Here is a 48,406-nt window from a genome sequence, read left to right as displayed (position 1 = left end):
GTGTGGAGACACACCCCAAAATAATCCGCCGCTTCTCTCGGTTTTACATATCTAGCCATACCAAGCAGCCATACTGAACATACTGTACATTATTTTCAGTATAGTCCAGCGTATCATTGACTAGAGTCATGCTCCCGCTCGTCTTGCCTCCAATTCCCTTAGGATCTGCCGGTGGCGCTGCCGGGTGATGGGGTACAGCCACACCAGCAGGATCCCACCGATTAAAGCCACTGCCGGCAGGGGGCCGATGGCGAGGCGGATGGCCAGCAAGGCCAATTCTGGCTGGAGGGGTGGGGCCTCTCCGGCCACCGAAGGGATAAAGCCGGCCCAATCCAGAGCTTGTCCCACGAAAAACAGCCCTAGCGCCAGGCCCACCTTTTGCAAGAACACCATGAAGGCATAGAAGATCCCTTCCCGCCGCTCCCCAGTGTGCAGCTCGTCCAGGTCGATGACATCCGGCAGCATTGACCAAGGGCCAAGATACACTGTGGCGGAAACCCCGATCCCTGCCAACAGGGCTAGTGCAATCATGAGCCGCTCCTGGCCGGCCTGCAGGAAAAATAGGCCCGCCTGCGAGATGAGCCAAAACCCCGCCCCGATCAGGTACATGGCGCGCTTGCCCAGCCGAGCGCTCAGGCATGTCCAGGCAAACAGGGTCAGCACGGCAACACTCTGAACCGCCAACACCACCAGAGAAATCCACACCTCGGGCAGGCCCATCCAGAAGACGATGAAATAGGGGATGATCGTGGCTGTGAACTGAAAGGCCAGCCAAGAACACAGGTAGATGCCGCTGACAAACAGGTAGGGGCGATTGCTGAAGGCCACCCGCAGTTGCTGCAGCAGAGGCAGCGGATCCCGTTGGGATTGAAAACGTTCTCGTACTCCCCAAAAGCAGAGCAGCAGGGGCACAGCCGAGATGGCCCCAAAACAAGCCCCCGCCAGCAGATGGCCGGCAGCCCGATCCGGCAGCAGGTTAAACAGCAGCGGAAAGGTAACCACGGCAACCATGCTGCCCCCCACCGAGAAGGCAAAGCGAAATTGGTTGAGCCGGGTGCGCTCGTCGTAATCCTGGGTTAGCTCCGCCGTCAGGGAGGCGTAGGGGATGTTGGCGGCAGAATAAAAGGTGTTGAACAGCAGGGACACCGCCAGGTAGTAGGCGAAAAGGGGGCCCATCTGACCGGGAAAAGGGATCCACCACTGAGCTGCAAAAGTCAGGCCAAAGGGGATGGCCGAAAACAGCAGCCAGGGGCGGCGACGGCCCCAACGGCTGCGGGTGCGGTCGCTGAGGATGCCGATGATGGGATCGTTGACGGCATCCCAAAAGCGGGTGATGGCGTAGATGCTGCCGGCCAAGCCTGCCGCCATGCCGACGGTATTGGTGAGAAAGGGCAGCAGGAAAAAGATGAGGATATTGGCCGTCATGCCCGTGCCCAGATCCCCCACCCCATAGGCCAGCTTCGTCCGCAAGCTCAGTCGTTCTCCGGTCATGGCCTGCCTTGGCAAAGGAGAGTCTTACTTAGTCTAGGGGGAAGGGGCAGGCGAGAGGGCTAATTGCCCTTTTCGCGGAGGGGCTAAGAGCGCATCTGGCTCATCGCCTCCAGATTCAACGCCTTGGCCACCTGTTCCGGGCTCATCAAGTTGCGCTCCAACACGATCTGGCGGATGGGCTTGCCGGTTTCCAGGGAGATCTTAGCCACCTCTGCCGCCTGCAGGTAGCCAATGTAGGGATTGAGGGCAGTCACCAAAGCCAGCGTCCCCTCAGCATAGCTGCGGCAGCGATCCGCCTGGGCGGTGATGCCGCGGACGCAGCGCTCGGTAAAGACGCGCAGGCTGTTGTTGAGGATCTGCAAGCTATGCAGGAGGTTATAGGCAATCAGCGGCATCATCGCGTTGAGCTCAAATTGGCCTGCCTGGGCGGCGAGGAGAATGGCGGTGTCCAGGCCGATCACCTGAAAGCAGACCATGTTCAGCATCTCGGCCATCACCGGGTTGTACTTGCCGGGCATGATGGAGGAGCCGGGCTGTACCGGCGGCAGTTGGATCTCTTTGAGGCCAGTCTTGGGGCCGGAATCCATCAGGCGTAGGTCGTTGGCCATTTTGATGGCATCTTGGGCCAGGTTGCGCAGGGATCCCGACAGGTGCACAAAGGGGGCCATGCTCTGCATCGCCGCCATGGGATGGGGGGCCGGGGTAAGGGGCAACTGGGTGTACTCTGCCAGCCGTTGCACCACCTTTTGCCGGTACTGGGGATGGGTATTGAGGCCGGTGCCGACGGCGCTGCCCCCCAGCCCCAAGCTGCCCAGAGCCTGGCTGGCCTCCTCGATCCAGCGGCGGTGCTGGGCAAAGATGGCCGCATAGGCGCCGAAGCTATCTCCCAGCCTTATGGGGACAGCATCCTGCAAATGGGTGCGGCCCGCCTTGAGAATGCCGTGGAACTCCTGTGCTTTCTGCTCCAGCGCCGCCACCAGGTTGTCCAGCGTGCCCAAAAGATCCCGCCGCACCCGCAGCAGGGCCGCCAGGCGAATGGCGGTGGGGATGACGTCGTTGGTGGATTGGCCGTAGTTGACATGGTCGTTGGGGCTGACCCGCTCGTAGCGCCCCTTGGGCTCTCCCAGGATCTCCAGGGCGCGGTTGGCCAACACCTCATTGACGTTCATGTGGTGGGAGGTGCCCGCCCCGGCCTGGTACACATCCACCACAAACTGATCCCGCAGGGATCCCTGGAGGATCTCGTCTGCCGCTTGGACAATGGCCTTGGCCACGTCGGGGGGAATGCAGCCCAGCTCGCCGTTGACCTCCGCCGCCGCTTTTTTGATGAGCACGCAGGCCTCCACGTACTCCGGCAGCGGCTTGAGGCCGCTGATGGGAAAATTCTCCAGGGCGCGGGCGGTTTGGATGCCGTAGTACACCGACTGCGGCAGTTGCCGCTCCCCCATCGCGTCCCGCTCGCTGCGCACTTGCAGTGGGTCTGTCTCTGGAACCATGGCACAGCTCTAGCTGGCAGGTTTTTGGGAAGGTTCCTGTAGAGGTAGGGATCCCTTTTCCTGGAGAGCAGCCAACTGCTGGCTAATCCGCTCGTTGTTTTCCGCCAAGACGAGCACCATGGCCGCGCAGGCCAGATGAACTCCTGCCCGGAATTCGGCCGAGGCTTTGTACTGAGCCAGCGCCTCGCTATCTCCTTCTCGCGGGCTCAGGATCAGTTGCACCGACTTTTGGGCCAACTCTTTCAGTTCCCGTTCCGTTAAACCGAGCTGCACCACTTTTGCCCTCCCTGCTAACCGGAAAACAAGCCCCCCCCTGCCCTCTCACCGGCAGGAGCGCCACTTTGGTTATCCTACCGCGGTTGCTGCCCCAATCCAGCATCCTTCTTCCTTCCAGTGGGTCGGCGAACCCCTAGAAGAAAACAAAAAATGCCGGCTAGTATAGGTGCAGCATGCCTTGCCCTCCTGGCCGATAGACCACTTGGGGGTGCAAGTCCGTCGGCCAGCAAGGGCGCAAAAGAGGCTGCTATTCTCTGAGTACTACCATCTAGGTTGTTGTTCACAGAGAGGAAAACTTGTCCGTAGAACGTCCACTTGACCGCTTGCCCCGCAAGCAGCGCGCAGAGCTGCCGGCCATCAACGAGCGCATCCGCTTCCCCAAAATTCGCCTCATCGACACCGATGGCACCCAGTTGGGGATCATGAGCCCGCGCGAAGCCCTGCGCCTGGCCGAAGAAAAAGATCTGGACTTGGTCTTGGTCAGCGACAAGGCGGATCCTCCCGTCTGCCGCATCATGGACTACGGCAAGTTCAAGTTTGAGAAGGAGAAAAAAGAACGGGAGGCCCGCAAAAAACAACACACCGCCGAGATCAAGGAAGTGAAGTTTCGCTACAACATCGGCGAGCACGACTACCACGTCCGCCTGCGCAGCGCTCAGCAGTTTTTGGGGGATGGAGACAAGGTAAAAGCCACGGTGATGTTTCGCGGTCGCGAGGCCCAGCACGCCGAGTTGGGGGAAGAGTTGCTGCAGCGCTTGTTCAAAGACCTAGAAGGCGTGGCGGAAATGCAGCAGCCCCCCCAAAAGGAAGGGCGAAACATCACGATGATCCTCTCCCCCAAAAAATCCACCTGAGGAGGGATCCCGTCTATGGCTCTTGCTGTTGGGGATCCGGCGCCGGAGTTTACCCTGCCCGATGCCGAGGGCAATTTGGTCAGCCTGAGCCAGCTGCGGGGCCGGCGGGTGGTGCTCTACTTCTACCCGCGGGACAACACTCCCGGCTGCACCCGAGAAGCCTGTGGCTTTCGCGATGCCTACGCCGAGTATCAGGCGCACGGGATCCACGTCTTGGGGGTGAGCGCCGACGACGCCCGTTCCCACCAAAAGTTTGCCCAAAAACTGCAGCTTCCCTTTCCGCTGCTGGTGGACGAGGGGGCCAAGGTGGCCAGCGCCTACGGCGTCTATGGCCCGAAAAAGTTTATGGGCAAAGTCTATAACGGCATTCACCGCACCACCTTTGTCATCGATCCGGAGGGGAAGATCGAGGCCATCATCACCAAGGTCAAGGTGGAGGCTCACGCGGCGGAGCTGCTCAAGCAGTTAACCGGCTCCTAAGCTCTCTGTTGGGGGGTGCAGGGGGAGCAGCCCTGTCGGCAAAGGTGCCTAGGTGTCCAGCGTTCCCGTGCCGAGATTAGGACAAGAAGAGAGCGGGCAGGGGATATAACGATACAAGGTGCCGGTATGGATTCCCCTGGGGCCGTGTCCCGACGCACCCGTACCACCAAGTCGATTCACGACAGCTACCAAATTTTGGGTTTGGCCGGCCAAGGGCAGTATGGGCGCGTGTTCTGTGCCCGGCCCCGCCACGGGGGGGATCTGGTGGCCCTCAAGGAGCTGCCGGCAGAGCGCTTTCCCACCCCCAACCTGCTGCGGGAGCTGCGCTACCTGCTGACATTGAACCACCCCAACATCACCCGCTGCTACGCCCTCGAACATGCCCGTGAGGGGCGCTATTTGGTGTTGGAGTACTGCGAAGGGGGCACGCTGCGGGAGCTGATCGACCAGGTGGAGCGGGGGCTGTGGCTGCCGGTCAAGCAGGTTTTGGGCTTTGTGGATCAGATCTTGGCCGGCTTGGATCATGCCCATCGACAGGGGGTAATCCACTGCGATGTCAAGCCAGAGAATATCTTGCTCAAGCCCACGCCCCAGGGTTGGCAACTGAAGCTGACGGACTTTGGCATCGCTCGTCACCCCCAGCCTGCTCCCGGCGAGATCTCTGCCACCGGCTCCCCCGCCTACATGGCGCCAGAGCGGTTCTACGGCCAGTTCAGCCCCGCTTCTGACCTCTACGCGGTGGGGATCATCCTCCTGGAGCTGTTGACGGGCCGGCGACCCTTTTCCGGCTCCCCCAGCCAGTTGATGCACGCCCACCTCAACCAGCCGTTTGTCTGTCCGGAAGGGATCCCGGCCCCGCTGCAGGAACTGCTGGAGATCACGTTGCGCAAGTTGCCCCTGCGGCGGTTTCGCACCGCGGCCCAGATGCGTTCGGCCCTGGCAACCTTTGCCCGGGAGTGGCAGGAGCCAGCCGGTTGTTGGGTCGGCCCTCGCCTGTCCAGGCGGTCACCTCCCGGCCTGCAGGTCTGGGATCTGCCGGATCCGGGTTTTGTTGGCGAGGGCGGGAGGGAGTCCCTGCCTGAGCAAAAGTTCTGCATCTGTGAAGATCCGAGCGGCTCCCGATCCCCGCTGCTGCTGCGGGTAACCCCTCAGCGGCTGGAGTGGCTGGATCTGCAGACCCTTGCCTCAGGAGCGCCGCCTCTGGCCTGTTTCTCCTTGGCCGAACCGTTGCAGCAAGTGCTGCCCTTGCCGAGCTTCCCGGAGGCTTTGGCTTTTTCCAAAAGCAACCTTTTGCACCTGAGTCCCGCGCGCGTCCGTACCTTGCTGAGTTTTGCGGAGGATTGGCGAGCCACCTGGCTGGCGGAGCGGCAGGAGTTGGTCTGGGCCACTGCCAAAGAAATTGGGGCAGTGCAATGGCTGCCGGCTGGGCCAACCGTAGCTCAACCTTTTCCGGAGTTCCACTGCTACTTTCGCTGGCCTTGGCAGGTGCCAACGGGATCCCTGCTCCGCTTGCTGGCTCTCTCGGAGCATCTGGTGCTGTTGGCGGGATTGGGGCGGCAGTGGGTGGAAATGACTGTGTTGCCCTATCCGGCGGCCTGGCCTCCGCAGACGGGCTCCCAGCCGCTGCGCTATCGCCTACCCCTGGATCCCAGGGGGAGAGTGCTCAGCTTGGGGGAGCGGCTGCTTTTTGCCGGCGGGGATGGAGGAGGCCAGGGATGCTGCCCCCACCTTTGCTCGGTGCAGGTCAACCCGCTGCGGCTGCGCCGCTGGTTTTTGAAGGGGTGGCCCCTGCAAATGGCCAAGGCCCCTTGGGGCGTGCTGCTCCTGTGTCGCGAGGGGGAGGAGTTCTCTTCCCTCTGGCTGTATAGCGAGGGGGGGTATCCCTTGGCCCAGGTGGCCGTGCCCGTCGGATCCGAGGTGTTGCAGGTGGGGCAAAGGGGACTGGTCTGGCTGCAAGTGCCCAAGGCCGGGAAGCCGCAGCAATTTCAGCTTTGGCAGTTGGATCTCAACCAGTTGCCGGCGAATGGCCATGCCGCCGAGGGGGTTGCTTTGGGCTAGCGACGGGTTTTTTGCTTTTGAAATGGCCCTAGCTGAGCTTGGGCTGTTCGGCTAGCTGCTGGAGTGGGCTTGGCGAGCCAATTGCTTGAGAAAGGCCAGCGGATAACGGCTGTGAAGCTGCTGCTTGAGCCGCTCTTGCAGGAGCTCCTCTTGCCAGGGATCCCCCGATTGCAGCCACTCCAGGTAGCTCAGCCCCGCCACCCGCGTCAGATAGGCTCCGCTGGCCGCCTGCAGCGGGATCCCCATGAGCATCCAGGGACTGGCTTTGAGGGCAGAGCCCAGGGCCTGGGTGGCCAGCTCCAGTCCCCCAAGCTGCACGATCATTTGCGCCAGGCTGTGGGCCATTTGTTGAGCCTGCTGCAGGGTGATGCGGCGATCGAACACCTGATGCAGCTCCCCGATCATGCGCGCCTGGATGACCACCCCCGCCAGCATATCCAAAGCCGGAAGGGGAGTCACGGCCAGGGCAGCAGCGGTGGCCCACTGCATCCGCTCCACGATCTGGCGACCCTGGTGGTAGCGCTCTTCCCGCAGGGCCTGTTGGACGGCCTCGCTCAAGGTTTGGGTTTGCAACAGGGCGTTGGCCAGGCGCAGATGGGATCCCTTTTGCTGCAGCAGGCGGGCCATCTGCTGGACCAGGGCGCCTGTATCGGGGGGCTGCGGCTCCCAGGTTTCTTGTCTGGAGCCATCGGGGAAGCAGTAGCGAACCTTCAAGGGCTCCGGGTCGGCGGCAATGGCCACCACCTGCTCAGGGGGAATGACGCCGGCGGTGCGCTGGCGCAGGTGGGCCAAGATGATCTCCACCTCCTCCGGCAACATCTGATCCGTCTTGTTAAGGGCCAGGATGGTGGATTTCCCCAGCCGGGCCAGCTCGAGCAGCTCGGCATATTCTGAGGCCAGCAGATCCCCAGCCACCACCAAAATCAACAGATCCGCCTTCTGGGCCAGGGCGCGGGCCTCCGCCTCGCCGGCGCCGCCGATGGTCAGCAGGCCAGGGGTATCGGTGAGGGAGATGGGGCCACTCCAGCCCTCCAGTTGATAGGTGTGAATGGATCCCTGCTGGGTGGTGCCCAGGGTGGGAGCGGTTTCCCCCACAGGCTGCCCCAGCAGAGCGTTGATGAGAGAGGTTTTGCCGGCAGAAGCGGTGCCGAACACCACCAGGTGCAATTCTTCCTGGGCCAGCCGTCGATCGATCTCCCGCGCCTTGGCCTGCAAGGCGCGACGGCTAATGTCGTCCTGCAGCTTCTGGATAAGGCGATCGACATCCTGCAGATCTGCTTGCACCTGATCCCGCGTCAACTTAACCCGCCGCCGCGGCTTAGCCGCTGGGGTGGGATCCTGTTGCGGTCGGCGAACCTGTTGCCACCAATGGCGTGCCACCAGCCCTGCCGCCACTGTTCCGCCCAGGATGCCGGCCACCGCCAGATCCGCCAGCGGCACCGAATAGGGAGCCACAAAGCTGTAGATGCCCTCAACCCATTGCAGGTATTGGCTGAGAGCCGCCAAGCCCAGCCCCGTCAACAACCACAGCCAAGTGGAGCGCGACAACACCATGCCAACCCACAGCTTGCCCAAATGCCCAATCGGGAACAGATCCTGATCCCCAGGCAAACCCTGAAGATCTATCTAGTCTAGAGATCTGCAAAGGCGAGAGAAGCGTTCGCGAATTTAGGACGGCTGAACCCTCTCCGCTGGCAACCCCGGCGCAAGCGGGCTCCGCAGCCGCTTCTCTAGCATAGGGCTAGCTGTAGCTGGGCATACAGTTTTTGCAAGAAGCTTTGTTTAGGAACAGCTACCCACCGGCAAAACCAGAAGCTGAAGACAGAAAACGCCAATCGAGATCGCCCTCAGCCCAAGTGGCCAAAAAGGACAGGGATCCCTGGCAAAACCGCCGGCGGCTCCAGCGGCGCTGGCAAAAACTCGCCCCCCCGGTAGTCCAATAGCTGCACCAACAACAAATAGCCCACCCCCAGGGCAATGGCCAAAGCTCCCGTCATAATGGCTACCCACTTGGGCCGTTCCACGCTGGGCCTCCCAATCACTGCCGGATTAATAATGCCTGAAGCCTTAGCGAGGTGGGATCAAGACGGTGTCGATGACGTGGATGATGCCGTTGGCAGCTTGAATATCCGCGGTGATCACGTTGGCGTTGTTGATGCGAATCCGTCCGCCCTCAAGAAGGGTGACAGTGACAGGGGATCCCTGCAAAGTCGTCACCTGCTGGCCGGATCTGAGGGCGCTGGAGGGGGCCAAGCCGGGAACCACGTGGTAGGTGAGAATGCGCACCAGCTCTGCCCGGTTCTCAGGCCGCAGCAAGGCTTCCACCGTGCCAGGGGGCAAAGCGGCAAAGGCAGCATTGGTGGGAGCAAAGACCGTGAAGGGGCCTTCTTGCTGCAAAGCCCCCACCAAGCCCGCTGCCTGCAGGGCCGTCACCAAGGAAGTTAGGGTTAGCAGCGGCAACGGCGACGATATTGGGCAGCGGCGTAGGGCTGGGAGAGAGAGTCGGAGTGGGCGTCGGCAGGGCAATGGCTGTATCGTTGCTGGAACTGTCACAACCGACCAAGGCCAAGCAGGTGGCCGCCGTCAGTCCAAGGGTGAGGGCTTTGCGATTCATAACAAAAGTTAATAACTCAAAACATTCGTCTCCATCTTAGGGTCAAAAGCCGTTCTCGCACGGGTGGCCCTAGAGCAGAGCAGGGGTCACTTTTGCGTAGAAGTGGCTACGGTAAAGTTCGGTATTCTGGGTGTGGTTGCTGGAGGGGAGAAAGGGGATGAACGGGATCGGGATCCCATCTTGGCGGCGGCAACTGCGTCGTTGGCTGCCCTGGGCTGCCCTGCTGCTGCTCCTGGTGGCCATTGGCTACTGGGTGGGCCCCCGACCTCGGCCTTATCCCCAAGAGCCAGAGCTGCCCACCCTGGCCCCTCTGCCGCAGCACCCCCGCATCCGGGTGGCGTTCAACCAAAGCCGCGAGAGCACCTATCGGGATCCCTATCGCCAGGTCTATCGCTACGGCTACAACCTGGAGGAGCTGATCCTCTCCCAGATCCGCTCCGCCCAGCAGTCGCTGGATGTGGCGGTGCAAGAGTTGAACCTGCCCCTGATTGCCCAGGCCCTGGCCGAGCGGCGCCAGGCCGGGATCCCGGTGCGGGTGATTACCGAAAATACCTATGTGCGGGCCTGGCACCAGCTCACCCCTGACCAAGTGCGGGCGTTGGACGAGCGCAGCCGCCGCAAGTACGAGGAGTACCGCAACTTGGTGGATGTGAACCGGGATGGGCGCCTCTCCCCAGAAGAGATCGCCACGCGGGATGTCTATGCCCTGCTCGATGGGGGGCAGGTGCCCTGGCTGGACGACACCGCCGACGGCTCCAAGGGCAGCGGCCTGATGCACCACAAGTTTGTGATTATCGACGGGCAGCGGGTGCTGACCGGATCGGCCAATTTTACCCTCTCCGATATCCACGGGGATTTCGATGCCCCCGGCAGTGTGGGCAACGCCAACCACCTGCTGCTGCTGGATAGCCCCGAGCTGGCTCGCCTCTACACCGAGGAGTTCAACCTCATGTGGGGAGATGGGCCGGGAGGGTTGCCCGACAGCCGCTTCGGGGTGCAAAAGCTCAAGCGTCCCCTGGAGACGGTTTACCTTGGCGATGCCATCGTGGGGGTACATTTTTCTCCCAGCAGCCGCTCCCTGCCCTACGAGGCCACTTCCAACGGCATCATCGCGGCCACCCTGGCCCAAGCGCAGCAGCAGGTGGATCTGGCCCTGTTCGTCTTTACGGACTCAGGCATTGCCAACCAGCTCAGGCAACTGCGCCAGGAGCGCAACGTGCTGATCCGCGGCGTGTTCGATCCCGGCTTTGCCTTTCGCGACTACAGCCGCACCCTGGAGATGTGGGGGCTGCTGCTCCCGGACGAAAACTGCCGGGTGGACGCGGCCCGCCTGCCTTGGACAGTGCCCGCTTCATCCGTGGGCGTGCCCAACCTCGCCCCGGGAGACAAGCTGCACCACAAGTTCGCCATCGTCGATCCCGGCACTCCTCAGGCCACGGTGATCACCGGATCCCACAACTGGTCAATGGCGGCCAACCACATCAACGACGAAAACCTTTTGATCATCCGTAATGAGCGGGTGGTGGATCACTTTGTGCGCGAGTTCGAGCGGCTCATTGCCGAGGCCCGCTTTGGCCCCAGCCGCCGCCTGCAGCAACAGGCGGAAGAGAGAGCCCGCCTCTGCCCCAGCCCTGTCCCCGTCGCCCTCTCCTCATCTGAAGCAGAGCCGGAGCTGCTGGAAGTCGAGGTGATCTCCGTTCCTGACAGGGGATCCCCTTCCCAGCCGGCTACCCCGCAAGCTTCCCGCGTGAACTTAAACACCGCCACCGCAGCAGAGCTGCAGCAGTTGCCCGGCATTGGCCCGGCCCTGGCGCAGCGCATCATCGAGGCCCGTCCCTTTTCCTCCTTGGAAGATCTACAGCGGGTCAAGGGCATCGGGCCGGCCCGGATTGAGCAACTGCGGGATCGGGTCACCTGGTAGGGATCCGGTCTAGCTCTCTTGAGCCAGCTCCAGAAAGGCCCCCATGCGGCGAAACTTCTGGTAGCGCTCCTCCCGCAGCTCCCGCCCGCTCAGAGCAGATAGCTCCTTGAGATGCCGCAGGAGAGCTTCTTTCAGCGTCTGGGCAGCTTCCAGGGGGGCGCGGTGGGTGCCGCCAACCGGCTCCGGCAAGATCTCGTCAATGACCTCTAGCTGCAGCAGGTCTTGGGCGGTAATGCGCAGGGCTGCCGCTGCTTGCGGCGCTTTCTTGGCATCTTTCCAAAGGATGGCCGCACAGCCTTCCGGCGAGATCACCGAATAGACGGCGTGCTCAAACATCAAGATGCGATCCCCAATGCCAATGGCCAAAGCCCCCCCGGATCCCCCTTCGCCGATGACGGTGCAGATGATGGGGATCTCCAGCCGAAACAGGGTCTGCAGGTTGGTGGCGATCGCTTCCCCCTGGCCCTCGGCTTCTGCCTTAACCCCTGGGTAGGCCCCCGGCGTGTCGATAAAGGTCAATAGGGGCAGGCCGAAGCGGTGGGCATGTTCCATCAGCCGCAGGGCTTTGCGGTAGCCGGCGGGGTTGGGCATGCCGAAGTTGCGGTGGATGTTGTCTTTGGTGTCGCGGCCTTTTTGGTGGCCGAGGATCATCACCGGCTGATCCCCCAGTTTGGCCAGGCCGCCGACGATGGCCGGATCGTCTTGGCCGTGGCGATCCCCGTGCAGCTCAAACCAGTCGTCGCAGATGGTCTGGACGTAGTCCAAGGTGGTGGGGCGGCGGGGATGGCGGGCCACCTGCAGCCGTTCTACGGGGGTGAGCTGGCTGAAGATCTCGCGGCGCAGCTCTTCGGCTTTGGCCTCTAGTTGGCGAATCTGCTCAGAGGCGTCGATGTCGTTTTCTTCGGCCAAGGCGCGAATTTCCTGGATGCGCTGTTCGAGGGCGGCAACAGGCTGCTCAAACTCCAGCAGTAGGCGGTCGTTGGACTTGGTCATGACCGGTTGGCTAAATTTCGGGAGCGTGCTGTGACCGGCAGAGGCTGCACAGATTTCGGGGTCAGGCTTTGATCTTCTCACATGTAGATCCCGTAGGCTAGAGGGAGCAATCCCCCTACTGCCCAAGAGGGATCCCTTGTCTGCTTCTGTCTCTTCTCCCCCTTCACCCCTTCCCCCCTGGCTGCGCTGGGGGCTAGTGGGATCCGTCGTCTTGGCTATCGGGGTGGGAGCCTTTTGGCACTACGGGCGGCCTGAGCGACAAATCCGCGTCCACACGGAGAAATTGCTGCGGGCGGTGGAGCAGCGCAACTGGGATCAGGTGGAGATGCTGGTCTCTGAGGCCTATAGCGATGGTTGGGGCCTGGATAAGCAGCGGGCGCTGGCCTACAGCCGCGAGATCTTCGGGCAATTTTTTCGCTTGCGCTTCCAACCCCAAGCGCTGCAGGTGCAGCTCGACCTAGGGGATCCCAGTCGCCAAGGACAGGCCACTCTCTGGTTTGTGATCGAGGGATCCGGCGGCCCCTTAGCCAACCTGACGCGGGATCAGGTGAACGCCTTGGAGCAACCCTTCCGATTGAATTGGCAGCGACGGGGTGGGGAGCCCTTTCGCTGGGAGCTAACCCGCGTGGAGAATCCAGAACTGCAACTGCCCCCTCTCCCCGCTCAAGAACAGACAGGCCAGAGATGAGGGTCGAACACCAACAGGGGGAGCTGGCCTTCGGCTGGCGGGATCCACTGCACAATACCCCTTTGGCGGGCCTGAGCTGCATAGCGGCTGGGGAGAGGCTGCAACTGGGAGGATGTCAGGCGGCGCAGGAGGGGCTGAGTGGGAATGGGCAGAGCCCCTGTTTCTGGGTTGTCGATCTGGTCGGACAATCCGTCCTCAGAACTGCCTGGCTGCAACAGAATAACCCCTTCCGGTTGAAAAGGGATCCCTCGGCCCAGCAACAAACGACCGGTATCCAAAAGCTGGGGGCCGCCCTCCTGAGCAAGCTGAAACTCTGCCCAGCTAAAAACTCGCCGCGCCCGATCAACAGGGAGGCCGAAGCAGTAGGAGCCCAGTTGGAAAGTAATCAAGGTCTGCCGGTTTCTCAGTTGTTCTTGCCGAGCCAGACGACGCAGGCGCAGAGGGGAAAGCAGGGGCATGGACTACCTCGCCATCAAAACGCCGGTGGAAGGTGCCGAAGAGGCTGGTTGCAGCAGTTGCCGCAGCTTTTGGATCAGCTCCTGTTCCTGGAAGGGCTTGGAGAGGTAGGCGCTGGCTCCCAGCCGCTGGGCCAGTTGGCGGTGTTTCTCGCCACTGCGGGAGGTGAGCATGACCACGGGAAGCTGGTCATACAGGGGGTGGGCACGAATCTGGGCCAGCAAGCCAAAGCCATCCAGCCGCGGCATTTCAATGTCGGTAATCACCGCTCGGATGGGAATTCCTCTCTGCAAGTGCTCGAGGGCCTCTTGTCCGTCGCGAGCCTGTTCAACCCGGAACCCTGCTCTTTCTAGGGTCATGGCCAAGAAGCGGCGCACGTTGACCGAATCTTCCACCACCAGCAGGGTGGGCTGGGCGGCAAACCTGGGCTGGGGAAGGGGATCCCTTGCCGACTGACAGGGCTGATCCCGCTGGGCGAGCAGCCAGCTCAAGAGGGCAGGCGGATCCACGAAAAGAGCGATTCGCCCATCGGCCAAAACCGTACAGCCGGAGAATCCCGACGGCAGAGGCAGACCTCCCTCCACCGGGCGCAGAGTTACCTCTTGCTCCCGCCAAAAGCGATCCACCAACAGGCCATAGGGCCGGTTGTCTTCTACCACCAGCAGCACCACAGGTCGGTCGAGAAGGGGGGTCTCGTCAATTTCCCGGCGAGGCTGCCAGCGCGCGAAGCGAAACCAGTGACCCACAGGAATTAAAGGGATCTGCTCCCCTTCCCAGAGAAAGGAATCGGCAGGCAACTGCGGGGGGATAAGCAATTCTTCCACTGCGTTGGCCGGAAAAGCCAACATCAACCCCTGGCATTCTGTCAGCAGCACGCGGGTGACGCTCAAAGAAACGGGCAGAGTGAGGGTAAACAGCGTGCCCCGTCCCGGCCAAGATTCCACCTGCACCTGGCCGCCAATTCGTTGCAGGTTGGTGCGTACCACGTCTAGACCCACTCCCCGTCCAGATAGCTCGCTGACTCGCTCGGCGGTGCTGAAGCCCGGCTGGAAGATCAACTCCAGCAGCTCCTGGGAGCTGGCCTCAGCCAGGTCGGCAGCGGAAAACCCTATCTGCAAGGCGCGGGCCCGGATTTTATCCAGACAGATCCCTGCCCCATCGTCTCGCACCGTGATCAGAGTGCGGTTGCCCCGTTGGCTGGCGGCAATTTCGATGAGGCCCTTGGCCGGCTTGCCCTGGGCCAGGCGGGTGTCTGGAGCCTCGATGCCGTGGTCAAAGGCGTTGCGCACCAAGTGCAACAAGGGATCCGCCAAGGCCTCCAAAATCGAGCGCTCGATTAGGGTGGATCCCCCCAAGACCCGCAGCTCCACGGGCTTGCCATGGGCTAAGCTCAGCTCCCGCAGCGCTCTGGGGAAGCGATCCGTCAAATCCGATAGAGGCTGCATGCGCACCTGGTCGAGACGGGTTTGCATTTGCCTGGAGAGGCGGCTGAGCTGGCGGGCGCTGCCTTCGGTCTCCTGCAGGGTGGTGTCGATATCGTGGGTTACCTCATCAATTTGCACAACGGTTTCCATCACCTCTTGGGTCAGCAGGTGCATCTCTCCATAGCGATCCATCTCCAAGAGGTCAAAGGTATCGGCCAAGGTCAGGCCGGGATCCCCTTCTTTTTTCAAGAGCACAGAAGCAGGCACGGTGGCAGCGACGCGGTCGTAGCTGCTGCGCAGGCGGCTGTTGGTTTCTTCTAGAGTGCGAACCCGCCGTTTGAACAAGCTGACCAGCTCCCGCAGCCGTTGCAGGCGACTGTTTAAGCGGTTGCGCTCCCCTATGAGCTCTCCCAACAGCTCCCCCAACTGTTCCAGAGGGCGAGCCGGCACCCGTAGCATCTCGGCAGCGCTTTTGGCCCCGGCTGGAATCGAATCCGGCAGCTCGGTGGCTCCTGCCATTGCAGGGGGAGGGGCTTCTGGCGGGGGGGAAACTGGAGGCTCTGCCGGATCCCAGGAGCTGGGGAGAAGAGCGACCTGACCGACCAGCACCAGGGCCTGCGAGCGTCGCCAAGCTTGTAAAGCCGCCTGAGCAACGGGCAACACCTGCTCCTTGGCATTTGGCGGCAGCGTCTCCAGAGCTTGGACTACTGAGCCGCACAGGGTGGCAAAGGCAGGCAGATCCAACATTTCCCCCAACGCCCCCAGCTCTTGGGCAGCAATGAGAAACTCCTCCCGCAAACAGGGCTGCTCGGGGTGGGCCAGCACACCTTCCAACCGCTGCAGACAGGCCTCCACCTCGGTTGCAAACAGCAGCACCCGCATATCGCCCCCGGCCTCTGCTGCCAGGACTTGGACGTTGTCCTCAGGCTGCAACTCTCCCAACTGCTCTCGCAATTGATCGAAAAGAGGCTGCACCCGCTCTGCCAGCCAAGATTCGTCCAAAAGCCGCTGCTGGCGGTGCTGCTGGGCTATTTGGCGCATGCAATCCAACGCCGCCAAGAGGTTGCGCTCCACTGCGGGGTCGGCTTTTTGGGGATCCACCTGCAAGATCTTGAAACCATCTTCCAGGCGATGGGCCAAGTCGCTAAGCACCGGAAAGCCCATCATGGCCGCCCCGCCCTTGATGGAATGAGCAGCCCGCAGCAAGCGATCCAAACGGGGGCGATCCAAACTCTGGGATCCCAGGCCCAACACCCCTGCCTCCAGGGTGTCGAGGTAAGCCTGGGCTTCGTCCAAAAACTGCAGCCTAACCTGCCACTCGCGTGGGTCGAGGGAAGTGGGATTCGGCCCTATGCTAAACCGCCTCCCCCACCTTGAAGGTGGACACAGAAGTCTGCAACTGACGGGCAACCGCCACCGTAGCCTGGAGAGAGTTGGCCACCTGCTGCGAGGCTGCCGCCGTCTGGGCGGCAATGTTGGCGATTTGCTGCATCAACTGGCGCACCGTTTGAGATGCATCTGCCTGGGCATCGGTGGAGCGGGCAATGGCCTGAAAGAGCTGGTTCACCTGCCGCGAGACTTCCACAATTTGTCCCAGGCTCTGCTTGGCTGCTTCCACCAAGCGGGTTCCCTCCACCACCTGGCCGGTGCTGGTTTCCATCGCCTGTACCACCTCGCCGGTTTCCCGTTGGATCCCTTCCACAATGCGCTCGATCTCGCGGGTGGCTTCTGCCGACTGGGCCGCCAGTGCCCCGACTTCCTCGGCGACCACCGCAAAACCTCGCCCTTCTTCGCCGGCACGGGCTGCCTCGATACTGGCGTTCACCGCCAAGAGGTTGGTTTTCAGCGCAATCTGGTTGATCAAGGACACCACCTTGGAAATCTGCTGGGAAGATTCCCCCAGCCGCTTCACCTTCTTGGCCGTTTCGGCCACCGTTTCCCGCAGTTGCAGGATGTTTTGCACTGTGCGATCCATAGTCAAGCTGCTGTTGATGGCCGTGGCGGCGGCAGATTCGGCAACGGTGGCGGCCTGTTGGGCTTTATCGGCTACCTCCTCGATTGAGAGCGTCATTTGCTCGACAGAGCGCAAGGTCTCTTCGATTTGGGTGGCCTGTCGGAGAGCGGCTTCGGCCAACTCGCGAATGGCTGCCTCGTCACGACCAATCGATTGGTTGACTTGACCGGCGGCCTGCTGCACTTGAATCACGATGTCGCGCAAGCTCTCGATAATGACGTTGAAAAAGTCCGCCATGATGCCAACTTGTCGGGCTGTTAGCTGCGCCCGCACCGTGAGATCCCCCCGCGAGGCTTCTTTGACCTCGCTGATAAGCTGCAGCAGCTCTCTTTGCAGCGCTTCCGACCGCTTCCGTTCCTGGGCGGCCACGGCTTTTTGCTCCAGCGCCCCCAGGTTACCCAAAGCTTGACCCAGGCGGTTGGCCAGCTCTGCCAAGGTTTTCTGTTCTTCGTCAGACCAGCTCTGGCTTTGGGCGCGGCCTATTGCCAAAAAACCGTAAAGCTCATCGCCACGCACCACCGGCGCTATCATCTCGGCTTTCAGTTGGGCTGTGGCCAGCCTCTGCAGGTAGTCGGCGCCCAGATCTGGCCTAGGCACCGGGCCAAAAGCGTAAACTTGCCCGCCGTGGAGAGCCTGCTGGATCGGAGCCGGGATCCTGCGGAGGAGGGTGCCCAAGGTGTCGGGCAGGCGGCTGTCGTGAGATTCAGCGATAACCTGCGCCTCTTCGGGAGCGGTCAAGCGATAGAAGGCCACTCGTTCGGCATCGAAGCGCTGGCGCATCTCGCCCAACAAGTCAGTTAGGGGATCGATCAGCTCTTGCTCTTGGCGAATCCGGGCAATATCGGCAAACCGCTGGGCCAGTCGGGTGTCGGAAACTTGTCGCTCGTAGGTGGCGTTGCGTTCCCGCACAAAGTTGCGCACCAGGATCAAAATGATCCCCCAGCTCAGCAGCAGAATCGGGAAGCTGATGCCGGAAAAGATCAAAGCCTGCAGCAGCTCTTGCTCGTAAAGCTGGACGCTGGCCTGAATGTTGCTGCGAATGGCCTCCAGGGTTTGGTTGATCCCTTCGGCGTAGATGCGCTTTTGCTCTTCGTACTCAGGGCTGTGCAGCAAGTTGAAAGCCCGTTCCTGCTCGCCGGCCCGAATCAGATCAAAAGCCTGCACTTCCCACTCCACCAGCTTGATGTTGGCTGCTGTGGTTTTGGCTGCATAGGCTTCGTAAGAGGCGGGATCCAATTGCTGAATCTCCGCCAGCACCTCATCCAACTGAGGGACATGGATGTTGTAGCGCTCTTCCCAGGACAGATCCCCGCTGGCAGCGGCCATGCGGGCAGACATGGTCAAGACTTCATCCAAATAGATCACCTGATCGCTCAGGTTTTGCAGGGTGAACTGCCGCGAGATCGCCGGCTCGAACTCGAAATAGGTGCGGGCTACGCTGCCGGCAGAGACGGCAAACAGCAGGGAGCTGATGCCCAGAGGAAAACTGATTGCCAGGGCCAGGCGGGATCCCGCGACTTTGCGTTGGGGCCGGGAAGATGGAGCAGGCCTGAGAAAGAGGGGACGGAAGGAAACCATAGAATTTTGCCTTTAAGTGAGGGTAAGTCGGGGAAAAGGTCGCCAAGATCAAGGGTTTGCCGAGGAATCAACTGAGTTGAGCTTTTGGACAATGGCAAGAGGGTCGAGCACCCAGAGAGGCTCATCCCCTTCCAACACCAGCCCTTTGCAAGAGTCGTAGAAGTTCTCCAGTCGAAAGTTGTTTTGTGCTGCCTGGGCTTTTGTTAAGGGTTGGATCTCCTCGGCGGGCACTCGAGCTACTCCTTTCACGTGTTGGGTTGCCAGGCCCAAGCCTGTTCGCACTGGCGATGCAGAGCCCCCAAATTCTGGGCGCATCACCACCAAGTGGTGTTCGGGCTGCCCAAAGTCCAAGGGCTCTAGGCCGAGAAATTGCGGCAGATCCAGTCCCCAGAGAATGCGATTGCGATAGTTGAACAAGCCCAGCACCCATGCGGGCTGGTTGGGGAGAAGGGTAAAGTGGTGCGGGCCAACAATTAGAGCTTCCTGGGCAAATGCCATGGGCAAAAGGGCCCGACAGTCTACCCCCAACTGTAGATGTAAGTACAGCTCGCCGGTACGGGTAGAAGTAGGGCTGTGTGGGGAGAAAGCTACCGCCATTGCCGTTCTCGCTCTGCCAATTCTAAGACATCTCCTAAGAACAATTCGTGATAATCACAGGGATCCTAACTGGAGGCGCAGCTCAGCAAGGACAGGAGTGGCAAAAATCATGAGCTCGCGCTGAGCACTACTGATTTCACGGCCCGCAAAATGTCTTCGCGGGTAAAAGGCTTGGTCAGATAAAGATCGATCCCTTGCTTCATGCCCCAGAGTTTGTCCAGCTCTTGATTTTTAGAAGTACAGGCCACAACGGGCAACTTTTGGGTTTCCGGGTTTTTCTTGATTTGGCGGCACAATTCCAGCCCGCTCATGCCTTCCATGACCAAGTCCGTCAGCACCACATCGGGTTTGTCGTTGCGGATCTGCTGCAATGCCTCTTGGGCGTTGGCCACCGCTACCACCTGATAGCCTTCTGAGCGGAGGTAATCGCTGATGAGCTGTCGCTCCGAGGCCACATCTTCCACCACAAGAACTTTCACCATGATCGACATCTCCTTACCTCTTTTTCGACGAACCTTTAGAGGGATCCCTAGCTGAGATAGCGAAACACCATCTGCAGCAATTCTTCCTGCCGAAAGGGCTTGGTCAGGTAATCGGTGGCACCGGCCAGGCGCGCCTTCACCCGATCGATCAGACCTTTGTGGCCTGTGACCATCACCACCGGCACATCCTTTAACACGGAGGATTTGCGGATGAGGCTGCACAATTGGTAGCCATCCACGTTGGGCATACCCACGTCCAGCAGGATCAAATCTGGCTTGAGGGTGGTCAGCTTCATCAGGGCTTTCAAAGAGTCGCTGATGGCGTGAATGACCAGGTTGTGCCCTTCCAACAACCGCTGCAACTCGCTGAGCATGGCTTCGCTGTCGTCAATACAGGCCACAATCCAGGTTTTCGAGGCTTGGGGAGATGGGCCTAGATCTGCAAGCTCGTTGGCCAGGTGAAGAGGGACGGTGGGAGTTTCTGAGGGCTGTGATTCTGTCTCAAGCTTGGCCGAGTAGGTTTTGGGCAGCCGATCAAAGGGGGGTTGGGGATCCCGCAGGACAAGGATACCGGCTTTGACCAGAGGATGTAGGCGGCGAGCGATCTGGAGGTCGTCTTGATCGAGAAGGGCGCTCAACTGGCGGAAGCTAAACCCCTTCAGTAACCGGCCTAGCCGTTCCTGTTGCTCGGCGGGAAGGCGTTCTGCCTGGGCCCGGCTGGCAAAGTAGGGCCGTTGGTAGGGGGAGGTGATCTCAGGCCCCAAAGATTGCCATGCCCGTAGCCGCTTTTGGATCAGGTCGAGCAGGGATCCCCCATCCCACTGGCCCAGGGTGGGCACGTTGTCCAGTGGGATGATCTCCTGCTGAAAGCCCCCTGGAACCAGCAACAGATTTTGCAGCACCTCCTCGCCGATCCAAGCATTCAACCTGCGCGCAGCTTCCCAAGGCAGCAGTTGCTCCGTTACCATCCAACTCAGCCCCAGAAGGTCTGCAGGTAGAGGCCCAGTCTCCTGAGCCAATAGCGCCTCCACCTGCCGATGGATGCGTAGGCAATTTTGGCGAGTCAGAGAAAAGACTTGATGGCTGAGCCGACGCAGGTGGCGATCCAAGCGCTCCAAGGGCTCCAAGCTGTGGTGAGCAAACCCCAGGCGACCTTGGTGAAACACCAATGACCAAGTGCCCAGCCCCTCCCCTTTGTCCAAGGCACTGAAATACCGAACAACTCCTGTGAAGCTGACCTCTGCGTTCAGCAGATGGGCCGAGACTTCTGTACAGACGGGGGGACAGTTCATGGGTCGAGAGGACGTGCTCGGACAATTTCCTGCGCTGAGGTTGATGACACGACTGAAGTCTTAGCTACCCCACAAGCCGGTGAAAAAATGCTTTCCAGAATACAGTTCAAGCCCAGCCCTGACCCAGACGAGATCTTTAGATGAGCCAAGCCCAACAAGACGGCCAAGGCTGCACGAACTCAAAGGCAGTTTCAGCGTTCAATTCGTATTCAGAAAAACTCTCCTCCTGGGGAGATCGATGACTATTGCTCATCAGCCAATCTCTAAAGGTGAAGGCTAGCCCTCAGATTGTCTGCTGGCTTTCTTACTCGGGAACTTCCCACGGAAAGCCTGCAAGACAAGATAAAGGTAACCCCGATAAACCTCTTCCGTAAAAATACGGAATTTAGGTCTTCTCCAATTTCCAAAGCTGCTCCAGGTGGGCTTGGCAGCGGCGCAGGAGCTGGCGACTTTCTTCAAAGCTGATCTGCTCCAACGCCTCGGGGTAGGAGCACCAGCGGTAGGCGGCCACCTCCTCCGGTTGCACCTGCAGGGCCGGAGGAGGAAATTGGGGCGGCAACAAGGCCACGTAGTAGGTAACGGTTTTGGCCACTCGGTTCCCCTCTGGATCCGTAAAGGTGTAGGCTTCCTGCAGCGTCAAAGGGTCAGACTGGCCGGGCAGGGTCAGGAGCTGGTAGTCGGTTAGGCCGGTTTCTTCCCGCAACTCCCGCTGGGCTGCCGCCAAGTCGCTTTCCCCCTCATCTTTGTGGCCTTTGGGAAAGGCCCAGTGCCCCTTCTGATGCTGGATGAGCAGGTAGAGATGGGATCCCTGGGCGGGCGGGAGGGGCAGGATCGGGATTACGCCGTAGGCGGCATCGGTCAGCATGGGGAGCTAGTCTCCAAAGAGTTTGATGGCGGGCGGCCTGGGATCGAAAACCCCGTTGGGATCCACCCGCGGGCGCTCCACCCCTTGCAGGGGATAGAGAGGGCGACCCGTGTCGAATTGAAAGAGGTAGATAGGCAACTGGCTGCTCCCCAAAGGCAAGAAGGCTAGGGTATCGATCTGGGTAAGGGCGTTGCGGCTGGCCGGTCGGGTGAGGTTAAAGGCGGCGATGCGGTCTTCCAAGGGGGTCTTGGCCTCGCTGCGTCGGCCTAGGCCAATGCTAAATTGCTGGTTTCCCTGCTCATCCACCCCCAAAACCTGCACATCTCCTAGCTCCACTGGGGGCGTGCTCTCCGGCAGGCCGGCCACCACCGGCGGCGCATCCACCGGCGGCTGCGAGGGCAAAAAGCGCAGCTGCACCCCCTCCGGCAGGATGCGGTAGTCCTGGTAGTCGTGCCGGATGGAAAGGGATCCCCTGAACAGGCGGCGGGTCAGGCCCTCCAGCGTCCAAAACCCGTAGGCCAAATTGATGCGGGTGCTCTCCGGCAGCCAGTAGCTAACCCCTGCCTGGGGATCCGGCACTGCCGCAAACCCTATCAGGGCATAGGCCTGTCCCCACACCCCCGACAAAAACAAGAGCACCTGCCGCGGCAGCCCCGACTCCGGATCCAGCCACAGCTCCCGCACCTGGCCCTCTTGGAGAGGCTCTAAACGCAGATGCTGGACAGGGAATCCCGCCAGAGTTACCCGTTCTGAGGAGAGGACGCGGTAGCGGCTGGGATCAGCCTCTAGATGAAAGCTCACCGAGGGCAGGAGCGCTTCGGGCCGGCTCACGTACACGGAATACAGCTTGAGCAAGTCCGATTGGTTCACCGCTTCCAGTTGCCGCGAATCCAACAGGCGGACGCGATCCCCTTCGGCTACCCAAGCCTGCCAACTGCCGTCGCGGCAATAGAGCAAATCCAAGGTGGCTGTAAAGGTTTGGGATCCCTCCACCCGCACCTGCTGGCGGTACTGCAAGTTGGGCAAAGGGGGCAGTTGCTTCAAAGCAGCGTTGTAGCGCTCCAGCCAAAGCTGGGGATCCTGGTCAGAGCCTCTCGAGGAAATGAGCTCCGCTTGGGCCAAAGCCAAATCTGCTGAGGGTAAGCCAACTAGCCCCGCAAGCAAAAGCACAACCCCGCCCAGATAGCCATAGAGGGATCCCTGCCGTCGCCACCTTCTTACAGATTGTCCGGGGGGCATCAGCTCACCTTGGCCTACTTGGCTGAATGGGGAGGCTCTCTCCTGTCTCCATGCCTACTCAATGGCAATAGACTGGGGGCCTTGCGTGGAGGCCGGCGGATCCTCCACCCTCAAGCCCTGCGACTCTAGCCAACTGCGCAGCGGATCCTGCCTTACATCCAAACGCAGCAGGCCGCTGAGAAAGCCCCCGCAGAAGACAACAGGGTTGCTCAGAAAGGTCTTCCAGACCTCATTCATCTCCATAGCCGCAACACCAACCACCCCCCCAATCCTAGCAAGGCCGGCAGGTGGGGATCCCCTCCCTTGGCTAGACGGCAATCAACTTCTCTCGGTTTATGTTCTGCAGCACACTAAAAATGCTGTTGCCAATGCGCTGGAACTCTTTACTGCTTTTGTCGGCAAAGTGCAACACCCAAGGGAGCCTGCAAGGCTGAAACCCACTAGCAGGATGAAGCTGGGAGAGATGGTAAGTTTGTATAGCCAGAACTTCCAAAGGAGTGTTGCCGTGTTCATGGACAACTCGCAGCGGTCTTGCGCTGCCAATTGGCACCGAGGACTTCTTAATAGGCTGGCTTGTTACGAGCATAAATGACCTTCGTTCATGGTCAAAAATGACAGTGCCCATTGCAGCATCTTTATATCTGCCTTCTTCTTGAATCCCCATTCTTCCCGCGCCACTTTTGCGCACTCCAACAATATCCACAGCAATCTTTTCTTTTCTTAGTTCCTCAATTGTTTTATCAAATTCGCCTCTTTGAACTAAGCCATCCCTCATCAAAAGAACCTTTCTAGGGTATCGATGAAATTTGTTGTAGAATCTATTGACGAGCTTGGACACGGTTTGATAAATTGCCTCGCCGGAAAAAGTTTCTCCTCTTTGTATATCGGGCAACTCCCAGCCTAAGCTTTGACCATTGGCCAGTACCGCGAAGGCAGAGGTTCCGTAGTAAAGCTCTCGATTCGTCCCCACATCAAAACCAATGGTAAGCTCGGAGCACTCAGGATGATCGAGGGGTTCAAGCAACACGGGTTGCCACGCAGCTTTACACAGAAGTCCTAGTACGACATTTAGAGCTTTGTAGGGGTCAGCTCCAGGAATCATAAACTGAGTTGCTATTCCTGCTCGAAGTGCTTGCAAGCGGATCTTTTGCTTGTGCTCATCAGGCGACAAGGGCATGACAACCAGAACAGTTTTGATCCCTTTGTCGGCCCAGCTTTGCCAAAACCTCTGTTGAGCAAGGTCGCCTTCAGGTAAATCTTGACGGGTTGCGTAAAAGTCTATTTCAACTCTTGCTCCGCTCTTTTTAGCTACTTCAAGTAGGCACTTGCGAACCTCAGTAGGATACTCATGTTTATTATCGTCAAGATTTAGAAGTCCAAACTTTGTCTCGCCAACCCTTGCACATCCTTTGTACCTAACTCTGGCTGGGTTCTCGATTGCTTGATTGTTGCGACCCAGTAGTCTTGGCCTTGGCAGGATATAGCCCTCTATTTTCAGAGGCTGAATTCTCTCTTGAGCAATGGGAGATTTGTAGATTCTTCTTATGATAGTCTCTGCAACTTTTTTAGACTCTTGAAGTCTATATTCTAAACTTTTTCTAAAATGCTCGATGACCGAAGCACTGACTTTTTTACCAGGATTTCTAGCATCTTCTATGCTGGCCAGCATCTCCAAAGTTAAGACAGGCGATAGCCTTCGAGACAGATGGGGAAAACACCCTCGACCTGAAGATACTTTGACTACCCAGGAGCTTTCCACTTCCTCTCTAGGTGCACTGTGCTTCTGCAAATGATACTCCGCTAGACTCATGTTCAGCTCTGGCAATTGAATCTCCCACGGCGACTGTTTGGAAAGGATACCCAGATATTCCCAAGTCTGGCGTTTATCGTATGTATTCTGGACCCACTGGATCGGGACATCTGGATAGTTCTCAAGCCACTCATGCAAGGTCCATGGCGTGTAGAAATGGTACTGAACATCTATCTCTATGTACAGCTCACTGTCCTGGTTGACAACAACATCTATTCTTCTTCCTTCGTGGATTTTCCAACCCTCTCCACAATCAACTTCTTCCTTCTTCCACCAAAGTAAGCTGCCTCCTGATGTTTCAACTTCGGTTTTCCCAGAGTACAAAGATTTGAGACACAGCCGTAGCCTCCTACGCTCAAAGCTTTCGAGGGCATCTTTTTCTTGGACATTGGTGCAGTTTAGAACTCTCTGTCCAATTTCCTCTAGTTCCCCGTCCTTTGTCTTAAGTTTATCGGGGTCAACCTTTTCCCGGGCTATAATGCAGCCCTCTAGAGGAACAGCCACTACACCTAGCTGATTACAAACCCTTGCGAGGGCTTTGTGCTCTTCCCCCGGAGCGGGGAGAGGGTTTGGCTTGCAATGGTATCCGTAGAAGGTGAGATCCTCCTGAGTTAGCCTCTTAACGAAGAAGCGATTAAGAGTAACCTCAACTTTCTTCTGGAGTAAATTCATTGGCAGACTCTAGTTTCAAGTTTCTCTCTAGGATCTCTAGGATAAGCTCTAATTCTCCTGCTCTTCACGAGGGATCTCCAAACAACCCTGGCGGAGCCAAATCTCTGCTGATCGCCTCCGCCTGAAACCGACCGCTCATGCCCACCACCTGCCACTCGGCGCTGCGATTTCCCTGGCGGAAGCGCAGCCGTCGGGCTCGCAACGGCACCACTTCTACAGCTTCTACCAGAAATTGTTGGTATTCGCCCAAATAGTCTCGGTAATCCGGGGGCAAGTCAGCGCTGCTGTTGATTTGAATCCAAAACACCCGTCCTGCTTCGTTGCCATAGGCGCGGATTTGTTCCTGGCCGCGGTATTGCTCCACCCCGCGCAAGCGCTGTCGCCCCACCGGCATGGGCTGTGCCCATTCGGGCAAGGGATCCCCTAAGCTGATCGACCAAGCCGGCCCGCTCAGCCCTAGCCAACAGAGCAGCAGTAGCCCCCAAACCCAAGGCCATCTGTGCAGCGTGCTGTTCCCGGTTTTCAAGGCTCGGCCGAACATGGCAAGTTCTTCTCCGCAAGTGATCCCAATGCTTTTGGATGTTGAAAACAACTTCGTCTCAACGCAGGCGAAAGCCAATCCGACCACGTTCACTATCGAAAGCAACGTCGGCGTTGAAAAACAGGGGCATGCCCAACAGTTGCACGCTCTGGTTGCCGTTGACAAAGATCCGATCCCGGCTGGGCGTTACCGGAAAGCCAACCCGGATGCGGTAGTCAAAGGCTCCTCCCAGCACAGCTCGCCACTCCGAGCCTGGGGGTAGGGTGGCGGTGGGAAAAGGAGCGGATCCCAACAGTCGAACGTTGAGGAAGATGTCGGAAGCGCCGCTATCAAATAGGGTGGGGCTGAGGACATTTTGGATAGAAGTATTGCTGATGCGGTAGGCCACTTGCAGAGCTTCATCCCGCCAGATGGGCGTGCCATCGGGAAAGCTACCCACCTGGGGCAGTGGCCGAAAACTGAAGCCAGCGGTGTTGGCCTCGGTCAGGCCGACGGTGAAAAGGCCCTGAGCAGACTCAAAGCCGCCGGTTTGGATGATGTACCCCGAGCGAAAATTGCCCGGCAGGCGAGTGAGAGGGCTAAACAGGTCGCGGTCAGGGCTGCGTTCGTCCAAAGAGGTGCCCAGGATCCCAGCAAAGGGCCGCCCTGGTCCAAACAGCCTGTCGGAACAGCTGGCCACCAGCGGCTCCACACAGGTGATTTGGTCGATCAACTGAATCGTGACCGGCTCTCGGCTCTGGATCCCACCCAAGCTGAAGGGAGCGCGAGCCAGCACGCCAATAAATCGCGTGCCATCAGCGAAGGTTACCGTGGAAGGGATCCCCGTCCGCTCTAAGCCAAAGCGCCCTGCCACCGACGACAGAATACGCAGCCCCGCTGAGCCGGTATCCAGAAGCACTTCAGCCTCGCTTCCAGCCACACCCACTGTCAAGCCCAGCAACTTAAAGCGGCTGGTGCCCAGAGTGCGCACCGCTAGAGGAATCGACCGGCTGCCCGGCTCAGGCGGAGGAGGGATCAATCCAGGAGGGGAGGTCCCAGAGCCCTTGAGGCTAGAACAGGCGATCCCCAGCAGCACCACCAGCGCCAGCACCAGCCCCCTTAGCCTGCGCCAGATTTCCACCGTCCAGGCTTTCCTCGGGAGCTGCGCTCCTGTCTGCATCAGATCCTCCAGCCACCAAACGCTCGAGCAGGGAAAACCGGCCTATGCCAACCCCCCCTGCCCCTAGCTTGCCGAGGGGGCTGCCAAGGCGCGCAGTGCTCGGATTCCCGGCCAAGAACAGTGTAGCCAGAGCCCGAGGCGGGATCCCCCCCTCTGCTAGCGGGACAGGTTCTCGCCCTGCGGGCTAGCCTCCGGCATCAGACAGCCGAGGGCATCACACCCTGCTGGCCCCTCTGCGGTTAGGGCGAGGTTGCGGTCATAGCGCGCCAGCGCCTCGTAAAAGTTGTCGGTCTTTCGTCTTTGCTTGACCTCGGCCATCAGCCGCTCGTAGGTGGCCTTGTCGATTTTCTCGAAGGGCAAGCGGGGGAAGGGAGCGTCGAAGCGGGCCAGCAGTGCTGCGCTGATGTAGCCCTCGTCGTCGCGGATGGCCTCGTAAATGCGGGATCCCAGCGCCTCGATCTCGTCCTCGCGCAGCTCGAGGGTGGCCGAGGTGTTGTGGGTGGTGTAGTACTTTTGCACCTGCATGTAGAAGTCGAACTGGGCCAGGGCAGAAAAGCGCTCAATCTCAATCTCCTCAGCGCCGGGCAAGTTGGCCCACTCCACCTCCACCGGCAGCTCCACCAGCCACTCGGTGCAGCGGGGATCAAAGGGGTCGTTGAGCAGGTTGCCGTTTTCATCCTTATCAGACTGGGCGGGCACCACCGAGTAGCCGTAGTCCAGACAGGCGAGGGCCACGGGGTCGTTTTTGGCAAAGGTGATGCGGCGGATGTAGCGCTGGGCCTTGGGCGGGTGCCAGCCGGGGGAGGCGTTGGTGAGCAGGGACTTGGTGCCGGCGGGCTGAACAGTGGTGCAGCGGTTGGGGCGGCGCAACCCGTGACGGTCGCAGTAGTCCCAAACCACGCGGTGAACGACCTCCTTCCAGAAGCTGAGGTATTCCCGCTCCTGCTGCTTAAACTCCCGCCCCAGAGGCGTATCGGGCCTCCCTTCCTGCCACCAGCGCAGCCAGTCCACCCCAAAGGCTTTGACGCAAAAGTCAAATAGACCAGTAAACGAGACGCCGACAATGGGATCCCATTCCCTTGAGCGCTGGAAGCGGGGCTCAACAAAGCGGTGGTGCAATAGCGCCGCAGCCGACAGGGCCCCTGCCGTAAAGGCCTCCTCTTGCTCCTGGCGGTTGTGGGGATCTAGCCGGTTGAGGTGGATCTCGGCCAGATTGCAGTGGAAGTCGCATCCGATGATCTCACCGCAGTTGTGGACAACCAACCCATTGGCATCAAAGCAGCTTGGGCCGGGCACGGTGCAGTCATAGACCGGTTCCACGCCGTCAGGCTCCAGGGCTGCAACTGTAACCGTAAACCACTCCCGGTTGAGCCGGCGCTGGTAGCTGCCGAGCAGTTCACCTAGCTTCTGAGCTTTGCGCGGTTCTCGAAAGCCCACCACTGCCTGAAACTGGTGCAGGTTGTCCCCGCTAATGACCAGCTCGTGCTGCACCTTGCAGGCGTAGGGGGCTGGCTGGCGCTTGCTATCAGGCAGCAGACGATACCCAGCGGGACGGCGATTCTCGTAGATGGCCGAGACAATCCCTAGACGCGCCAGCATGCGCTGCACAGCTTTGAGGGTGTCCAGGTTGCTTTGGGAAAGCCGCACACTAACTCCCTTCTCTTGACCGCCCTGCACACTGCCGTCTGCGTCAAACAGGCCGCACAAAAAGCCGCGGTGGAAATCAAAGCTTGTGGCTTCCAGTGCCGCAGTCATTTGCTTCTGTCCTGGAGCCATGCCGAACTTAGCTGCCAGTTTCGCCAAGCCGGTGGAATGGATAACCCAGCACTTCAGCTTGGGGTGATAATAGGTCTCTGGCCGGCGAGGTTCGTACCCTACCGCAGCCTGCAACAACTGAGCCGCATGGAGGCTCATCTCCTGCTGCGTATCCTGCCAATAGCGCAGTACAGCCGTGTCATTCCACTGGGTTGTGGCAAGGCTGCCGTCGCCCAGCAAATTCCCCAAGAGCCAGCCTTCCTCCCAGGTCCCCTCACCATCCCAGGGGGTCAGGTCGCGATGGTTGTGCAGCAGAATGCGGTCGCCCGGGCGGAGCTCTTCTGCCGGCACCCATTCCGTGTATTGCGCCTTTGGAGTCTGGGCAATGACTTTGAGAACACGATGGTTGCCCGTCAGCCGAAGAGAAAATCCCTCCTGGGTCACCAGCTTGAGCACGGGCTTGGTGCCGGAGTAGAAAAACCCCTCTGGGGTCGTGCTGAATAGCTCGCCGTTGACGTAGGTGCTGTGCTGCTTGCCAATAAGGTCTTTCACCTGGCGCGGGCCGTCGCCCGTGTGGATCCAAGTGTCTGCGGTAACGCAGGGGTTCAGCCCATACCGTTGCACCCTATGCCACGTTGGCGGTTGGACAGACGGAGAGCTACTAGCTGCCTGCCGCTCCTCTATCCAGCGCCTAGCTCCCTCGGGTCCCTCCGAGGCATAGACGTTGAGGAACTCCCGCTTCAGCTCGGGGGTGTTGATTAGGTCGGCGTTGGCCCGCGCTACGGCTTCTCCAGCCCACTGGATAGCCCCCTCGCCGGAGTAAAACTGCTTGCGCACGGCAGCAATGCACTCTTCCCGCGTTGGCTTGCGGTGAAATACCCGGGTGTGGTTGGCCATGCGCAGGGCATCTCGCTCAGGGTCAATTCTCCAGTTGCCCTGCTCGTCCTGCTGCCAGAGATTGTCTTTGGCGCTAGATCCCAGCTCGTCGTCGGCGGCAAACTGGCGCATACCTGCACTACGGCGGATATTCCCCGCCACCACCGTTGCGGCCGCCTCATCAATGAGCAGGCAGCACTCTACCGAGTTCAGTTGCCTGCCCACGGCTTTGTTGAGGATGGCGGCACAGCGCTGGTACAAGCCGGGCAGCTTGATGGGGTTGGCCACGCCCCCAAACCCTTTTAGCCGCTCCCCAGCGGGGCGCACATGGCTGAGATCCACCGTCACCTCCACCTGACCCCCAAAACTGGGATCCGCCGCCAGCTCCAGCAGCGCCTGGTAGGACTCCACCCAGCCCCGCCGGCTATCCCCCACCTGGATGTGCACCCGGGATCCCTGCCGCTGGATGGGGGTGTGCTCCTGCCGAGAATGCCGCGGCGTGGCGCCGATGGATCCCACCACCTGCACCTGCAGGCGGTTGAGGATGGGGGGCAAGCGGTTGATGAACTGGGGCTCCAGCACCGCCCCCGTGCCGCAGCCCATCATGGCCAAATCCATCATCAGGCCAAAAGAGCGCCAGTCCACCACGGTGAGGCTGGTGCAGTTGTAGGCACCGGAGTAGTTTTCCGGCTTCTGGATCCAGTCGGTGCCCATCACCCACAGGGCCCGACCGGAGATCAAGGCCTTCAACTGCCGCTGCAGACGTTCCACCAGCTCCCGCTCTTGGGGAGTAAAACGCCCTAAGCGGGCAATATCGGCCAGGGTGCGATCGCAGACGTCGCTCCAGGTCTCGCGGCTGCTATCTGGGCGACGCCGACTGTAGGTACGGTAGAACACGGGGGCAGCCGCCGGGGCCGTGGCTGGAAATTCGCCCAGGGAGCCCATACCAAGTCCCTGGATTGCCGGAGAATGTGCTTCCTTGCTCTGAACCATAGTTACACCCCTTCTGCAAAGCTGCCTTTGGGAAAGCTCCTTTGAGCGCCGGTTTACAACCCTGCCGAGCCAATGCCCAACCACGTTATCACAATCTTCAGAAGCCTGGTGTTGTAGGTGGTGGTGTTCTCTAGGCAACTCCTCAGGATCCCCTAGGGATAGGGCAAGCTCGGTTACCTCCCCCCGCTGTTCCCCTGGGCTGGCGGCGGCGGGTGGGGAAGGAAGACCAGGCAAAAGGGCTACAGTGGAAAAGAGGGATCCCACGTCAAGTCTGCAATGGCACCTTCCTGGGCCTTCTCCCAAGTAAGAGCTTTGTAAGGAGTTGCATCGCCATGACCAGTCGCCTGCGCATCGGTAGCCTGTGGGGGATCCCCCTCTTCCTTGACTACACCTGGTTTCCGGCGGCCCTGTTGCTGGTGCTCTCCTATGGCGTGGTGACGGCCCTGGGGCTGTTTCTCTCTTTGCTGGCTCACGAGCTGGCCCACAGCCTGGTGGCCCGCGCCTATGGGGTACGGGTGAGTTCCATCACCCTGTTCATCTTTGGCGGCATGGCGGCCATTGAGCGGGAAGTCCCCCGTCCCCTGGGCGCTTTTTGGGTGGCCCTGGCAGGGCCCCTTCTCAGTTTGGGCTTGTTTGTCCTCTTTAGCGTGGCCGGAGCTTGGGCTGGGCCGGGGTCGCCCCTGACCTCAACCCTCGCCAGCCTGGCTGCCATCAACCTAATGATTGCCCTGTTTAATCTGCTGCCGGGACTGCCCCTGGATGGGGGGCAGATGCTCAAAGCGGCGATCTGGGGTTGGACAGGGGATCGGCAAAAGGGCATGCTGTGGGCGGCTCGCGCTGGGCAAGGGGTAGGCTGGGGGTTGGTGGCCCTGGGGTTGTGGGTGGTGTTCTTAGGGAGCCTCAACGGCCTGTGGATAGGCCTGATTGGCCTATTTATCGTCAACAGCGCCCGCCGCTATGAGCAGTATGCGCAACTGCAGCAGGTGCTGGCCCGCCTAAAAGCTGCGGATGTGATGACCCGCCGGTTTCGGGTGGTGGATGCGGGCATGAGCCTGCGGGAGTTTGTCGATCGCTACCTGGTGCCTTCTTCCCTCAGGCCGGAAGCCCCAGCTCAGCCAGCGGACGTTTATTTTGCCGAAGAAGATGGCCGCTACCGCGGCCTGGTCAGGCCGGAACTGCTCAACGACATCGAGCGTAGCCAGTGGGATCACCTCACCCTCAAAGCCATTCTCAAGCCGATGGAGCAACTGCAGGGGGTGCAAGAGGAAACCCCCATCCCCCAGGTGATTCAGATGATGCGCCAGGCAGAGCCGCGCCGCATTCTGGTCTTCACCCCCAGCGGCGCCATTGCCGGCTTGATCGACCGCGGCGATGTGGTAGCGGTGGCGGCGCGGGAGTTGGGGGTGGTACTGCCCCAGGAGGTGGTGCAGAGGCTGCGCGACAGCGAAGAATGGCCCCCTGGCTTCCAGGTAGAAGAAAACCTCGCCGGCGAGGGATCCCCTAATCCACAGCAGCAAGCGTGACGAGAGAGGGGCTGTGGCAGGTTTTTGATGAAAGGTGACCTCACATACTGTCTTGAGCGGCTTTCGTCGTTAAGATTTAATAAGATTAAGGATGATCTCTATCGATTAAGAATTTTGAATCGCACACACCGTCTTTTGCCTGCCCATACCTATTGCCTGAGCAACGGGCTGGGCGTCATTCTTCACCCTATCCCAATTGCCGATTCTGCAACTGTCGATGTCTGGGTTCGGACAGGCGGGCGCAACGAGCCACCAGAGTGGCTAGGCATCTCCCATTTTCTGGAGCACATGGTCTTCAAGGGCAGCGAGCGACTGGCCCCCGGCGAGCTGGATCGGGCCATCGAGGGCCGGGGGGGAATTGCCAACGCTGCTACTGGCCAGGATTACACCCACTACTACATGACAGTAGCTGCCGCCGATCTGCCGGAGACTTTGCCCTATCTGGCGGAGGCAGTGTTGCGGGCTGGGATCCCCGATCAGGAGTTTGAGCAAGAGCAGCAGGTGATTTTGGAGGAGATTCGCCGCGCTGCTGACAACCTGGGCTACACCGCCTATCAGCTCCTCATGGAAACTGCCTTTGGGGTGGAGCACCCCTATGGGCGACCTGTGCTGGGCACGCCGGCAAGCCTGATGGGGTTGACCCCAGAGCTACTACGCGCCTACCACCGCGGCTGGTACCGACCCGAATTCATGACGGTGGTGGTGACGGGAGGCATTGATCCTGAGCGAGCTCTGGCCTTGGTGGAAAAGGAGTTTGGCGGCTCCGCCGGTGGCCCTGGTTGGATTGCCCCTCCGATCTCTCCTCAGCCCCGCCCGCAGGGGGTTCTGCGCCGCGAAAGCGCCCACGCCCGCGCAGAAGAGGCCCGCCTGAAATTAGCCTGGCCCACTGTCAGCCTCGACGCCTGGGAGCAGGTGTGCGGCCTAGAGCTGTTGGCCGTAGTGCTGGGGGAGGGCCGTAGTTCGCGGCTGGTGCATCTGTTGCGCGAGCAGCGGGGCTGGGTGAGGGCTATCGGCTGCTCTTCGCTGGTGCTGAAGGAGGGGGGGCTCTTTTGCATCAGCGCTCAACTGGAGGTAGAGGATTTGGCACAGGTGGAGTCAACCATCCTGCACGAGATCGAGAAGTTACAGCAGGACGGCATTGGCCAAGCGGAGCTGGATCGCGCCCGGCGCATGCTCACCCACGAGCTGCTCTTCTCCGCCGAGTCCCCCAGTCAACTGGCCAGCCTCTACGGCTACTACGAGACCCTGGTTGGGGTACAGCGCCTGCAGGAGTACCTGGAGCTGTTGCAAGCGTTTACTCCGGCGCAAATCCGCGAGCTGGCGCAGCAGTATCTCTCCCCTCAGGCTTACGTGGTCGCTCTGCTCAAGCCGGCTGCCTCTGACGCTGCCGCGGCTTCGGAGCTGCAACTGGCCTGCCGTTGATGGCCTTTCAGTCTTGGATCCCTTGCCCAATGCACCCCACCCTGTCCACCACCCAACGCGGCCATCTGCAGCGCCTCTGCTTGACCAACGGCATCACGCTGCTGGTGGGCCAGAACGCGGCGGTGGAGATCCTGGCTGCCCACTGTTTTTTTCGCGGCGGCAGCCGGGTAGAGCAACCGCAGCAGGCGGGCTTGAGCCAGTTGCTGGCCGCTGTCCTCACCAAGGGCAGCCGGCAGCGCGACTCCCAGGCTATTGCCGCTTGGGTGGAATCGTTGGGAGCTTCCCTTTCGGTAGACAGCGCCGCCGATCATTTCGAGGTCGCCCTGCGCTGTGTAGCGGAGGATTTTCCGGAGCTGTTGCAGTTGCTGGCGGAGATCCTCCGCGATCCCAGCTTTCCCGAGGCAGAGGTGGCGCGGGAGCGGGACTTGATGCTGCAAGCCATTCGCGCCCGACAGGAACGGCCTTTCAGCTTGGCTTTTGATCAGGTGCGGCGGGCCCTCTATGGGGATCACCCCTACGCCCTGCCAGAGCTGGGAGGAGTGGAAACAGTGGGATCCCTGACCCGCGAGGATTTGCTGGCCTACCACGCCACCTACTGCCGCCCAGAGGGCATGGTGATGGCGGTGATCGGCCCAGAGCCGCCCGAGACAGTGGCGGCCCAAGTGGAAGCGGCTCTGGGAGATTGGGTGAGCGCCGGCCCGCCCGCCCCCGACCCAGCCCTGCCGCTGTCTCCCTTGGAGAGGCCGCAACTGCTGAAGCTGCCCCAGCCCACCCAGCAGACGACGATCTTGATGGGCTTCCGCGGCTCCCCTGCCGCTTCCGCCGACTATCCGGCCCTGAAGCTATTGGCCACCTACCTGGGCAGCGGCCTGTCCAGCCGCCTGTTTGTGGAGCTGCGCGAGCGCAGCGGCCTGGCCTATGAGGTCTCGGCCTTTTTTGCCACCCGCCGGGATCCCGCCCCTTTTGGGGCCTACCTGGGCACGGCACCGGAGAACACTTTGGTGGCCCTGGAGCGCCTGCAAGCGGAGATCCGTCGCCTCCACGACACCCTCCTGAGCGGCGAGGAAGTGGAGATGGCCCAGCGCAAGCTCTTGGGCCAATATGCCCTCAGCAAACAAACCAACGCCCAAGTGGCCCAACTGGCCGGTTGGTACGAGATTTTGGGCCTGGGCCTGGAGTTCGACCAGCAGTATTTGCAGCGAGTAAGGCAGCTCACCCCTGCCCATCTCCATCAGGCCGCAACAACCTACCTGGTCAACCCGGCCATTGCCCTGGTGGGGCCGGAAGAAGCTTTGGCAAAAGTTGAACTGTAGGTGGGTGCCACGAGGCAGGCTGCCGACTTCTGCGCAGCGGCACGACGGGGCTTGCCGCGCACCGGGTCAGTTTCCGGATCAGGCTTTTTCAAGACGCGACCCTTACTGCTGCTGGCCCCCAGCAGCTAGGACGGCGGTCAGGGTAGGGCTTAGAGGATAGAGAGGGAGGTTCCAGACGCTCTTGTGCTGGGTTCCCTTCTCCCCCAGGGCGAGAGCCCCCTCCAGTTCCCTAGAAGTCGAGATCCCAGAGGGGGAAAAATCCCACCAGCAGCTCCACAATCACCAAAGCGGGCAGCAGGTTGGCCACCCGCAGGCGGGCCAGGCCGAGCAGGTTAATGCCAATACCCAGGATGAGGATCCCGCCAGTGGCTTCCAAGGCGGCGAGCAGGTCTGGGCGCAACAGCGGCTGCAGTTGCCGCGCCAGCAGGGCCACGCCTCCCTGAACCAAGAGCACCGGCAGGGCGGAAAACAGCGTGCCCCAGCCGAGGCTGGCCGTAAAGGCAAGGGTGGCAATGCCATCCAAGGCGGCCTTGACCAAGAGCAGCGAGGGATCCCCCAGGCCATCCTGGATAGCTCCCAGCAGAGTCATGGGGCCGACCACAAACAGGATGGTGGTGGTCACGAAGGCGCGGGCGATAGGGCTGGGGCCCAGCCAGGGGCTCACCCGCTTTTCCAGGCCCTGTCCCAGCCGCTCAAAGGCGGCCTCGAGGTCGATCCCTTCCCCCAGCAAAGCCCCCCCGATCAGGGCCAGCAAAACCGTTACCGCCTGGGCAGCGCTGCTGAGGGTGAGAGCCATCTGGATCCCCAAGACCAACACCAGGGATCCCAGGGCTTGCAACAGGGTTTGGCTTATGCGTTCGGGCAGGCGACGGCCCGCCGCCCAACCGAGGCCGCTGCCCACTAGGATCGCGAGGGCATTGACAAGGGTGCCGGTGCCGGGAGGAGCCATACAACGTGCCCAGAGCTAAGCTTTCTCGATTATTTCTCAGTCTCGGATATAAGGTTCGTCCCAAGCCTGCGCGGAAACACCTGGGCAGATGCACCATTTCTGCTGCCGATCCTGGCTATACTGAGGACACGCCCGCCCAGGCTAGAGGTGGGCTTTTACTCGGCAAAAATTCAGATGAGCTTTTGGAAAGGCCTGTTTGCGGCAGCAGGGGCCGCTACAACCAAAGAGCCGGCGCAAACAGCCAAAGCCGACCGTCGCCAGGAAACGTTGGCGGTGGGGGGGGAGACTATTGTCTTTAGCCTGGATCCCAACTTGGATCTGTATGAGCTGGAGGAACTTTGCGATGCAGTAGGGTGGTCGCGTCGCCCCATCCACAAGGTTAGGAAAGCCCTGCAACACAGTTTTCTGGTGGTGTCGATGTGGCAGCAGCGGGGCAGCTACCGTCGCCTCATCGGCTTTGCCCGCGCCACCTCTGACCACGCCTTCAATGCCACCATCTGGGATGTGGTGGTGCATCCTGAGTTTCAGGGCCGGGGGCTGGGCAGGCGGCTGATGGAAAAGGTGATCCACGAGCTGCGCGCCCAAGACATCAGCAACATCACCCTCTTTGCCGACCGCGATGTGGTTAGCTTCTACGAGCGGCTGGGCTTTACGCCCGACCCGGAGGGGATCAAGGGCATGTTCTGGTACCCCCGCTAGCCCATGGCTGCTCTGCCCACGGTGATCTTGCCCGGTTATCTGGCGGGCGCCTCTGAGTATGAGCCTTTGCGTCGGGAGCTGGAGGCCCGCGGTTACCCGGCTCGGGTGGTGCCGCTGCAGGTGCGCAGTTGGCTGCCTACCCTGGGAGGAAGGCCCGTCACGCCCATCTTGCAGGCGCTGCAGGCCACGATTCGGCGTACCCAAGCCGAGTTTGAAGTGGACCGGGTTAACCTGGTGGCCCACTCCGCGGGCGGCTGGATTGCCCGCATCTACCTGGGATCCGTGCCCTACGGGGGGCAGGTCTGGCAGGGGCGGGAGCACGTTTCCACCCTAATTAGCCTGGGATCCCCGCACACCAGCCGGGAGCGCTGGACAAGGCGCAACCTGGACTTCGTTAACACCCACTACCCGGGAGCCTTCTGGCCACAGGTCAAATACGTCTGTGTGGCGGGCAAGGCCATCCAAGGGCGGCGCGTGGGCCTGGGATCGCTATGGCGGCAGGAGCATTATCTGGCTTGGCTGGCCTACAACAGCTACCGGCTTACCGCCGGCCAAGGGGAGCTGTGGGGAGATGGCATCACCCCCATTGAGGCCGCCCATCTGCCAGGGGCCATCAACCTCACCCTTCCCGACTGTCACCATTCTGGTCGAGGCGGGCGGCGCTGGTACGGCTCGCCTGAGGTGGTGGACAGGTGGGCCCCCTATTTGGTCTAGGGGGTTTTAGCCGCTGGACTCCCTGCGATCGGCGGCGGGAGTCTCGGGCAGCGAGGCGGTGGATTGGCGGCGCTCCTGTTGGCGCCGGGCCGCTTTCACCATCTCCTCGACGATGGCCCGCGCCTGCTTCAGGCGATCCAAGTTGCTGCGGTAAAGCTCCAGATCTTTTTTGACTCGCTCCGGCGAAAAGGGTAGGTTGCCGATCACGTCCTCCAGAAAGTGGCGGGTGCGCTCTTCCGGCTCCTTGTAGAGCGAGGTGGCCACCGCTTCGTAGGCCGTGTAGAGGCCAACCGCCAAAACTCGGCTGTAGGCGTAGGGGGGCTGGGTCATGCGCTGCAAAATCGCCTTCAGCCCGCCCACATCTTCTGCCTCCGGCTTGAGACAGAGCAGGTTGTATCGCTGGACGGGATCCCCGCTGCGCATCAGCTCCAGCAGGTCGCGGGCGTTCTTGCGCAACACCTCCGGCTTCAGGTGCAGCGCCTTGCAGAGGGCGTTGAAGATGGCCTCGCGCTGCTCTGGGGGATGGTAGGCTTCCATCAGGCTGTCGTAGAGAGTAACCAGACCCAGGGCAAAAAAAGGATCGTAGACGAAGGCGCTGTTGACGGTGGTCAGGTGCAGCTCCACCAGCAACTCCTCCACCACTCGCCGGTAGGCGGCGTTGATCGGACGAGGGTAGGCGCTGAAAAAGGCCGCTTTGGTGGCGGAGAGGGTACGAACAGGGTTCACAGGCAGAGAAAGAGAGACCTTGAGGCAGATTTATTGCTTTCCTCTATTGTCCCCTGCAGCGACTCTGAGGGCAAGCAAGGGCCCCGGTTCCGCTATGGTGGGATACGGATGGGGAACCCTGGCTGGATCGAACAAGTGGATCGAATGAGAAGATGGCAGCAACAGAGGGAACAGTGGTGGTGAAGATCGGCACCTCCAGCTTGACAGACATGCAGACGGGCTCGCTGCGCCTTTCCGTGCTGGGGCCGCTGGTGGAGGTGCTGACTCGGCTGCGCAGCCAGGGCTATGCGGTAATCCTTGTCTCCTCCGGAGCGGTAGGGGTAGGCTGTGCCCGCCTGGGCCTGCGCCAACGACCCACGGCAATTGCAGAAAAACAGGCGGTGGCAGCAGTGGGGCAGGGACGGCTAATTCGCCTATACGATGATCTCTTCTCTGCTCTCAACCAACCCATTGCTCAGGTGCTGCTTACCCGCGGCGACTTTGTGGAGCGCAGCCGCTATGTCAATGCCAATCGCACCTTCACCCAACTGCTGCAGATGGGGGTTATCCCTATCGTCAACGAGAACGATACGGTGGCAGTGGAGGAGCTGAAGTTTGGTGACAATGATTCCCTCTCTGCCCTCGTGGCCAGCATGGTACAGGCCAAGTGGCTGATCCTGCTCACCGACGTGGACAGGCTCTATTCGGCGGATCCCCATCGGGACCCCTCCGCCGAGCCGATCGAACGGGTGTGGCGCGGGATGCCGCTGCAGATAAAGGCGGAAGCCCAAGGCAAAAGTGGCTGGGGCACGGGCGGCATGGCCACCAAGCTCACGGCGGCTCAAATCGCCACAGCCGCCGGCGTGACGGTGGTGATCACCAACGGCAAACGGCCCGATCAGATCCCGGCCATCTTGGCCGGAGAGCCCATCGGCACCCGCTTTGAGCCAGCTCCCCAGCCCGTTAGTGCTCGCAAGCGGTGGATTGCCTACGGCCTCATCCCCGAGGGATCCCTGACTCTGGATGAGGGAGCTGTAAGGGCAGTCTGTGAGCAGGGGCGCTCGCTGCTGCCGGCAGGGATCACCGACGTTTCTGGCGACTTTGAGGCAGGGGCAGCCGTGCGCCTGTGCGATCCCGGCGGACGGGAGGTGGGGCGGGGCCTGGTCAACTACAGCGCCGAGGAACTGCGGCGGATCAAAGGCAAGAAAACCGCCGAGATCCCCTACATCTTGGGCTACGAGGGAGTCGATACAGCGGTTCACCGGGATAACCTGGCCCTGCTTGACTAACACCTCAATCCCCCGGCTTAACCACCCACTCCACGGGGGTTTTGCTGGGATCGGGCAATTTCAGCGAAAACAGCCCTGCCATCAAAATCAACAGGGTGGAAAACCAGAGGCAGCCCTCCAGACCGTAAAGCTGGAAGAGGATCCCCGAAGTCACCGTCCCCAGCAGGCGCCCACCGGAGTTGGCCATGTAGTAAAAGCCCACGTTGAGGGCGACATCGTCATCCTCTGTGTAGGCCAGTACCAGATAGGAGTGCACCGCCGAGTTGAAGGCAAAGACGATCCCGAAGAGGATGAGGCCGCCGGTAACCACCCATTGCGGCGGCAGGCCGGCCATAAAAGCGGTAGCAATGAGTGCCGGCACCGCCGTCAAGGTGAACGTCCAGATCTGGATGGTGCGGGCCTTGGGGGCGCGACCCGGGCGACCTCCTCCCAGGAGCTGGGGCGCTAGGAACTGGATGATCCCATAGCCAATGACCCAGAGGGCCATGTAGCTGCCCACCTGCATAAAGCTCCAGCCTAGGCTGTCGTAGAGGAACACCGGCAGGGCCACCACAAACCACACATCGCGCGACCCAAAGAGGAAAAAGCGGGCGGCTGAGAGGAGGTTGATCTCGCGGCTTTTGGAAAACAGCCGCTTGAAGGGGATCTTGGCCTTGACCTTGCCCATGTCCGCCGGCAGCAGGATCCCGGAACAGAAGATCAAAGCCAGCGCCCCCGCCTGGACGAAATTGGCCATGCGGAAGCCCATGGGATCCCCGTAGATCTCAGTGAAGATCTGCAGCAGGGCCGCCCCGACGAAAAACCCTACCCCCTTGAGGGCGTTTTTGGATCCCGTCAGCATGGCCACCCAGCGGAAGAGGCGGGACTCGGCCTCCTTGGGCACCACCAGGCGGATGGCGCTTTTGGAGCTCATCTTGGTGAGATCTTTGGCGATCCCGGCCAGGGCTTGGGCCGTCATCACATAGGCCACCTGGCCCCAGACCGGCCATTGCAGGTTGATCACCCCCAGCATCACCAAGCCGAAGATCTGGATGGCGATGCCCCCGTACAGCGTCAGCCGCAGGCCAAACAGGGATCCAATCCAGCCGCCCAGAAAGTTGGTGATCACCCCAAAGATCTCGTAGAAGAGAAACAGCATGGCAATCTGAATCGGGGTGAAGCCCAACTTGTGGAAGTGGAGCAGCACCAACATGCGGATGGCGCCGTCGGTGAGGGTAAAGCCCCAGTAGGCAGCCGTTACCAGGGCATAGTTGCGCACGGCGGCAGCTTGGGCGCTCGAGACAGCAGTCATGGGCAGGCCTCCAAGGGGGATGCTTCAAAAAACGCTTCTATAAACTGAGGGCCACCTTGCGGGCCAATTCCGCCATGCGGTTGGCGTAGCCCCATTCGTTGTCGTACCAGGCCAGGATCTTCACCTGCGTGCCATCTACCACCATGGTGGAAGGGGCATCCACAATGCTGGAGCGGGGATCCCCCTTGAAATCCACCGAGACCAGCGGCAGCTCCTCATAGCCAAGGATGCCCTTGAGTTCCCCCTCGGCTGCCGTTTTTAAGAGATGATTCACCTCTTCCACCGTGGTGGGCCGCTTTACCTCGAACACCGCGTCGGTCAAAGAGGCATTGAGCAGGGGCACGCGCACGGCAAGGCCGTTGAGCTTTCCCTTCAGCTCAGGGTAGATGAGGCCGATGGCCTTGGCCGAGCCGGTGGTGGTGGGCACCAAAGACAGCAGAGCCGAGCGGGCCCGCCGCAGGTCTTTGTGGGGGGCATCCACCATACTTTGGGTATTGGTGACGTCGTGGACGGTGGTGATCACCCCGTGCAGGATGCCGATCCCCTCGTGGATGACCTTTACCAAGGGGGCCAGGCAGTTGGTGGTGCAGGAGGCGGCTGTGAGCAAATGGTGGCGAGCGGGGTCGTAGAGGTGGTCGTTGACGCCCATGACGATGTTGAGGGCCTCTTCATCCTGGACGGGGGCAGCCACAATGACTTTGCGCACCCCTGCTTTGAAGTAGGCATCCAGCTCTGCCGCCTTGACGAATTTGCCCGAGCACTCCAGCACCAGGTCGATCCCCAGATCCGCCCAAGGGACTTCGCCGGGAGATTTGAACTCGCTGAAGGTAAGGGTTTTGTCTTGGATGCGCAGCCGTTGCTCAGATGCCTCGATGTCGGTGTTCCAGCGGCCCTGCACTGAGTCGAACTTGAGCAGGTGAGCCGCAGTAGCAGGCCCACCTTTGATCTCGTTGATGTGGGCAAACTCCAGCTCCGGCCAACCCCAAGCCGCCCGCAGCACCAAACGCCCAATGCGGCCAAAACCGTTGATACCCACCCGTGCCGCCATAGATCCCCTCCCCCCAGCCGAATCTCGCCTAAAGCCTAGCAGAGCTAACTCGGGGTTATCAAGTTAAGGAGAATCGGCCAGGCCCTGGGCAACCTTGCACTCTTCCAATTCCAAAGCCACCCAAAGGGCCTTTCCCTGTCCCTTGCTCCGTGTCGACCTGGCTGCAGGCAGGGAACCTGTGGGATCGCTGCAGCAACAGGGGGGCAAGTAGGGCCAATTTGCCTGGGCTGGCCTGCTGCTCTCGCCTAGGGCCGGCGGGAGTTGTTGACGTCCAAGGCCGGCCATTCCACCCGTTCCACCTGGGGTCGAAAGCCCAGCCAAGGAGTGGCCAACTGGGCAAACCGCTCCGGATCCCCACTCACATAGAAGCGGTGAGGTTCTGCCTGGCTAGCAGTTGAGGGTCGGCGCAGGCCCCAGAGGCTGAGTTCCCGGGCCAGGGATCCCACCAGCGCCACGCCGGGATCCACCCGTCTGACCGAAGAGGGCAGCAAGGACTTCAGGAGAGGATCCAGCAGCGGGTAGTGGGTGCAGCCGTAGACGAGGGTGTCGATCCCCTGTTGCAGGAGCGGCTGCAAATAGCGTTCAGCCGCTTGGCGCAGCTCGGGGCCGTCCAACTGGCCGGCTTCGATGAGGGGGACGAACTCCGGGCAGGCCTGCTCCCAGCACTGGACAGGTTGGGGAAAGCGCCGGGGATCCAGGGCGCTGTACTCTTGAATGGCCTTGGAGTAGGCGCGGCTTTTGACCGTGGCTGCCGTGGCAATGACCCCAATGCGGGATCCCTGGGCCAGGGCCGCCTGGGCGCCGGGCAGGATCAGCCCCAGAATGGGCAGGGCAAACTCCTGCTGCACCTGCTCCAGGGCCAGCGCCGAGCTGGTGTTGCAGGCCATCACCACCACCTTCACCGGCTGCGCCTGCATCCAGCGGAGGATCTGCCGCACAAAAGTCAAGATCTCCTCGGCGGAGCGATCCCCATAGGGCAGCCGCGCCGTGTCGGCAAAGTAGACAAGGCGCTCCTGGGGCAAGCGACGGCGCAGGGCCCGCCAGACGGTGAGCCCGCCCAAGCCACTGTCAAACACCCCAATTGGCCAACTGGGATCCGGATCTGATCCCCACTCCCAACGCATGCTCCGTTCTCCTCAACACCTTGGCTGAAGCTGCTGTATCCTACCCTGCTTCCGAGAGTCTCGGCGACAGCTTCCCTACCCTGGGACTTCGTCCCTTCACGGAGTGGGCCGTAGGGGCGAACGGCTCAAACCAAAGATCCGACCGAGTCCCTATCTTTGGCGGCTACGCAGAAAGGCCTCGATGCCCTCGGCAATGGCCCGCGCCAAAATGGCCTGGTATTCGGGGGTAGCCAACTTTCGCCCTTCGGTTGGGTTGGTTACATACCCCAGCTCCAGCAGCACCGAAGGCATGCCCACCGGCGTTTCCCGCACCATGAAGAAGCGGGCCCGTCGCACCCCCCGGTCGGCGGCGCCGCTGGCCCTCACCAAGCTGCGGTGCAAGACCACAGCCAGCTCGGCGCTGTCGGGCCGCAGGTAGTAGGTCTCAATGCCGTGGATGCTGGAGCGCTCTAGAGCATTGGCGTGGATGCTCACCAGCAGAGTGGCGTTGGCCTGCACGGCCATATCCACCCGCGGCTGCAGCAGCACTTCCCGGTCGTCGGTGCGGGTCATCACCACCTCATACCCCCGCTCTTGCAACAGGTGTCGTACCTGGTGGGAAACGGAGAGCACGATGTCCTTTTCCTGGATCCCACCCACCCCAATGGCACCGGGATCCCGTCCGCCGTGGCCTGGATCGATGGCGATGACCGTCCGGCCCCGGCGGGAAGGAAGGGAAGCTTGGGCAGGCGGTTGCGGCTGGGGTGCGGACGGCGGAGCGTGGAGGGGGCGCAGCTCCAGGGTGATGCGGCGGGATCCCTGGCCGGGATTGGGCTCAAAGACGTTGAACTCTTCGGCAGGTTGCACCAGAATGCTGACCGTGCGGGCATCTTCCTGCACAAAGCGGATCCGCTGCACCGGCCCTCCAATTGGCAAGCCGGGATCCGGCAAGGACTCGGGTAGGCGGGCCGGTGCCACGTTGATGCGGTAGCCGCCGCTTTCCGGATCCCAGCCGGCCCGGTAGAACATGAACCCATCGGCGCTGATGATGAGCTGATTCCCCCGCAGCTCCACAGAGCGCAAGGTAGCCAGGGGCCCTTGGGAGTCGGCAGAGCTGAGATCGGGCAGAAGGCTGGCCTGGGCAGCACCCCCGGCGGGCTGGATCCAGATTCCTCCCTGCTGCGGGTCGTAGCGGGCCTCCCAGTCGCCACTGGAAGGATCCACATCCAAGACCACGCGGGCGATGGTGGGCTCGAATTGCCCCACCCGCAGCCGCGAAACCCCCAGGCGGTTGACGGTATAGACCCGCTGGGTGAGGGCGGGGCTGAGGGTGGTGTTGAGAAAATCCACCACCACTCGATCCGGATCGAGGATGCGCCGCACCGTGGTGGAAGGGCTACCCTGAGTGCGGATGAAAAAGCCCTCCGCTTGCGGAGAAATGGCCAAGATCCGATGGCTGGAAGGGGAGGTTGCAGGAGGAGAGAGTGGGCTGGCTTCGGGGCGGCGGGGCAGCGGCGGGGACGGTGAGATGGGATCCCTGGGGCCGGCTGCCGAGGGAAATAGCGGTGCTGCTGCGGGCAAGGGCTGCTCGGGTTGGAGGAACTGGACAGCCCAGCGGGAGGGACCAGCCGTGAGCAGTTGCAGTTGGTCGAGGCTGAGAGGCTGATCCGGCTGCAGGTGCAGCACAAAGCGAGTGATCGTTGGGGTGAACTGTTTGATCTCCAACGAGGTAACCCGCCCCGGAAAGGTCTGGGTTTGGGGCTCCCGCCCAAAGAGAGTGTTGGGAAAATCCAGCACTACCCTAGGAGGGTTTTGCAGCACAAACAGAAAAGGACGCACCTCTCCCTGGGTGTTGACCTCTAGCCATCCCCGCTGCGGGTCGTAGTGCCAACTCTCGATGCGAGACAAGCCAGGAACGGCGGTCAGCTCTGCTTGAGCGGGCAAGGGGGAAAATAAACCTGCTCCGGCCAAGCCCAGCAGCAGCGTTGCCCCCCACAGAGAGCTCTGCCTAGACAGTTTGGGCTCCCGTTCCAATCCAGGCATGAATTGCACCCACTCCGGCACACCTGCTGCCCTCAACTATACCAAGCTCCCCCCAGAGCGGCCTGAGAGGGAGCGCAATTTCGCCGTTGCCAGTCGGCCCAGGCCACAATGGGTAGGGATCCTCGTCCTGCCTCTGGAGTGTGGATGTCCCCCCTACCTGATCCCCTCCCCCTGGCCCGCGCTGGGGACAGCCAAGCGATCCTGCGGGTGGTTCGGGCAGAGCTCCTGAAGTGGCGCTGGCCCGCGCAAGTGTATCTTGCCGACAACACCTTGCGCATCGACCTGCTGGGATCCCCGTCCCAAAGCCCCTCTCCGCCGGTTGTTGTGGCCCGGCTGTTTTTGATGGTGAAGCAACTGCGGATTCCACGCCTAGAGCAATTGGAAATCCGCGCTTTCTGTGGCTCTCAGTTGCTTTGGCAGCGCAGCCTGCGTTTGAGATCCCAAAAGCGATGGGATCGGTTTTCTTTTGATAGCTGGGCGATAAATATCTGGGCTTACCCAGTTGCATTTGTGGTAGCCCTGCTGGTAAACAGCATTGCCCTATTGGAGTTGTTACATTTGCCTTGGCACATTTGGATTCACGAGCTGGGCCATGCCAGCATTGCCTGGTGGAGCGGGCATCGAGCTTTGCCCTTACCTTTTGGCTGGACCAGCATCAGTCCGGAAAAGGATCCCTTTGTGTACTTTGGGATCCTCTTTTTGCTGAGCTTGCTATTCTGGTCGACCCGCAAGGAGCGGATTCGATGGCTACAGGCATTGGTTGTTGTTCTTGCGCTGCTGCAGTTTTATATGACCTGGCTAATGCCCAATCGCACCAAAGAAATGCTAATTACCTTTGGCGGCGTGGGCGGCGAGTTTTACATCAGCACCTTCTTGATGGCCTGCTTTTATCTTCGCTTGCCAGATCGCTGGCGGTGGGACTTTTGGCGATTCGTCGTTCTGGGAGTTGCAGCCAGCAGCCTCTGGAGAAGCTTTTGGCAATGGCACAGAATCCAAAAAGGGCTAGCTCCGATCCCGTGGGGAACTCTGCTGTGTGGCCAGGGGGATGCTGGTGGGGATATGAACCGCTTGGTTGATGATTTTGGCTGGAGTGCCGACCAAATTATCCAGACCTACAAATGGTTAGGGAACTTGTGCATTTTGTTTATATTGGGCTTGTATATCGTATTTTTATTGCGAATGAACGATGGGATTTGGCTAAACCTACAAGCAAGGCTGATCCTCTGGGCTGATGCTCTTTCTGTGCCAAGCAAACACCGCTGAGGTAGGGCAGAGCAGGATCCTACCGGCATCGCATTCTAGGTAGGATCTCAGGCAATTAAGCCGGCTGGGGAGGACACCAGAAAAGATTGCGGCTGGAAACTCCCAGAGAATGGAGGATCTCTCTCATGATCTCTGTGCAGTACCGCCAATGCTCGGGATCCGCACACATGCGGTCGGGGTTGAACTCCATATCGTAGTGGATGACATTGGGGATCCCGGCAAACTCCTCTGAAGGCTGAGGGGAAATGATAAGGAGTAGGAAGGGCTTGCCCTTTCGCTTAGCGGACAATTTATCCATCAAGTCGATCACCGCGCCCCGCTGACAGCCGCCTGTGCGCACGAACAAGGTCTTGTCCGCCTTTTCCAAGACATATAGAAAGCGCTTGGCGCGAGCTGTATAACGAGTCCGCATCCGCTCATGGATTGGATTCATATTCTGCAGGGGGTCTTCCCCCTCTTCCACCTCATGGCCGAAAGAAAGACCTGTCCACTTGCTGTGATAAATTCGCCTGTCTTCAGGGCTGTAGTGCAAATATTGCGGATCCCACATGCCCTGAAACTCGTGGTGGATCATATCGGCTACATCCGCTAGGTTGCTGGTGCGGGTTAGATCAAACGGAAAGGCAGGCCCGTCGTATTCCAACTTGTAGAGCAGCATCCGCACCGCACAGCGATCCCCCAGGGGAACAACAGCAACGCGATGAATATCAGATAAGGCGCATGTGTATTCCAATAGCATGACCGAGTTGGGAGCAGCCTTGACCCGGCTTTCCAACCCCCCCTCTCCAATCATCAACGTGCGAAAGGGAGCATCGCGATAGAGGGGATCCTCATAAACGCCTGTTGGCAGAGCTTTGAGGGCAGCCCGCACTTCTTTCCACATAGGGTGGATGTTGTACTCATAGCTGCTTTGGTTAATCACACACAGGCGGGGCTTGGGATCCAAGCCGGCGGATGGGTAGCTAAGTTTGAGGAGTGTTAGAGTCCCGTCACTAAAGACTATTTCTGAAGATTCCGGAGAGAAAAAATCGGCTGCCGGAGAAAAGACAAGGTCGGCATCTGGGGGAATGGAAAGGGTTGTTTGAATCAAGCCATTCTCATGAATGGAGAGGGAGTACAAAGGTTGATCTTGCCCTTTCTCACCGCTTTTACCAATATATAAGCCTGGCTGTAGTCGAGCTTCTTGAAAAGCAGCTTGTAAAGATTGCCAAGTCGGTGTCAAGGTGTAATCATAAGGAGTAATATTAACAAGGCGGAATCGATTCTGACCCTCCAAGGCCGCCCAAAAGCCAGAGGGATCCTCAAAAATCAGCTTTTCTTTGGATGATGCCAGCTTTAGGGGGGCTGACTTCACAGTGTTGGGATCAAAAATCGAGAGGTCAATAGCCGCAAACATGAGTTGGTGCCCCTTGGTATTAGGGTGGGCCGCGTCAAAAGCCAGATCTGGCTTCCAGCGCCCCTGGCCATCGTCTAAGATGGGCAGCCAGTTGAACACGGGGCATCCCCAACTGAGCATCCTTTGCTGAGTTTCCTGCAAAAGCAGATGCTGTTCTAGGCCGTAGTCTGCATGGGGGTAAACCCCTCCCAAAACTGGCAAGGCTCCAATGTCTTGAATTCGCTGAATTAACCGCTGCAGGCCGTTTTCAAACCGCCTTTGGACGGCACGGCGATGCTCCGGCAGAGCCGTGGCCAAGCCTTCATTTCCCAAAGACAAGGCAACAATAACGACATCGGGATGTTCAGGGATCACCACCTGCTCAAATCGGGCCAGGGTTCGGCTGACGTTTGCCCCCAATTCGGAGAGGTTCCGCACTTGATGGCCATAGCGTTCTCGTAGAGCTTTCTGCAACAGCCAGGCCCATCCTCGCAACAGCCAGGCGCTGCACCCCAGGGCCACCGAACTGCCCAAGACGACTATCTTCAGTCCCGGACAATCTTCGGGCTCAGGCTCGCTCACCGGCAAGGCAAAATAGCCGTATGGATAGAAAGGGATCCGGCCAAACTCGCCATCTTCCACGATCAAAACTGCCGGCAAAGGTTCCGGCTCAAGCGGCACCCAGCGATTCCTATCGGCGGCTTCCCAAATAACTTCGCCATCGGCCTGAACGCGCAGGTACCGGTACTGATACATTTACGCTGAACACTGCTGAGCATTACTGCTCAGCGGTGAAGCGATAGCATTCTGTCCGTTTCCGTTGTCACTACGCGACGCTGACGCGACCGCGCTACTCGGACGGAGTCCAAACAGAAAGGCGGTATCCCGCAAAGCCCTGAGCATAACGCCCAGAGCGCCTTGCCAATCTCGTGGTAGCCTATGGTTGCACTTTGGGCATCTAAACACCTTTGCGCCACCCAACTTAGTGTGGATGTGCCCGCACTTGGTACAGGTTTTGCTGGTGTACGCTTCCGATACTTCCACG

At 60.4% G+C, this 48,406-nt stretch carries 40 protein-coding genes; 12 read left to right on the top strand and 28 right to left on the bottom strand.

Translation table 11 applies throughout. The features are described from left to right. Positions 1-126: 126 nt before the first annotated feature. The 3 genes from SYN63AY4M2_RS10805 to SYN63AY4M2_RS10795 form a co-directional block, all read right to left on the bottom strand. Positions 127-1,491 (bottom strand): MFS transporter, encoded by a 1,365-nt coding sequence (locus SYN63AY4M2_RS10805; RefSeq protein WP_099812961.1) that lies wholly within the window; start codon positions 1,489-1,491, stop codon positions 127-129. 83 nt (positions 1,492-1,574) lie between these two features. Continuing rightward, entirely contained in the window at positions 1,575-2,987 is a 1,413-nt protein-coding gene (locus SYN63AY4M2_RS10800; RefSeq protein ID WP_041438484.1) for an aspartate ammonia-lyase, read from the bottom strand. Positions 2,988-2,996: 9 nt separating this feature from the next. Continuing rightward, positions 2,997-3,263, bottom strand: a complete 267-nt coding sequence (locus SYN63AY4M2_RS10795; RefSeq protein ID WP_011430957.1) for a hypothetical protein — start codon at positions 3,261-3,263, stop codon at positions 2,997-2,999. A 296-nt stretch (positions 3,264-3,559) separates the two neighbouring features. Here SYN63AY4M2_RS10795 and infC point away from each other — a divergent pair, with 296 nt between their 5' ends. The 3 genes from infC (at position 3,560) to SYN63AY4M2_RS10780 (ending at position 6,655) form a co-directional block, all read left to right on the top strand. Next, positions 3,560-4,117, top strand: coding sequence for a translation initiation factor IF-3 (infC, locus tag SYN63AY4M2_RS10790; protein ID WP_011430958.1), 558 nt, complete (start codon positions 3,560-3,562; stop codon positions 4,115-4,117). Between the two features lie 15 nt (positions 4,118-4,132). Then, positions 4,133-4,597, top strand: a complete 465-nt coding sequence (gene bcp, locus SYN63AY4M2_RS10785; RefSeq protein WP_011430959.1) for a thioredoxin-dependent thiol peroxidase — start codon at positions 4,133-4,135, stop codon at positions 4,595-4,597. 126 nt (positions 4,598-4,723) lie between these two features. Beyond that, a complete protein-coding gene (locus SYN63AY4M2_RS10780) occupies positions 4,724-6,655 on the top strand; it encodes a serine/threonine-protein kinase (RefSeq protein ID WP_011430960.1) in 1,932 nt (643 codons plus the stop codon). Between the two features lie 51 nt (positions 6,656-6,706). On the opposite strand, the gene SYN63AY4M2_RS10775 is transcribed toward SYN63AY4M2_RS10780, so the two are convergent. The 3 genes from SYN63AY4M2_RS10775 to SYN63AY4M2_RS10765 all read right to left on the bottom strand — a co-directional run bounded on the left by SYN63AY4M2_RS10775 (position 6,707) and on the right by SYN63AY4M2_RS10765 (position 9,115). Further along, a complete protein-coding gene (locus tag SYN63AY4M2_RS10775) occupies positions 6,707-8,266 on the bottom strand; it encodes a GTP-binding protein (RefSeq protein WP_240527342.1) in 1,560 nt (519 codons plus the stop codon). Positions 8,267-8,502: 236 nt separating this feature from the next. Beyond that, the gene (locus SYN63AY4M2_RS10770) at positions 8,503-8,679 is read right to left on the bottom strand and encodes a hypothetical protein (RefSeq protein WP_099812959.1); all 177 of its coding nucleotides are present in this window, start codon (positions 8,677-8,679) and stop codon (positions 8,503-8,505) included. 43 nt (positions 8,680-8,722) lie between these two features. Further along, the gene (locus SYN63AY4M2_RS10765; protein ID WP_228375274.1) at positions 8,723-9,115 is read right to left on the bottom strand and encodes a fasciclin domain-containing protein; all 393 of its coding nucleotides are present in this window, start codon (positions 9,113-9,115) and stop codon (positions 8,723-8,725) included. Between the two features lie 311 nt (positions 9,116-9,426). On the opposite strand from SYN63AY4M2_RS10765, the gene SYN63AY4M2_RS10760 reads away from it, so the two are divergent. Then, positions 9,427-11,190 carry a phospholipase D-like domain-containing protein gene (locus SYN63AY4M2_RS10760; protein WP_011430965.1) on the top strand — a complete coding sequence of 588 codons (1,764 nt, stop codon included), beginning with the start codon at positions 9,427-9,429 and terminating at the stop codon, positions 11,188-11,190. 9 nt (positions 11,191-11,199) lie between these two features. On the opposite strand, the gene SYN63AY4M2_RS10755 is transcribed toward SYN63AY4M2_RS10760, so the two are convergent. After that, the gene (locus SYN63AY4M2_RS10755; protein WP_099834808.1) at positions 11,200-12,183 is read right to left on the bottom strand and encodes an acetyl-CoA carboxylase carboxyltransferase subunit alpha; all 984 of its coding nucleotides are present in this window, start codon (positions 12,181-12,183) and stop codon (positions 11,200-11,202) included. A gap of 136 nt (positions 12,184-12,319) precedes the next feature. On the opposite strand from SYN63AY4M2_RS10755, the gene SYN63AY4M2_RS10750 reads away from it, so the two are divergent. After that, positions 12,320-12,871: a hypothetical protein gene (locus SYN63AY4M2_RS10750; RefSeq protein ID WP_143597411.1), complete on the top strand. Its 552-nt coding sequence runs from the start codon at positions 12,320-12,322 to the stop codon at positions 12,869-12,871. Here the strand turns inward: SYN63AY4M2_RS10750 and SYN63AY4M2_RS10745 are convergent. The 13 genes from SYN63AY4M2_RS10745 to nrdJ all read right to left on the bottom strand — a co-directional run bounded on the left by SYN63AY4M2_RS10745 (position 12,847) and on the right by nrdJ (position 30,576). Next, the gene (locus SYN63AY4M2_RS10745) at positions 12,847-13,329 is read right to left on the bottom strand and encodes a hypothetical protein (protein ID WP_099835800.1); all 483 of its coding nucleotides are present in this window, start codon (positions 13,327-13,329) and stop codon (positions 12,847-12,849) included. The two genes, SYN63AY4M2_RS10750 and SYN63AY4M2_RS10745, sit on opposite strands and share 25 nt — an antisense overlap. Positions 13,330-13,332: 3 nt before the next feature. Continuing rightward, positions 13,333-16,104 carry a hybrid sensor histidine kinase/response regulator gene (locus tag SYN63AY4M2_RS10740; protein WP_011434294.1) on the bottom strand — a complete coding sequence of 924 codons (2,772 nt, stop codon included), beginning with the start codon at positions 16,102-16,104 and terminating at the stop codon, positions 13,333-13,335. A gap of 1 nt (position 16,105) precedes the next feature. Next, positions 16,106-18,343, bottom strand: a complete 2,238-nt coding sequence (locus tag SYN63AY4M2_RS13960) for a methyl-accepting chemotaxis protein (protein ID WP_099887373.1) — start codon at positions 18,341-18,343, stop codon at positions 16,106-16,108. A gap of 48 nt (positions 18,344-18,391) precedes the next feature. Next, a complete protein-coding gene (locus SYN63AY4M2_RS10730) occupies positions 18,392-18,841 on the bottom strand; it encodes a chemotaxis protein CheW (protein ID WP_240527341.1) in 450 nt (149 codons plus the stop codon). 206 nt (positions 18,842-19,047) lie between these two features. Beyond that, positions 19,048-19,422, bottom strand: coding sequence for a response regulator (locus tag SYN63AY4M2_RS10725; protein WP_011430975.1), 375 nt, complete (start codon positions 19,420-19,422; stop codon positions 19,048-19,050). 47 nt (positions 19,423-19,469) lie between these two features. Further along, positions 19,470-20,714, bottom strand: a complete 1,245-nt coding sequence (locus SYN63AY4M2_RS10720) for a response regulator (protein WP_011430976.1) — start codon at positions 20,712-20,714, stop codon at positions 19,470-19,472. Positions 20,715-21,099: 385 nt separating this feature from the next. Then, positions 21,100-21,579: an NUDIX domain-containing protein gene (locus SYN63AY4M2_RS10715; protein WP_099812945.1), complete on the bottom strand. Its 480-nt coding sequence runs from the start codon at positions 21,577-21,579 to the stop codon at positions 21,100-21,102. Positions 21,580-21,585: 6 nt separating this feature from the next. Next, positions 21,586-22,818 (bottom strand): hypothetical protein, encoded by a 1,233-nt coding sequence (locus SYN63AY4M2_RS10710; protein WP_099887372.1) that lies wholly within the window; start codon positions 22,816-22,818, stop codon positions 21,586-21,588. Positions 22,819-22,872: 54 nt separating this feature from the next. After that, positions 22,873-23,055: a hypothetical protein gene (locus SYN63AY4M2_RS10705; protein WP_240527838.1), complete on the bottom strand. Its 183-nt coding sequence runs from the start codon at positions 23,053-23,055 to the stop codon at positions 22,873-22,875. A 70-nt stretch (positions 23,056-23,125) separates the two neighbouring features. After that, positions 23,126-25,300, bottom strand: coding sequence for an argonaute PAZ domain-containing protein (locus SYN63AY4M2_RS10700; protein WP_099812941.1), 2,175 nt, complete (start codon positions 25,298-25,300; stop codon positions 23,126-23,128). A 64-nt stretch (positions 25,301-25,364) separates the two neighbouring features. Beyond that, complete coding sequence (locus tag SYN63AY4M2_RS10695; RefSeq protein WP_099812939.1) at positions 25,365-25,841, bottom strand: hypothetical protein; 477 nt, start codon at positions 25,839-25,841, stop codon at positions 25,365-25,367. A 58-nt stretch (positions 25,842-25,899) separates the two neighbouring features. After that, positions 25,900-27,000 carry an aspartyl protease family protein gene (locus SYN63AY4M2_RS10690; protein WP_099887371.1) on the bottom strand — a complete coding sequence of 367 codons (1,101 nt, stop codon included), beginning with the start codon at positions 26,998-27,000 and terminating at the stop codon, positions 25,900-25,902. A gap of 156 nt (positions 27,001-27,156) precedes the next feature. Beyond that, positions 27,157-30,576, bottom strand: a complete 3,420-nt coding sequence (gene nrdJ, locus SYN63AY4M2_RS10685) for a ribonucleoside-triphosphate reductase, adenosylcobalamin-dependent (RefSeq protein WP_240530533.1) — start codon at positions 30,574-30,576, stop codon at positions 27,157-27,159. 380 nt (positions 30,577-30,956) lie between these two features. On the opposite strand from nrdJ, the gene SYN63AY4M2_RS10680 reads away from it, so the two are divergent. The 3 genes from SYN63AY4M2_RS10680 (at position 30,957) to SYN63AY4M2_RS10670 (ending at position 34,882) form a co-directional block, all read left to right on the top strand. Further along, on the top strand, positions 30,957-32,147 hold the full coding sequence (locus SYN63AY4M2_RS10680; RefSeq protein WP_011430984.1) for a site-2 protease family protein: 1,191 nt from the start codon (positions 30,957-30,959) through the stop codon (positions 32,145-32,147). 114 nt (positions 32,148-32,261) lie between these two features. After that, on the top strand, positions 32,262-33,569 hold the full coding sequence (locus SYN63AY4M2_RS10675; RefSeq protein WP_011430985.1) for a pitrilysin family protein: 1,308 nt from the start codon (positions 32,262-32,264) through the stop codon (positions 33,567-33,569). Next, positions 33,569-34,882, top strand: a complete 1,314-nt coding sequence (locus tag SYN63AY4M2_RS10670) for a pitrilysin family protein (RefSeq protein WP_099887369.1) — start codon at positions 33,569-33,571, stop codon at positions 34,880-34,882. Before SYN63AY4M2_RS10675 ends, SYN63AY4M2_RS10670 begins: the two co-directional genes overlap by 1 nt. 229 nt (positions 34,883-35,111) lie before the next feature. Here the strand turns inward: SYN63AY4M2_RS10670 and SYN63AY4M2_RS10665 are convergent, their stop codons facing one another. After that, the gene (locus tag SYN63AY4M2_RS10665) at positions 35,112-35,831 is read right to left on the bottom strand and encodes a DUF554 domain-containing protein (protein WP_011430987.1); all 720 of its coding nucleotides are present in this window, start codon (positions 35,829-35,831) and stop codon (positions 35,112-35,114) included. 174 nt (positions 35,832-36,005) lie between these two features. On the opposite strand from SYN63AY4M2_RS10665, the gene SYN63AY4M2_RS10660 reads away from it, so the two are divergent. Both SYN63AY4M2_RS10660 and SYN63AY4M2_RS10655 read left to right on the top strand, forming a co-directional pair. Then, on the top strand, positions 36,006-36,530 hold the full coding sequence (locus SYN63AY4M2_RS10660; protein ID WP_011430988.1) for a GNAT family N-acetyltransferase: 525 nt from the start codon (positions 36,006-36,008) through the stop codon (positions 36,528-36,530). Positions 36,531-36,533: 3 nt separating this feature from the next. Beyond that, positions 36,534-37,244, top strand: coding sequence for a hypothetical protein (locus SYN63AY4M2_RS10655; RefSeq protein ID WP_011430989.1), 711 nt, complete (start codon positions 36,534-36,536; stop codon positions 37,242-37,244). 6 nt (positions 37,245-37,250) lie between these two features. On the opposite strand, the gene psb29 is transcribed toward SYN63AY4M2_RS10655, so the two are convergent. Continuing rightward, positions 37,251-37,970 carry a photosystem II biogenesis protein Psp29 gene (gene psb29 / locus SYN63AY4M2_RS10650; RefSeq protein WP_011430990.1) on the bottom strand — a complete coding sequence of 240 codons (720 nt, stop codon included), beginning with the start codon at positions 37,968-37,970 and terminating at the stop codon, positions 37,251-37,253. Positions 37,971-38,122: 152 nt separating this feature from the next. Here psb29 and proB point away from each other — a divergent pair, with 152 nt between their 5' ends. After that, on the top strand, positions 38,123-39,238 hold the full coding sequence (gene proB, locus SYN63AY4M2_RS10645; protein ID WP_099887368.1) for a glutamate 5-kinase: 1,116 nt from the start codon (positions 38,123-38,125) through the stop codon (positions 39,236-39,238). A gap of 4 nt (positions 39,239-39,242) precedes the next feature. On the opposite strand, the gene arsJ is transcribed toward proB, so the two are convergent. The 4 genes from arsJ to SYN63AY4M2_RS10625 form a co-directional block, all read right to left on the bottom strand. Continuing rightward, a complete protein-coding gene (gene arsJ, locus SYN63AY4M2_RS10640) occupies positions 39,243-40,529 on the bottom strand; it encodes an organoarsenical effux MFS transporter ArsJ (protein WP_011430992.1) in 1,287 nt (428 codons plus the stop codon). Between the two features lie 37 nt (positions 40,530-40,566). Further along, on the bottom strand, positions 40,567-41,577 hold the full coding sequence (locus tag SYN63AY4M2_RS10635) for an ArsJ-associated glyceraldehyde-3-phosphate dehydrogenase (protein ID WP_011430993.1): 1,011 nt from the start codon (positions 41,575-41,577) through the stop codon (positions 40,567-40,569). Positions 41,578-41,822: 245 nt separating this feature from the next. Continuing rightward, positions 41,823-42,701, bottom strand: a complete 879-nt coding sequence (gene murI / locus SYN63AY4M2_RS10630) for a glutamate racemase (protein WP_011430994.1) — start codon at positions 42,699-42,701, stop codon at positions 41,823-41,825. Positions 42,702-42,851: 150 nt separating this feature from the next. Further along, entirely contained in the window at positions 42,852-44,723 is a 1,872-nt protein-coding gene (locus SYN63AY4M2_RS10625) for an N-acetylmuramoyl-L-alanine amidase (RefSeq protein WP_011430995.1), read from the bottom strand. Positions 44,724-45,065: 342 nt separating this feature from the next. Between SYN63AY4M2_RS10625 and SYN63AY4M2_RS10620 the strand changes: the two genes are divergently transcribed. After that, complete coding sequence (locus SYN63AY4M2_RS10620) at positions 45,066-45,986, top strand: hypothetical protein (RefSeq protein WP_240527338.1); 921 nt, start codon at positions 45,066-45,068, stop codon at positions 45,984-45,986. Between the two features lie 55 nt (positions 45,987-46,041). Here the strand turns inward: SYN63AY4M2_RS10620 and SYN63AY4M2_RS10615 are convergent, their stop codons facing one another. Beyond that, positions 46,042-48,117 carry a DUF1796 family putative cysteine peptidase gene (locus tag SYN63AY4M2_RS10615; protein ID WP_240530532.1) on the bottom strand — a complete coding sequence of 692 codons (2,076 nt, stop codon included), beginning with the start codon at positions 48,115-48,117 and terminating at the stop codon, positions 46,042-46,044. Then, positions 48,118-48,406: zinc ribbon domain-containing protein (locus SYN63AY4M2_RS10610; RefSeq protein WP_143597111.1), on the bottom strand; the 289-nt coding region annotated here is incomplete at its 5' end.

Origin of the sequence: Synechococcus sp. 63AY4M2 (assembly GCF_002760475.1) — a bacterium.
Lineage (GTDB): Bacteria > Cyanobacteriota > Cyanobacteriia > Thermostichales > Thermostichaceae > Thermostichus.
The sequence above is the reverse complement of the archived record's forward strand: the minus strand, read 5'-3'. Positions and strand labels throughout refer to the sequence as shown.

Excerpts from the sequence above, each read along its gene's own strand:
- SYN63AY4M2_RS10730 (WP_240527341.1), bottom strand. The coding sequence starts at position 18,841 with ATGGCATTTGCCCAGGAAGCTCTAATTGTTGGCCCGCACCACTTTACC.
- SYN63AY4M2_RS10725 (WP_011430975.1), bottom strand. The coding sequence starts at position 19,422 with ATGGTGAAAGTTCTTGTGGTGGAAGATGTGGCCTCGGAGCGACAGCTC.
- SYN63AY4M2_RS10665 (WP_011430987.1), bottom strand. The coding sequence starts at position 35,831 with ATGGCTCCTCCCGGCACCGGCACCCTTGTCAATGCCCTCGCGATCCTA.
- SYN63AY4M2_RS10745 (WP_099835800.1), bottom strand. The coding sequence starts at position 13,329 with ATGCCCCTGCTTTCCCCTCTGCGCCTGCGTCGTCTGGCTCGGCAAGAA.
- SYN63AY4M2_RS10695 (WP_099812939.1), bottom strand. The coding sequence starts at position 25,841 with ATGTTCGGCCGAGCCTTGAAAACCGGGAACAGCACGCTGCACAGATGG.
- SYN63AY4M2_RS10680 (WP_011430984.1), top strand. The coding sequence starts at position 30,957 with ATGACCAGTCGCCTGCGCATCGGTAGCCTGTGGGGGATCCCCCTCTTC.
- SYN63AY4M2_RS10700 (WP_099812941.1), bottom strand. The coding sequence starts at position 25,300 with ATGAATTTACTCCAGAAGAAAGTTGAGGTTACTCTTAATCGCTTCTTC.
- SYN63AY4M2_RS10620 (WP_240527338.1), top strand. The coding sequence starts at position 45,066 with ATGGTGAAGCAACTGCGGATTCCACGCCTAGAGCAATTGGAAATCCGC.
- SYN63AY4M2_RS10720 (WP_011430976.1), bottom strand. The coding sequence starts at position 20,714 with ATGAACTGTCCCCCCGTCTGTACAGAAGTCTCGGCCCATCTGCTGAAC.
- SYN63AY4M2_RS10715 (WP_099812945.1), bottom strand. The coding sequence starts at position 21,579 with ATGCTGACCGATGCCGCCTACGGCGTAATCCCGATCCTGCCCCTCCCG.
- SYN63AY4M2_RS10615 (WP_240530532.1), bottom strand. The coding sequence starts at position 48,117 with ATGTATCAGTACCGGTACCTGCGCGTTCAGGCCGATGGCGAAGTTATT.
- SYN63AY4M2_RS10705 (WP_240527838.1), bottom strand. The coding sequence starts at position 23,055 with ATGAATGAGGTCTGGAAGACCTTTCTGAGCAACCCTGTTGTCTTCTGC.
- SYN63AY4M2_RS10710 (WP_099887372.1), bottom strand. The coding sequence starts at position 22,818 with ATGCCCCCCGGACAATCTGTAAGAAGGTGGCGACGGCAGGGATCCCTC.
- SYN63AY4M2_RS10760 (WP_011430965.1), top strand. The coding sequence starts at position 9,427 with ATGAACGGGATCGGGATCCCATCTTGGCGGCGGCAACTGCGTCGTTGG.
- SYN63AY4M2_RS10755 (WP_099834808.1), bottom strand. The coding sequence starts at position 12,183 with ATGACCAAGTCCAACGACCGCCTACTGCTGGAGTTTGAGCAGCCTGTT.
- bcp (WP_011430959.1), top strand. The coding sequence starts at position 4,133 with ATGGCTCTTGCTGTTGGGGATCCGGCGCCGGAGTTTACCCTGCCCGAT.
- SYN63AY4M2_RS10800 (WP_041438484.1), bottom strand. The coding sequence starts at position 2,987 with ATGGTTCCAGAGACAGACCCACTGCAAGTGCGCAGCGAGCGGGACGCG.
- nrdJ (WP_240530533.1), bottom strand. The coding sequence starts at position 30,576 with ATGGGCTCCCTGGGCGAATTTCCAGCCACGGCCCCGGCGGCTGCCCCC.
- SYN63AY4M2_RS13960 (WP_099887373.1), bottom strand. The coding sequence starts at position 18,343 with ATGGTTTCCTTCCGTCCCCTCTTTCTCAGGCCTGCTCCATCTTCCCGG.
- SYN63AY4M2_RS10655 (WP_011430989.1), top strand. The coding sequence starts at position 36,534 with ATGGCTGCTCTGCCCACGGTGATCTTGCCCGGTTATCTGGCGGGCGCC.
- SYN63AY4M2_RS10635 (WP_011430993.1), bottom strand. The coding sequence starts at position 41,577 with ATGGCGGCACGGGTGGGTATCAACGGTTTTGGCCGCATTGGGCGTTTG.
- SYN63AY4M2_RS10660 (WP_011430988.1), top strand. The coding sequence starts at position 36,006 with ATGAGCTTTTGGAAAGGCCTGTTTGCGGCAGCAGGGGCCGCTACAACC.
- SYN63AY4M2_RS10625 (WP_011430995.1), bottom strand. The coding sequence starts at position 44,723 with ATGCCTGGATTGGAACGGGAGCCCAAACTGTCTAGGCAGAGCTCTCTG.
- arsJ (WP_011430992.1), bottom strand. The coding sequence starts at position 40,529 with ATGACTGCTGTCTCGAGCGCCCAAGCTGCCGCCGTGCGCAACTATGCC.
- SYN63AY4M2_RS10805 (WP_099812961.1), bottom strand. The coding sequence starts at position 1,491 with ATGACCGGAGAACGACTGAGCTTGCGGACGAAGCTGGCCTATGGGGTG.
- SYN63AY4M2_RS10670 (WP_099887369.1), top strand. The coding sequence starts at position 33,569 with ATGGCCTTTCAGTCTTGGATCCCTTGCCCAATGCACCCCACCCTGTCC.
- proB (WP_099887368.1), top strand. The coding sequence starts at position 38,123 with ATGGCAGCAACAGAGGGAACAGTGGTGGTGAAGATCGGCACCTCCAGC.
- murI (WP_011430994.1), bottom strand. The coding sequence starts at position 42,701 with ATGCGTTGGGAGTGGGGATCAGATCCGGATCCCAGTTGGCCAATTGGG.
- SYN63AY4M2_RS10780 (WP_011430960.1), top strand. The coding sequence starts at position 4,724 with ATGGATTCCCCTGGGGCCGTGTCCCGACGCACCCGTACCACCAAGTCG.
- SYN63AY4M2_RS10690 (WP_099887371.1), bottom strand. The coding sequence starts at position 27,000 with ATGCAGACAGGAGCGCAGCTCCCGAGGAAAGCCTGGACGGTGGAAATC.